The organism is Tannerella sp., assembly GCF_030528505.1.
Lineage (GTDB): Bacteria > Bacteroidota > Bacteroidia > Bacteroidales > Tannerellaceae > Tannerella.
This window is the reverse complement of record NZ_JAUMYS010000012.1, coordinates 1-49330: the sequence shown is the minus strand read 5'-3', so window position 1 is coordinate 49330 and position 49330 is coordinate 1. Positions and strand designations below refer to the sequence as shown.

Sequence of the window (49330 nt, the reverse complement as noted above, 5' to 3'; positions counted from 1 at the left end):
AAATTCGTCTTCCGTTTCACCTCAGAGATGTAATGGCCGGATCGGGAAGAGCCCCGGAATGTTCTACGCGCTATCGAGGGGGATCGAAAACAGAGCCTTACACAGGGTTTGCCGTAGTCTGGGCATTCATCACCAAATACGTCATGTAGGCCAGAAAGCAGAGCACCATGACGATGCCTTCCCAACGCGTGATCTTCTGCTTCTTGAAGAACCTTCCGAAGATGAGCAACAACACGCAGGAACCGAGCATCACGGCGTAGTCGAGAAACGTAATGCCTTGCACGCGCAGTGGGTAAATCGAGGAACTGACACCCAGCACCAGAAAGATATTGAACAGGTTCGAGCCGACCACGTTGCCGATTGCCATTTGTGGATTCTTCTTCCATGCCGCTACGACCGAGGTCGCTAATTCCGGTAAGGAGGTTCCTCCGGCCACCAGCGTCAGCCCGATGACCGATTCGCTTACCCCCAAGCTGCGCGCAATCTGCGAAGAGCCGTCTACAAAGAACTGTCCGCCGTAAATCAACCCGGCCAATCCGGCTACGATAAACAGGGCGGATTTCCAGATCGGCATATCCTTTACCGTTTCCGTCTCGTCTCCTTCCGCATGATTGCGGGCAATCGCAAACGTATAGCCGAAAAATATCAGAAAGAAACCGAGCAGAATCACACCGTCCGAACGGCTGAGAATATTTTCGGTCCCGCCGTCGATTAAAATATCATTGGCCGATACCAGCAACACGACTGATGCTAAAATACATAAGGGAACCTCCTTCGTAATGGTGCTTTTAAGCACTCCCAACGGAACGATCGCCGCCGTGCATCCTACAATCAGAAGTGTGTTAAATATGTTGCTGCCCACCACATTGCCCATGGCCAGATCGGGGCTGCCTTTCAGGGCGGAGACAATGCTTACGGCCAGCTCCGGCGCCGACGTGCCGAAGGCTACAATCGTCAGACCAATTACTAAATTCGAAATACGGAACCGCTTCGCTACGGCTGCAGCGCCATCGGTCAACGCATTGGCGCCGACTAAAATTAAAACCAAACCGGCAACAACCATCCCTGCTGCCCATATATCAGTATTTATCATATTCTTAATTCTTATTCTTCTGTTTTCTTCTCTGCTTTGTTCAACGCGTCGATCATCGAAACTAAAGCCGCACGCACCCCTCGAAGCCTGTCCGATATTTCCAAAATGCGAACCGTCGTTTCTTTATTCTCCTTCAGCTTGCGACGTGCACCGGATAGCGTCATGCCGCGTTCTTTGAGTAAATGATAAATCAGCCGAATCTGTTCGATGTCTTCCTGACGATAGAAGCGTGTTCCTTTCTTCGTTTTTCGGGGCGAAATTTCGTCGAACTCCTTCTCCCAAAATCGCAGGGTCGACTCATTCACCCCAAACTGTTGCGCTACTTCTCCGATCGAGAAATATAACTTTTCGACTTTGTCTTGTTTCAGAGCCATGAAAGAGTTTTAATCCATTACCTGACCGTGATTTTCCGATATCTGAAGCATCTGGTCATACTCTTCGGGAGTTAAATCCTGGAAGTAATATTTGGCGGGGTTATCGGGTTTATTATTTACCAAAACCTCATAGTGCAGGTGAGGCCCGGTCGATTTGCCCGTACTTCCTACCGTCCCGATCGTCTCGCCGCGGGTCACTTTCTGGCCGACGCGCACGAAGTATTTGTCCATGTGAGCGTATAGCGTTTTATAGCCGTAGCCGTGATCGATCATCACACAATTGCCGTAACCCTGTCGCCAGCCCACGAACGAAACCTGACCGTTGCCGGTAGCATAAATATCCGTTCCGACAGGCGCGGAAAAGTCCATGCCCGAATGAAAGCGGAGCGTTCGGTAAATCGGGTCGATACGCATGCCGTATCCCGAAGCCGTTCGTTTGAGATCCTTATTCGATACGGGTTGAATAGCCGGAACGCAGCGACTGCGCTCCTCCAGATTTTTACCCATGGCGATCAACTCTTCCAACGAATTGGATTCAATATAGAGTTGCTTTTTCAGCATATCCAGCTTCTTCGTCGTTTCAATCACGAGTTCGGAGTTCGAAAGACTCGTCAGATATTCATACCGGTTTGTCCCACCGAACCCCGATTTACGAACGGATTCGGGAATGGAATGAGCCTGAAAAATCGCACGGTACAAATTCTCGTCCCGCTGCTGGATGTCGTCCAGCACCTTCAACGCCTCGGCGAGTTGCAGATCGAGTACCTCATATTGTGTTTGCAGCAGTTTGTTCTCTTTCTTCAACAAAGACTCCATAGGCGATGAAAAGGTATTGATGAAGATAAAAAAGACGATGGCTCCGAAGAAAAGGCCGACACTCAGATGCCGGATAACGACAAAGAAACGTTGTTTGGCCGTAGGATATACGCGCTCATAATTCAACGTGTCCGGATTATATAAATAGTATATTTTCTTCGACTTAAACAGTCCCATTCGTAAAGTCTTCCTTTGAATTAGGTTGCAAATATAAGATTTTACTCTAATTTTGCAAAATATTTGAAAGGTTTTAACAAGCATCCCTATTCTATTAATATGCTAACAGCAAAGGAAATTCGCGAATCGTTTCTGTCTTTTTTTGCGTCAAAAGGACACCATATCGTACCCTCAGCTCCCATGGTCATCAAGGACGACCCGACCCTGATGTTTACCAATGCCGGGATGAATCAATTCAAAGACATTATCCTCGGTAATGTGCCGATTAAATATCCACGTGTGGCGGATTCGCAAAAATGTTTGCGCGTCAGCGGAAAACATAACGATTTGGAAGAGGTGGGACACGACACGTACCACCATACCATGTTCGAGATGCTCGGCAACTGGTCGTTCGGCGACTATTTCAAAAAAGAAAGCATCGGTTGGGCGTGGGAGTTTCTGGTAGATTGTCTGCACCTCAATCCGGAACAACTCTATGTGACGATTTTCGAGGGCAGTCCGTCCGAAAATATCGATCGTGACAATGAAGCGGCACAATACTGGGAACAGTTTTTGGCTCACGATCATATCTTGGAAGGCAACAAACATGATAACTTCTGGGAAATGGGCGATACGGGCCCGTGTGGTCCCTGCTCCGAAATTCATGTCGATCTACGTCCCGAGGCCGAACGACAGGCCGTGCCCGGGGCTACGCTCGTCAACCAAGACCATCCGCTCGTCATCGAGATATGGAACCTCGTATTCATGCAATATAACCGCAAAGCCGACGGCTCGCTCGAACCGCTCCCGAACCATGTGATCGACACGGGCATGGGCTTTGAGCGGCTTTGTATGGCCTTGCAGGGAAAGACCTCGAACTACGATACCGACGTCTTCCAGCCCATCATCCGTGCCATTGCCGAGATGACGTCGACACCTTATGGTACCGATAAGCAAAAAGACATTGCGATGCGCGTCATCGCCGACCATATCCGCACCATCGCCTTCTCGATTACCGACGGACAGTTGCCTTCGAATGCCAAGGCCGGCTATGTTATCCGTCGTATCCTGCGTCGCGCCGTGCGTTACGGATATACGTTCCTCGACCGACGTGAAGCGTTTATGTACAAGCTCCTTCCGGCACTGATCGACACGATGGGGACGGCATACCCCGAACTGGTTGCGCAGCAGGAGCTGATCAGTAAAGTGATGTGCGAAGAAGAAAATGCCTTTCTGCGTACGCTTGAAACCGGCATCAGACTGCTCGATAAAAAGATAGAAGAAGCAAAAGCGGCCGGACAGCACATGCTCGACGGCGCCAATGCGTTCGTGCTTTATGATACGTACGGCTTCCCGCTCGACCTTACCGAGCTGATCCTGCGCGAACATCGGATGACCGTCGATATCGAGGCTTTTGATGCGCAGATGCAGAAGCAAAAAGAACGCGCGCGCAATGCCGCGACGATCGAAACGGGCGACTGGGTCGTACTCCGCGATGGTGAAACCGAATTTGTGGGTTATGATCATTTTGAGTGCGATGCGGAGATTTTGCGTTACCGGAAAGTCAAGCAAAAAAATAAAGAACTGTATCAGATCGTACTCGACAAAACCCCCTTCTATGCCGAGATGGGAGGGCAGGTAGGCGACTGCGGCTGGCTGATCGCTCCGGATGGCGAGAAGACGGAGATCATCGACACCAAGCGCGAAAATAACTTACCCGTTCACCTGACCCGGAAGATGCCGAACGAAGTGTCCGGTACGTTCACCGCTCAAATTAACAAGGAGATGCGCCTCCGCTGCGAATGTAATCACTCGGCTACGCACTTGCTGCACGAAGCGTTGCGCGAAGTGCTGGGTACGCACGTCGAACAGAAAGGTTCGTATGTGTCGCCCGAATCGTTGCGTTTCGACTTCTCCCACTTCCAGAAACTCACGGACGAGGAAATCCGCAAGGTAGAAATGGCGGTCAACCGGAAGATACGCGAAGACTTCGCGCTCGAAGAACATCGTAATATCCCGATTGCGGAAGCCAAAGCGATGGGAGCAATGGCGCTCTTCGGCGAGAAATATGGCGACGAAGTGCGCGTAGTCCGCTACGGCTCGTCTGTCGAACTGTGTGGCGGTACGCATATCCCGAAGACCGGGATGATCGGCTCTATGTATATCGTGAACGAGAGTTCGATTGCGGCCGGAATACGCCGTATCGAGGCTGTAACAGCCGAGAGTGCCGAGAAGCAGTTCTATCTTGCGCAGGATGCCATCCGCGAGTTGCGTGCCATGTTCAACAATGTGCCGAACCTTGCCATGACGATTCGCAAATCGATCGAGGAAAACAGCGAACTGAAGAAGCAGCTGGGCGAATATATCAAAGAAAAGGCCTCGTCGATTAAACAAAGGATTTTGTCGCACGCGAAGGAACAAAATGGGGTGAAACTACTTGTTTTTAGTGGTGAAGGGAATTTGAATGTTTTTAAGGATATTGCCTTTCAGATCAAAGGAGAAAGCCAGAAGGACGAACGCATCTGCTTCATTGCCGGTATTGATGATCACGATAAATGCGGACTGATTGTCGCACTCAGCGATGCGCTTGTAGCCGACGGATGGGATGCTTCGCGACTTGTTAAAAGCGGCGCCAAGCATATTCAGGGCGGCGGCGGCGGACAAGCGCATTTCGCCACGGCCGGCGGTAAACGGAAAGACGGCCTGAACGCCGCCATAGAAACCATTCTTGAAGAAACCGGTTTGAAATAAACAATGGTGCTTATCACAAAAGATATTGTCGGGGAGCTGACGTCGTATCTTGCGTCGCACAAACACGACCGCACGTATATCCTGACCGATACGAATACTCGAAATACTTGTCTGCCGCTTTTGGAGCCCGTACAGGCGCTCAGGCAGGCGGAGGTCATTACGATCGAGGCCGGAGATACGCATAAGGATATCGAACAGGTTGCCCGAATCTGGACGATCCTTTCGCAAAGCGGTGCGTCTCGCCATTCTCTGCTGATTAATCTCGGCGGTGGGATGGTGACCGATCTGGGCGGGTTCGCGGGTGCCACGTTCAAACGTGGGCTGCATACGCTCAATATCCCTACGACGCTCATGGCCGCCGTCGATGCGGCTGTGGGCGGGAAAACGGGGATTAACTTCAACGGATTGAAGAACGAAATCGGAGCGTTCTACCCGCCTGATGCGGTACTGATCGATACGGTTTTCCTGCGTTCGCTCGACCGTGACAATATCCTCTCCGGCTTTGCCGAGATGCTTAAACACGGACTGATCAGCAACGAAAATCATCTGAACCAGCTCCTTGCATTCGAGATCGAGGGGAAACAGATCGACATAGAGCCGCTGCACGCGTTGGTCGAGACTTCAGTCGCCGTTAAAGAGCGCATTGTTCGTGAAGACCCGAAAGAGCAAGGGATTCGCAAGGCGCTTAATTTCGGCCATACCATCGGTCATGCACTCGAAAGCCTGTCCTTTGCAAAGCATCACCCGATCCTCCATGGCCATGCGGTGGCCGCCGGGATGATTTGCGAACTGTATCTCTCGCATAAACAGTGCGCCATGCCTGTCGAAGTTTTACGGCAGACCGTGAACCTGATCCGTAGCGGCTACCCCTCGCTCGGCTTCAACTGCCACGATTACGAAGACTTGTACGAGCGGATGACGCACGATAAGAAGAACGAAGGAGGACGTATCCGTTTTGCGTTGCTGGGGGGGGTCAGCGATATCCGTATCGATCAGGAGGTAGATAAGAAGCGCATTTTCGAGTCGCTCGACTTCTATCGCGAGACGATAGGGTAGAAGAGATCGTTACACGAGCATCAGGATCGTAGCTTTTCTCGAAAAAAGCCCGTCCGAAAACGTTATCGTTTCAGGCGGGCCATGTTCTTGTTCGATATCGTTGTTTATTTTACAACGACTTTATATGTGTTGCCGTTATCCAATGTGACTACATAGACCCCTTGAGGTAAGGAGAAACCTGTCTGTCCGACCGAGAATGCGATCGTCCGAATCGCTGCACCGCTAACGTTATACACCTGAGCTTTGCCTGCTGCACTTGCTGAGATATACAACATGCCGTTGCTACTCCAAACAGCTTCTTGTCCGACTACCGTATTGCTGTTGCTATTTATGAAGAAGATATTCAATTCCAAGGCTGTTTGTACCTTATAAATGGTTACGGTAAAAGTTCCGTTTCCGTTGTCTTTTACATTGACATCTCCTCCTTTCGGCATATCCTTGCGACCGGTTTCAACGACAGGTACTTTGCCTGCATTCGCCCCTGTGGGAGTAATACCGAACGAAAAGTCATTGCCTGAATTTACGTAGTGTATTCCCATAGGCATACTCAACGTTGCTCCGGCAACGTCGGGCATGAGAATCGGACGTGTAATGTTAGGAATAACTATATTGCTTCCGACATTTATCTTTTGGCTCCAGCAACTGTTCGGTTCTTTCAACCAAACGACGAAAACCTCTGCTTCCTTTAAATATTCAAGCTGGGATGCTGTGAAAGGGCTAGATGCCAACTGCCAATGATCGCCGTTGTCTATACTTACTCTCAGATACGGTGTCCCTCCTTTTATGTTCAAATCCAACAATCCTTGATATCCAATTGTCTGTCTGATATATCGTATATCATTCGTCGGATGATCATATATTGTAAACGTTGTCGTATCGTATTCTATCACCGGAGTTGTTCCTGTCGCATTGGTAAACCAACTGTAGACGGAAACGGGCACTCCTGACAAAGATTCGGAGATTTCCCGAACACTGAAAGGAATATTAATAGGCGTGTTTCTGTTTTTGGCGACAAATACGGAATCCGGAAAGATCGAATCTCCGACGATGGTGAAATCCCGCATAGCTTCCGGAGAAAATTTGAAATGCATATACCGATCTCTGTTCTTAGGTTTCACATCAAACGATAAGGCTTGGTTACAACCGCTGTAAAAATCACCGCGCAGAAGCGCCTCGTCATCCCATACGGATTTCCATCCTCGACCTCCGTTCGGATCGAAATCTCCCGAGATACTCCCTTTCGGCGTTCCCAAATCCAAGTTGGCCAAAAATACGGCAGAACCAAGAGCCATATCTTGGGTATTAGCAATGGCCAATTTCAGGTGGTATGTTTTTGTCGTATCCAAATTAGGTGCTATAGCAGTCAATTTTATCGTACGGCCGTCGAACTCCATTAAATCACTCCCCATATAAATCGGCTTATGCCATTGAGGATTGACCGAGTTCTGATTGTTTCCGGGAGGGAATCCGCTTTGCGGAGCGGGTAACGCTGTCTGTGTGTTAGCACTATTATATCCCCAATTGGAATTATTAATTGCTACAGGGGTCGTGCCGTCTGGAAATAACGCAATGTTTGTCGTATCCGTGCCTCCGACTTCCCACACGAAGAAGCCAAATACATCATTAAATGCGCTATTCGAGTAGTTCGGATATTCTTCGGATGCGAATATGAAATCAAAAGTCGCCTTATTCGTATACGGTTTGAAATCGAACTCCAAACAGGAACCGTTTGTCACTTGATGGCCGTTTGTCAAAGGTGTCAAATGTCGGTCCCCTGCCATATTTGCAGGGGTGCCGGTGGAAGAGAACGTACCGATGGATTCATTGGGGGCTTCTGGAGTCCCCTGGATGGTCGGACCGCCTAACACATCACCGGTCGCTAAAATCAACCCGTTAGGTATGCCTAATCCGTCTCCATTCGAGAAATAAGCCAGGGAACGGGCTGTAAGCGACCATTCCCCACTGAATGTCACATTCGTAATCGCAGATTTGGCTTTCGGATCAGCCAAAAACACATTCATTACCAATGAATCTACAGAATAATTATGGTATGGGTGAAAGGGACCGGGAGATACGGTTGCCGTATCACGGTCAATCCAAATACTGTTAGGAGACGTTGGAGGATTGGGAGTACGCAAAGGTGTTGTAGTTCTTCTCAGAGAAATTTCATTTTCTTTTTCGACGATCATCTTCGCTCTGCTTTCCGCCTGATCTTCAGGTACGCCTTTCGATACATACTCCTGCTTCAAACTCTCGATTTTTGCCTGCTGTTCGGTAGAGAACAGACTTACCCGCTGCGCGTAAGAAACAGCGCTCCCCAAGAAGAACAAACCGCTGGCAAACAACATAGTTATTTCTTTTTTCATAATTTTATACTTTAACATACTATTGGGATAGGATCTCGTTTTTCGGAAAAAATTATTTGTCATATGCTCTAAATATTAAATCACAAAGATAAAGATTATTTTTAATCCTGTAAAATTTCCGGTAGAGTCAATCAGCAAGGTAGATTCAACTAGCAAATGCATTTCTTGAATTTACAAATTTATAAAGAATCTCGAAAGGTTTTTCATAGTTTAGATTTTTTCGTGGTCTTCTGTTTATCTTGCATTGTATCTAACTGATATTTTCCACGTTATGTTTGGTTGTGGGCTCATTTTTTGATGTACTGTCTTATTAACTTATTCATATTTTCTACCTGTCCTTTTTCCCATGAGCAATATGAATGTGTGAAAAATATTTTTGTTTCTAAACTTTTTGCTACTGTTTCATGATCGACAAATTCAAGTCCATTGTCAAAGGTAATTGAAAGCGTCCATTCTTTGTAAGGCAAAAGCAATCTACGAGCGGATGACGCACGATAAGAAGAACGAAGGAGGACGTATCCGTTTTGCGTTGCTGGGGGGGGCGGCGATATCCGTATCGATCAGGAGGTGGACAAGAAGTGTGTCTTCGAATCACTCGACTTCTACCGTGAGACGGTAGGAAGGTAGAAGAGGGTCAGAAGCTGAGGGTCAGTGCCGAGGTGAAAGTGTTCCGTACCCCTTTCAGATAAGGAGACCTATTGAACAAGTATAGGATATTGTAATCGAACGACAGAGACAGTATGCTTGTCCCGAACTGTTTGCCGATTACGGCATGCACATTCGTATAACCTTTGTCCGTATGATAATAATGAGATAACGGAACGGCCACATCAGTTGTGAAGATGTTTATTTGAGACTCCGGATAGGTCAGTGTGGAACGTGGGATTTCCAGCCCTTGACGAAGATGATACGAGAAGCAATAAGACGATCGTATGACTCGTTGCTGTCCCCACATAATGCTTGCCTCCGTCCTGTTTATGCGGAAAAGATGTTCGGAAGAGCCGTCAGCTCTTCTTTCCGACAAACGACTGAAGGTCATTCCGTAACAATCTGTTCGCCGGGGATTGTGCTTTATATTCATCCATGTCCTGAATCCGAAATCGGTGTGATTGTACACGTAATTCTTTTGCCCTTGCAGGATATTGGTCAATTGGTCGGACCCTTTTGCCTGATCCAGAAAGAGGAGAGTTTCCCAGTTTATCTTATCGGAAGGAGACCATGTGGCTCCCAGTGTCAAAGATGCTGTGTGCACCGTATATGTTGAAAGCAGACTGCGATTGACGTTTGTCGTACGGCTGCGGCGTATACTGTCTTGTTGGCGGTCGTAGGCCCAGCGTCCCCATACAGCCATCGCGTTGCTTAACCGGCTCTCCAGTTGCACGCCGATATGTTGGGCGTAGAGATTGGTTTCCAAATCCCTGTTCTGAAACTTTTGCGTCTTCCGGTTGATTCCGAAGCCCATAAATTCATAAGCCATCTTATCGAGTCGTATCGGGCGATCGTTATCCGTATTTCGATACACGATGTTGTTGTCGCGTGTTCCATATCCCAATCCGCCTTCGACGGTCAGAGAGAGTTTGGGAAATCTTAATCCGGCATACACATCGTAGTGCGAGCGAAAACTTTCGGCCGACGGACGCGGGTCGTTTGAACGGGTGCCTTTGAAATAACGTATCGATGCGGAGGCTCCGACGACAAGCGATTGGGAGAGATCGATATTAAAGTTTCCGTTGATATCGTATGTTTCCGTTTCCCAATTTCCTTTCTGTGGCGATGCAAAATAATACGGCATCCCGTCACGAGGCTTTTCGCTCAGGAGCCATTGTACGCTGTCGGAAAAGGTGCGATGATAAGCAAACTCCCCGTATACCTGCCATCGTTCGGCAGAATATAGCCCGATGGAGGTCAATAAGACGTCTTGCAGTCGTTCCGGCATCTGCACCCTCATCAGCTCGCCTGATGCATGTTGATAGGCCAAGGCCGTATGACCGAAGGACGAACGTGGCAGAAGCCTTACGCTCATCGGCGTCTCCATTGTTTTTCTATACATCTCATTCCGCAACGAATGGGTCATCACGGAATGTGTGATACTGTCGACAGCTTCTGCCTCCACCCTCGAAGGGCAGAGGCAGAGCACTGTGAACAGCATGATATACGCGACGTCTCTAAGCATATTCTTATTTGGCCGGGGCAAATGCACGCGGCTCGGCCTTGATGGTCACAAAATCAACCCCCGAATTATTGATGTCTTGAAGCACCCGGCGATTGCCGTCCATACGGCTGATTTTACGTGTCAGAGCCAAAGACGTATATTCTCCTTCCTTCACATATGCATATCCGGCGTCGTCTTTCTTTTGTATCGCCTTGGGAGAGACATAGCCTTCCGATGTCGGAGAAATCACTTCGACGGCATCGATCAGATTAGCGTTGGGGATTTGGATAAACTGACTTTTCGAGCCTCTCTTCGGGTCTATCGCGGGATAGACGAAGATCGGAAGTTGTGAAGGTGAGGGATGACGGAACAGCACGTAACCCTCCTTGCCATTACTCGATAAACGCATTGAGGTATTGTTGCCCTTGTGAATCAGAATTAAATCCGGCACATTCGGATTGGTCAGCGCTTTGGTACGCTCGTAGGCACCTTCGAAATCGGCTTTACTCAGGTCTACCGTCAGTTCGGGTGAAGCTACTTCCACGACAATGCCTCTTATATTCGTAAATTTCGATTTGAAGTTCGTCGCAAAGCGCGCGATGACCAGACTTTCTCCCGGTTTTACCGGATATGCTTTTCCGTTGCCGGGTATCATAAACAGCATGCTCGCATAGTAATAGTCGCTGTTAGCCTTCTCTCCCACTGTCATTCCTTCTGCTTTGCTCCAGTCGTAACGACCATCTTCGGTATAATAGTAGCGTTTGTCTTGTGTCGGATGTCCATTGCCGTAGCGGCTCATCGTGGTGATGGCAATACATAAGCTGTCGGCATACAGTGTTTTGTTCGAGTTATTGTATATTTCAAAGAACTGATCGTAATCACCGGCGGCTTTTTTGCTGTCGGATCCGCCGTAGTACAGCGTCTTGAATACGAAGTTTTCGGTTGTTGAAGTGCTCAGCACCAGATCGATTTCTTTTATCTTTCCGGGTTCTAACTGCATGCCCGACTGGGATGCGGAGAACAGCACTGTATTTTTATTGGCATCCTGCCCGGTTATGTTTTTATAATCTTCGTTCGACATGGAGTAGGTTGCTGTAATATCATAGATATCAACAGGCAGTTGCTTGAATTCTACCGGCAGGCCTTTTTCCGAGGTGGCGGTAGATTCTTTTCCTGTACTTACGTTACGTAAAACAATCGTTACTTTACCGAGCGGAGCCTTCGCATATTCCGGTGCGAGTGACACATTCACTTTCATCGCTGCAGACTTTACTTCCGGTGTATCTTGCGTTCGGTCGCACGAAGTCATAAACGATGCGGCAAGGAGCATGAAGATGCATACGATGCCACCATTGATTGATTTGATAGTTTTCATTTTGAATTTTATTGATGTTTAAATTTTATAAGAAATATCCATACTTATTGCAGGTGCTTGATTAAAATATCTTCTGACGCCATCCATTTCAATATACGGGCGGTAATTGAATACATTATAAATATAGCAGGACAACCTGAGCTTCGAACCCAACTCTTTCGATACGCGCAGATGGCAATTCGGAATCAGAATAGGCTGGCGAATACTCAACGGATCGGAGTATTGTAATCTCAGATAAGCCCATTTCGGGTCTTTCGCCTCGTTGCCCTCAAAACGAACGATATTAAAATTCCGGTCATAGTAACCAACCGGATAGATGCTGTAGCCAAAGCGGTGGTAGTGACGAAGCCAGAAATTTTGAAGACGGACATTCAGAATAAGCCCTATCACGGGGATATGCTTCGTCAGGCTTACCGTGGAGACCAGTTCATGGGTACTGTTTTTGATCGGGCTATAAATGCCTGCCACGGCTTCTTGCTCCATATCGACCTTCCCACTCGAACGATCGCCTTTCGAATAATAATAACTGTAGTTGTAGACAAGCGAGTAGTTACATGACAGCCCCAATGGTTTGATCTCGTCGATATTACCGACGAGTTCTACTCCTAAGTTTCTACTGTAAAGCCGATTTTCCGGCTTGTAGTACGAGTCGATATAGAGCTTTCGGTCTCCGTCGGGAGCATACAGAGGCCTGCCTGAAGGCTCTTCGCCGGTCTTTTTATAATATTGCACATACATGGTGTCAATAACCGTCAAGGAGCTGATACCGTCCTGGTCGATTTTCAGATATCCCGTCAGCGACGTGTTGAATCCTTTGGCACGGTAGGTTATTCCTGATTCGAAGCTGTGGGTATAAGGTGAACGCAGATTCCGGTTGGTCGGGTCGATCACTTTCGTCTGGTAAAGGTAGAGCCGTTTCTGATATTCGTCATGATAATGCGAAAATACGAGACGGTCGAAATAGACATTTTCCGGATAGAGATAAGCTGTCGGGGGAATTTTATAGCTGATGCCGTAAGCTCCGTTCACTGTTACTTCGTTGCTGATAAAGTAAGTGGCGCTTGCCCGCGGGCTGACTACGAAACGATTTCGTTGGGTCTCGAGCCGTAAACCGCCTGTAACGGAAAGATGATGTTCTCCCAAGGGTAGTGTGATTTTATCTTGTAAATAGGCCCCGTACTGAAGGAGTCGGATACGGTTTTTGTAGTCGTATGAACGATCGCCTCGTCCCCCGACTCCTCCGTCATGGAAAGGATGTTCGGGATCAAAAATTTTTCCTTTTCCCATATTCGCTTCATACTTCGTAAACAGGCCGACGCTTACGAGGTGCGTGCTTTCTTTCCATTTCATCGATTTACGTCCTTCGATATTCGCGTAGCCAAGCAGGGGAACACCTTCTATTTCCAATTTAGACACGTAGCGAGGCGGAGCGATATCCGTTTCATGAACACCCGAAGTATAGTCGTCCGTTATAATCCTGCGTTCGAAGTTTTGGATATATTCTTCGTGCATGTCATATTGACGGCTAAGGGAGAAAGAGGCATTATAATCGATCCGGTCGAGGAACGTCGCCGGAGGTTGCAAGGTTCCGCGCATAGCGAGTTTGGCCGAACTTTGCTCTGTCTTGGTGCGGTTCAATACCTCATCGGGATCGTTTTTCAGTCCGTCGATGCTTTGAGACAAGTCGATCGACAAAGTGTTATCCCATTTCAGTCGGCTATTTAGGGTTTTTGTCCATGTCGTGTTAAGTGCCAGTCGCGAGTTCGTTTTCAGTCGGTCGCGTTTGTCTTTCGTACTGCTTTGGTAATCGACATGGTAATGGAGCATTCCGTATTTGCTGCCGAGCGAAAAGCCTTTACCCGCAGAGGCGTTCAGGATGTCGTACTGCACTTTTACCGATCCGTAGAGCGGAGTGATGCCCGCGCGACGGTTGATGATCACGGCGCCATGGCTCAGGTCACCGTATTTGACGGGAGCTACCCCCGAAATAATCTCGATACTCTCAACCGACGAGGCCGGCAGTAGGCGAAGGTCGTTTCCGTTGGCCACATGCTCGTTATTATCCGTATTGAATCGGCGATCGAACATTTTAATACCACCCCATTTGCCGTAACTGTCGAGCTGCATATTCACATTGTTCGAAATGGGTGTACCGTCCACAATAAAAGCGATGCCGAATGCGGCGTTTCGCGTGAAATCATTGATTTTCGATCGGTTGTAAATGTCGAGCGGATTCTCCGTAGCGCCGGACAAGGCCGAGCGAAGGGTCAGGAAGATCGTCTGATGCGGATCAATGTTCAGGATCGCCTTACCCGGTAACACTTGCATCACGTCGGCCAGACTGTATGCCTGTATATTATCGATACTATTGCGATTGATGACGATGGAAGAGTTTGACTGCCTCGATTCCCTGACCGCATTAACTTGGACGTCCGGAAGGTAGAGGTTCTCTTCGTTCAAGACGAACGTCAGCGTCTTTCCCGAAGCGATTTGTTCGGCTGTCAGACTTTGGTTGAATGTCACTTTTCCTACATACGATATGCTGATATTCGTACCTTGACCTTTCAAGAGGGTGCTGCTGAGCGAGAGTGTACCTTCTTCGTCTGTCAGATAGTACTGGTCGAGACGTTCTACAAATACGGATGCATAAGGTAATGGCTTGCCTTCCTTATCCTTTATCTTGAGAATAATACGTCCGTTCGTTGGCGTTGCGGAAATAAGGCCGAATGAACATAAGAGCAACAAAAGCCCTGTAATCATCCAATGGCGTCTGCTTCCACCCCTGTGAAATATACCCATGGAGCAATTTTTTCTGATCAATAACCTAAATCAAACAAATAAAAATCGCGACAAAAGTAGATGCCAGCTCCACTTTGCGAAATACCTAATATTAGGTATTTTTTTTATTGCATATCCCCAATGTTGGGGGTGTGGTGCTTCCGTGGATTGCATTTCGAAGGACAACAGATGCGAATTGGCATCCCTAATAATAGGTAGGTCTTATCATGTTTCCACTCCGGTAAACGTATCAGTCAGGCGTGTTTCCTGATCGAATTTCTGAAGGAGCATCAAGTCTCGTTCGAAGAAGGGCTGCCATTTGATATGGGGCAAATGCTTAGTCTCCCATTTATCCTTTGCGACATATTTCGTATTAAGATCAGGCTCCTTTACGATAGAGTGAATTTCGTTAGTGTAGTATAAACAGATACGGTACTCCGGTTGCATATCATAATAATTAACCCTTGAGTGCCGTATCTGAAACCACCTTTTTAGTCCTTTTGGGGAGGGAAGAACTTACGTTCGAGAGGATAGGAAACCAACAATCCGATTCCTCCGAAAAGCAGTACGCATGCCGTGAGGGCCATTTCAAACAGTTTACGCTCAGGCCACTGATTCATATCGTATCCTGCGCTGACAAGCATCGTTTGGACCATGATCCCGATCAACAAACCCACTCCGACTCCGATTAACAGACAACCGACACGTAACGCCGTAAACGAACGTTTGAGTACATCCTTATCCGGCAGTTCCAGATCTCCTACTACATTCATTTTCTCGATCATCAACAGCCGTTCTTTCCGCCGGGCGTACAATCCGATCAACTTATACGTATAATAAAATACGATCCATACAATAAAAATAGGCACTAAATCAGACATATTATTAAAATTTTAAATGATAAATAATTCGTTTGCCCTTTTGACGTGTGTTTCGAAAAAAGGTTACACTCTGCCCGATTTTTTTTATTTTTGCAGCCGGTAACTGTAACCTGCCTCTCCGATGTGCGTCAATAGTGATATGGAACGGTTGAGCGACATGGAATATGTTGAAAGGGTTCAGGCAGGCGATGCGGAATGTTTCGCTCCGCTGCTGGAACGTTACAGTCAGCCGGTTTTTTCGTTATTGGTGCGTATCGTAGGCAATCGTGAAGATGCGGAAGAATTGACTCAGGATGTGTTTCTGAAAGTGTTTCGTTCCCTTTCCTCCTTCCGACGTAACAGTACTTTCTCGACGTGGCTCTACCGCATCGCTTACAACACGGCTGTTTCGGCGACACGTCGGACGAAGCGCGAATGGATGTCGTTCGACGATACGGGCATGGAGCGTGTGGCGGAAGAGGCATCGGACGATGAGACGGACGAAACCCTCAATGAGGAACGTTTACAACGGCTTGAGCACGCGTTGGAGCAACTTCGGCCGGATGATCGAGCGCTGATTCTGCTTTTTTACAAGCAGGAAAAAACGATGGAGGAGATTGCGGAGATAACGGGGCTGACACTCTCGAACGTGAAAGTGAAGATACACCGTATCCGAAAGAAGTTAATGGATGGCGTAAAAAGCAGAAAGGATTGAATGATGGAAGAAATGGAAAAAGACAGTTTAAAAGAGTTATTTGCCCGGCTTCCGGACAAGAAACATTCGGCGGGCTTTCAGACTCTCCTCATGGAACGCATCCGGCAGGAAGCACTGCTTCGTGCCGAACGCCGCAAAGAACGCCTGAACCTGTTAGGGATCGGTGCTCTGATCATCTTTCTTCTTGGCGCACTTGCTGTCCTGTTTTTCTTCTTGGGCATTTCGTGGCAATGGCCACAGTGGCGGATGTCGCTCCCCGATATGTCTACGTTCTTGTTTTACGCATACATCGGAGCATTAGCCTTCGCCCTCTGGATGGCTGATGCCGCCTTCCGGAGATATTATTACAAGAAACATCGGCGCGAGAACGCATGAAAAAAATTGAAATTCAAAGTTTTTCCGCAGAAAACAGCGTCTTCTTCGAAAAAAGCATTATCTTTGCCTCACTTTTTCGGATTATTTTTAGTGAGTAATAAATAGATTGTCGAACTTTTAATTAAAAAAACGGAGTATTAACTTTAAAATGGAGAATTTAAAAAACATTGTCCCTAACGAGAACTTTGATTGGGAATCGTACGAAAAAGGGGACTTAAACACGGAGGTAAAAAAAGACGAACTGGTCAAAACCTACGATGAAACCTTGAGTACCATGAGAGACAAAGAAGTCGTAATCGGAACGGTTACTTCGCTGAACAAGCGTGAAGTAGTCGTTAACATCGGCTTCAAGTCGGACGGTGTCGTACCGATGTCCGAGTTCAGATATAACCCGGATTTGCAGATAGGAGACGAAGTAGAAGTTTATATCGAAAATCAGGAAGACAAAAAGGGACAGTTGATTCTGTCGCACAAGAAAGCGCGTGCAGCCCGTTCGTGGGAGCGTGTCAACGAAGCGCTTGAGAAAGACGAAATCATCAAAGGCTACGTTAAATGCCGTACGAAAGGCGGTATGATTGTCGATATCTTCGGTATCGAGGCCTTCTTGCCCGGCTCGCAGATCGACGTGAAACCGATCCGCGACTACGACGTATTTGTCGGCAAGACGATGGAGTTCAAGATCGTAAAGATCAATCAGGACTTCAAGAACGTGGTCGTATCGCATAAGGCGCTGATCGAGGCCGAACTCGAACAGCAGAAGAAAGAAATCATTTCGAAACTCGAAAAAGGCCAGGTACTCGAAGGAACGGTCAAGAATATCACATCTTACGGTGTATTCGTCGACTTGGGTGGCGTAGACGGGCTGATTCATATCACCGACCTCTCGTGGGGACGTGTTTCGCATCCGGAAGAGATTGTTCAACTCGACGAAAAGATCAATGTCGTGATTCTCGACTTCGACGACGAGAAGAAACGCATTGCTCTCGGTCTGAAACAGCTGACTCCGCATCCGTGGGATGCCCTTGATCCGAACCTCAAGGTGGGCGACAAGGTGAGCGGCAAAGTCGTTGTGATGGCCGATTACGGCGCTTTTGTAGAAGTAGCTACGGGCGTAGAAGGATTGATCCACGTTTCGGAAATGAGCTGGACACAGCATTTGCGCAGCGCGCAGGACTTTATGAAGGTGGGCGACGAAGTAGAGGCCGTAATCCTTACGCTCGATCGCGAAGAACGCAAAATGTCGCTTGGTATCAAGCAGCTTCGCGAAGACCCGTGGGAAAATATCGAACTACGCTATCCGACCGGCTCGAAACATACGGCCAAAGTGCGTAACTTTACGAACTTCGGGGTATTCGTTGAGATTGAAGAAGGCGTAGACGGATTGATTCATATCTCCGACTTGTCGTGGACGAAGAAAATCAAACATCCGAGCGAATTTACACAGATCGGTACAGATATTGAAGTGCAGGTGCTCGAAATTGACAAAGAAAACCGTCGTTTGAGCCTTGGTCACAAACAGTTGGAAGAAAATCCGTGGGATGTATTCGAAACACTCTTCAATGTAGGCTCCGTACATGAAGGTACGATCATCGAGATGCTCGAAAAAGGCGCAGTCGTTTCGCTGCCTTACGGGGTAGAAGGATTTGCTACGCCGAAGCACTTGACGAAAGAAGACGGATCGTCGGCCGTACTGGACGAGAAGTTGCCGTTCAAGGTGATTGAGTTCAATAAGGACGCGAAGCGCATCATCGTTTCGCACAGCCGTACGTTCGAAGACGAGCAGAAAGGCTCGAGAGGCGGTGAAAGAAAAGCGTCGAAAAACGTTGAGACGGTCAATAATCCGGTGATGGAAAAGACCACGCTGGGGGATATCGAAGAGTTGGCTGCCCTGAAAGAAAAACTGGGTGAGAAACCTTCTGCTGCTCCGGAAGAACCGAAAGCCGAATAACTTTTTTTAATCATAGGTTTTATATTGAGAAGAGGCTGTCTCCATTTTGGGGCAGTCTTTTCTTTTTGTCCGCTCAGCACGGAGATTCTCGAATCGGTATAGGTTCATGACACGCCCGATAGCAGGAAGTGTATAGCCAGAAGCAAGGGGATGTTTTTCATCGTTTGTTTGTCTTTTTTGTACCAAGGAACATGATTTCGGAGCAAAACCTTGCCGGACGGAAGCGCCCGCACCGGAGATGAGCCAGCATGGGACCGGAGGTTGTAGTTTGTTGTATTGGTGTTCTTTCATTATCTTTGCCTCGGATTTTAATAGGAAAGAAAATGAGTCATAATTTATTAAAAGGAAAAAGAGGAATTATCTTCGGAGCATTAAACGATATGTCTATTGCCTGGAAGGTGGCCGAACGCGCCGTCGAAGAAGGAGCAAGTATTACTTTGACGAATACGCCGGTGGCGATTCGCATGGGCGAAGTCAAAGCCTTGTCGGACAAGTTGCAGGTCGAAGCGATTCCGGCCGATGCCACGAGCGTGGAAGATTTGGAAGAGGTATTTTCACAGTCGGTGAAGATTCTCGGCGGCCCGATCGATTTCGTGCTGCATTCCATCGGCATGAGTCCGAACGTACGCAAGAAACGTACGTATGACGATCTCGATTACGATTTGCTGTCGAAGACGCTCGATGTCTCGGCCATCTCGTTTCATAAAATGTTGCAGGTAGCCAAAAAGCAGGATGCCATCGCCGAGTACGGCTCGATTGTGGCGCTCACTTATGTGGCGGCACAGCGTACTTTCTTCGGATATAATGATATGGCCGATGCAAAGAGTTTGCTCGAGTCGATTGCGCGGAGCTTCGGTTACATCTACGGGCGGGAGAAGAACGTGCGGATCAATACGATTTCGCAATCGCCTACGTTGACGACGGCCGGAAGCGGTATCAAAGGCATGGATCACCTGATGGACTTTGCCAACAAGATGAGTCCGCTCGGTAATGCAACGGCCGACGACTGCGCAAACTACTGTATCACGCTGTTCTCCGATCTGACCCGCAAGGTGACGATGCAAAACCTCTATCACGATGGTGGATTCTCGAGCATGGGCATGAGCCTCCGCGCCATGAACCAGTATAGTAAGGGGCTCGAAGAGTTTACCGACGAGAGCGGAAAAGTCGTTTACGGATAACGCACGCGGTTTATCCGGATTTGTGTCCGGATAAGAATGAAGAAAGCCGTCTCTTCCTTTCGGGCGAGGCGGCTTTCCGGCTATTGTGATTTCTGTTTTCTTTTTAGATGCAGAGCTTCAGGTCTTCTTCAACGGTGGTGATACCGGCAAGCCCGAACGTGTTGACGAGCACTTGCGTTACGCCGGGTGAGAGGAAAGCCGGTAATGTGGGACCGATATGAATATTTTTCACCCCGAGACTGAGTAGAGCCAACAATACAATGACGGCTTTCTGCTCGTACCACGCAATATTGAATACAATCGGCAGGTCGTTGATGTCGTTCAGCTCAAACACTTCTTTCAGCTTCAGCGCCACGACCGCCCACGTATAACTGTCGTTACACTGTCCGGCGTCGAGCACGCGGGGGATGCCGTTAATATCGCCTAAGTTCAATTTATTGTATCGGTACTTTGCGCATCCGGAGGTGAGGATAACCGTATCTTTGGGCAGGCCTTTCGCATAATCGGTATAGTATGTACGGTTGGGGAAACGGCCGTCGCATCCGCTCATCACCACGAATTTACGCAGTGCGCCCGACTTGATGGCATCGACAATCCGGTCGGCGAGTTGCAACACTTGACGGTGTGCGAAGCCTCCGATAATGGTTCCGCTTTCGATCTGAACAGGCGGCTCGCATTGTTTGGCTATTTCGATGATTTCGCTGAAGTCTTTTTCTCCGCCGGGCCCTGTGGGGATGTGTTTACATCCCGGATAGCCGGACGAGTTGGTCGTAAACATACGACTTATGTACGTGTTTTTAGGCAGAGGCGGCACAATGCAGTTGGTCGTGAAAAGAATCGGGCCCTTGAAAGTTTCGAACTCCTCGCGCTGTTTCCACCACGCGTTGCCGTAGTTGCCTACGAAATGTTTGTACTTCTTGAATGCCGGATAATAGTGCGCGGGCAACATTTCGCTGTGCGTATAGACGTCGACGCCTGTGTCTTCGGTCTGTTTGAGCAGCGCCTCCATATCGTGCAGGTCGTGTCCGCTGATCAGAATGCCGGGACGGTTGCCTACGCCGATGTTAACTTCCGTCATTTCCGGATCGCCATATGTCGAAGTATTGGCCTGATCGAGTAAGGCCATCGTTTTGACTCCCACCGATCCCGTCTCGAGCACGAGTGCCGTAAGCTGTTCGCCGTTGAGTTCGCCGATGGTTATGTCGCTCAGCGCGCGTTCCATGAACGCATAAATCTCGTCGTCTTCATAGCCCAGACGCATGGCGTGCTCGGCATAGGCCGCCATTCCTTTGAGGCCATAGATCACGAGTTCTTTGAGCGAACGCACATCAGCATTCGTCTCGCGTAAGATTCCTTCGGAAAACCCTTTCTCCTCATATTCGTCGGCTACAGGTGTCCATACGACCTCTTCGGCATTGTACGAAGGCAATCCCGCATCGGCAGCTTGTTGTTTCAGTTTGTCGCGCACTGCGAAAGCACGGTCTACCCGAGCCTCGATACTCGTTTTATCGAAGTTCGCATTCGTAATCGTCGAAAACAACGCGTCGAGCACCAAGTGATCGACTTCACGATCCACTTCCTTTCCGGACCGTCGCAGGCCGGTAGCCAATACAGCGATGCCGCGAACGGCAAACATCAGCATATCCATCATAGCGGAGAGATCGCTCTTCTTACCGCATACACCCTGAACCGTGCAGCCGGTTCCCTTGGCCGTTTCCTGACATTGGAAACAAAACATTTTAGCATCCATATCCTTCAATTTTGCAATGTAACGTCTATAAATTTCATGGTGCAAATATCCGGATGTACGCGTTCTCCAAATGTCACCTATGTGACAATGGAGTATTTTTTAGTTATTTTTAAGGTGGAAATTTCCGGCGAATCTCGCCAAGTCCTCCGTTGAAGATCAAACATTCTCGCGCATTGCATGAAGTCTTTCGTTGAAGATCGGAGATTCGCGCGAGCTTCGCGGAGACTTCCGTCAAGGAACAGAAGTTTTCGCGAACTTTGCCGAGACTCTCGCCGAGGATCAAAAGTCCTCGCAAATTTCCCGGAGACTTTCGACGGCGATCGAACAGTCTCGGGAACTTCGCGTGCAGTTCTTTTCTGCCGCGACGTGTTTTGACTTATCCAGCCGACGCTTTTTGCTGACGCTTGCGTTCGTTTTCGTCGAGAAGGATTTTGCGCATGCGCATAAAATGAGGCGTCACCTCGACGTATTCGTCGGCCTTGATGTATTCGAGCGCATCTTCGAGGCTGAAGACGGTCGGGGGTGCCAACGCCACCTTCTCGTCCGAGCCGGAGGCGCGCATGTTTGTCAGTTTTTTCGATTTGGTAACGTTCACGACCAGATCGCCTTCTTTCGTATGTTCGCCGACCACCTGACCGGCATATACATCGTCGCCGGGTGCGATAAAAAATCGTCCGCGCGATTGCAGGTTATTGAGCGCGTAGGCAAACGCGTTGCCCGTCTCCATGGCGATGATAGAGCCGTTCTGCCGACGCTCGATAGCCCCTTTCCACGGCTGAAACTCGAGGAAGCGATGTGCCATGATCGCCTCACCGGCTGAGAGAGTAAGCACGAGGTTGTTCAGTCCGATGATACCGCGCGAAGGTATGGTGAAGACAAGAAAAACACGGTCGTTCTTGCTTTCCATCGACATCATTTCGCCTTTGCGCTTCGTCACCACGTCGATGATCTTGCTGGCGCATTCCTCAGGCAGATTCACTGTCAGCTGTTCTACCGGCTCGTGTTTGACGCCGTCGATCTCCTTGATGATCACCTGAGGTTGTCCTACCTGCAGTTCGTAGCCTTCGCGACGCATCGTTTCGATAAGCACCGATAAGTGAAGTACCCCGCGCCCGAACACGTTCCATGAGTCGGCCGATTCCGTCGGTTCGACACGTAACGCGAGGTTTTTGTCCAGCTCCTTCGTGAGGCGTTCGAAAATGTGGCGCGACGTAACAAATTTTCCGTCCTTGCCGAAGAACGGCGAGTTGTTGATCGTGAAGAGCATCGACATCGTCGGCTCGTCGATGGCGATCGTCGGGAGCGCTTCCGGCTCGTTAGCATCGGCAATCGTCTCTCCGATCTCGAAACCTTCCACCCCGATCACGGCACAGATATCGCCCGAAGGCACAGCCTCTACTTTTTTGCGTCCTAATCCTTCAAATACATTGATCTCCTTGATTTTTGAGCGCACGAGCGAGCCGTCGCGCTTGCAAAGCATGATGTCCTGTCCTTCGCGAAGTTCGCCACGATAGACGCGCCCCACGGCAATTCGCCCCACGTATTTGGAGTAATCAAGCGAAGTGATCAGCATCTGCGAGGCTCCTTCGAGTGTTTCCGGCTCGGGGATATGTTGAATGATGGCGTCGAGCAGCGGATAAATATCCTCTGTCGGCTGCTGACAGTCGTCTGACATCCATCCTTGCTTGGCCGAACCGAAGAGCGTCGGGAAGTCGAGCTGTTCTTCCGTGGCGTCAAGACTGAACATCAGATCGAAGACCATCTCCTGTACTTCCGACGGACGACAGTTGGGCTTATCGACCTTGTTGATGACTACGATCGGTTTCAACCCGATCTGGATCGCCTTTTGCAGGACGAAGCGCGTCTGGGGCATCGGTCCTTCGAACGCATCGACAAGCAGCAGACACCCGTCGGCCATATTGAGCACGCGCTCCACCTCGCCGCCGAAGTCGGCATGCCCGGGCGTGTCGATGATGTTGATCTTATAATCCTTATAATTAATGGACACGTTTTTGGCGAGAATCGTAATTCCTCGCTCGCGTTCCAGATCGTTACTGTCCAGAAACTGATCCGGCTCGGCCTGTCCTTCACGGAAAAGCTTACCGGCCAGCAGCATTTTGTCAACCAGTGTCGTCTTGCCATGATCTACATGGGCGATGATGGCAATATTTCTAATTTTTTGCATAGATAACCTGTTCCTTTCGGGGGGCAAAAGTAAGCATAAAAAATCAACGACGCGAAAAAAAGCGGTCGGAAACGTTTGTCTGTCCGAATAAAAGCTCTATCTTTGCAGCCGCTTAAATAAAATGGTATTAATTTATTCAAAGTAGAACATGTATTTAGATTCAGCAAAAAAAGAAGAGATTTTCGGAAAATACGGAAAATCGAAAGCCGACACCGGATCGGCAGAAAGTCAGATCGCGTTGTTCACGTATCGCATCAGTCATCTGACCGAGCACATGAAGAAGAACAAGAAAGACTTCAATACTTCGCGCGCATTGAAGATGCTCGTAGGTAAGCGTCGTCGTCTGCTCGACTACCTGATGAAGGTCGATATCGAACGTTATCGTGCCATCATCAAAGAACTCGGCATCCGTAAATAATCCGGATATCCGAACACAACGGTATAAAAAAGCAACGTCTCGCAAGAGGATCGTTGCTTTTTTACTATGATTCGCTTCGGGCTGTTTATCCATTGTCAATGGTTAATTGTTATGCGTGACACATGTTATGGAGGTTTACACCTTTTCCCGATGGTTAATGATCAGTGTGGAGGGCATATCCTGAAGGGCGTCTTTGCATTCTTCGGAGATAAAGTTCCACGCCGTATAGCTGACAAGCATAAAATCATGATCGCTGAACGATTCGCTCATCAGGTTCTTCTCGGGGAGGATGTGCGCGTTCTCCGTCTCGTTCGCAAAGTCATTCAAGTTCTGGAGGATGTAATCGCTCTGATCGGAAGCGAAATTCGTGCGATTCAAAAGGCTGACTGTGCCGTGAGTCGACCGCAACAGCAAGCGCACGTAGTCGAGCAGAATCAGGTCGTCCGACGAATTGATAAGGAGCAGAATATGGTTAGCCTGTGCGAATCCGCGATTGACAAACACGCCCACCGACGAACGACTCTGCTCGATGAATTCTTTCGTTTTGTCGTGAATCAGCGATCCGGGCGAGAACAAGTCTTGCACCTTGAGTTTCTTGAAGATGCCGAAGAACGACTTTTGGATGCTCCGCGCGTCGATATCGGACGAGAGATTGCTCATCGAGATGCCGGCGCCCACGAGCAGGAAGTCGTACCGCTCGTCGTTGACGATGCGGACAATCGATTCGCTCGCGTTGTCGGCCACCTCGTAGCGCGTATGTATCTGCATGTTCAGCTTGCGCGCCTCGTAGAGAACCGGGCCGAAGCTGACGCGCTCGAAATTGTCGGTATGCAGCGGATTGACGTCCGACCCGACCGTCAGATGCAACGCCGTCAGGTCAAGTTTATCCTTACCCTGCGAGAACATCTGGTGCGCCACATCGAGCATAATCTGTCCGTTGCCCGCCCGCCCGAACGAAAGCAGCACCTTAAACCGTCCTTCTTTAAATTGCTCCATCCGTTGCTGTTTGATCTTCTCGCCTGTGCGGAAGCAAAGATTGATGAATTTGAGGAGCGGAGTCGTCATAAACGTGGTGAAGAGCGTCATCAGAATCAGCATCACGAAGACAGGGGGCGGGAGAATCTTCATTTCATAACCGATGGTCAGCGCGATCAGCTCCATCAGACCGTGCGTATTCATCAACGCGCCGAGCGAAAAGCTGCTCTTCCAGCTTTCGTTTTCGAAACGTGCCGAGATCAACGCCCCGCCGAACTTCCCCACCGTCGAAATCACGATAAAAAGCAGGCAGGTCAGCCACATGTCGGGCGAGTCGATCAGCCCGATTTCGGTACGCAACCCCGTCGAGGCGAAGAACAAGGGCAGGAATAATACGAGCGATACGTCTTCCACCTTCTCCGTCATAATTTTGCGAAAACGCAAGTTCTCCGGCATCACCAACCCGGTCACGAAAGCACCGAACAGCGCGTGCAAGCCCAAAATTTCCGTCAGATAAGAAGACGTCAGCAAGAGCAGAAACATCAGCGTCACGAGCGGTTTGCTCACGACTTCCTTGTTGTGATACAAGTTGCCGACCATCCGCAGCAGCGGACGCACCACAACGAACATCATCAAAATATAGACGGCCGCGAAAACGATGTTGTAGATCGCGCTCAGCATCGTTCCGGCCTGCGCCACCGCGACGACGATGGCCAACAGGCACCATGCCGTGACGTCGCCGTTGGCCGCGCTGGCCAGCGCCACCGTGCCCAGATGCGTACGCGTCAGACGATGTTCCTGAATGATGCGTGCCAGCACCGGGAAGGCCGTGATGCTCATCGTAATCCCGATAAACAGCGCGAAAGGCAGAAACGGCGTATCCTGATAAGCGTACTGGTCGTAAATGAGATAGGCCGCCACCATACCGAGGAAGAACGACATCAGCATGCACGTATAACTGATCATCATCGTCTCGCGCAGCTTCTTCCGCACCACACTCATGTCCAGCTCCATCCCGATGGTATACATGAAAAGCATCAGTCCGAACTGACTGAGTAGATTGATGTTCGACAGCGATTCTTTGGGAAACAGAAACTGCGAAAAATCGGGCGCGAAATGTCCTAAAACAGACGGACCCAAAATGATTCCCGCCAAAATCTCACCAACAACCATCGGCTGACCGATCTTCTTGAAAAGCACCCCGACAATGCGGCACGTAATCAGGATGACAATGATTTGCAACAGCAACAACCCGAACGAAGAATGAATATGCTCGGAAACGAGTTGCAGAAAAACGGTGAACCCTTCCGCCAGATTCTTCGGCGCATCGGCTTGCACAACCGCATCCACCACCCTTTGGTGGCTCTGGCCTTCGCGGATGACGAGATACATCAACGCGCCGAAAACCAAAATCATCAACGCATAAAACGTTAAACTCTTGGCGCCTTTTTTCATCGAAGAATACACATTTGTCAGGCAAAAATACAGGATAATTCTCGAAGTTCCGCACGAGTAAAGAAAAAGTTTTTTTCCGCCACCTCCTTCTCCGTTCCTTATGAAAATGTGAGGAATGACTCAAAAAAACAGAACGAGACCCAACCGAATGAGATATTTTCCGTACTTTTGTATCCCTTTAACTCAGCACATTCATGACAAAAAAAACAATACAACAGCTACTTAGCGAACGTATCCTGATCCTCGATGGAGGGATGGGTACGATGATACAAGGATTCAAACTCAGCGAGGAAGATTATCGTGGACAGCAGTTTGCCGATTTTCCGGGGGCGCTCAAAGGCAATAACGACCTGCTGAATATCACCCGTCCCGACGTGATCCGTTCCATTCATCAGCAATATCTCGATGCGGGAACCGATATTTTTACGACCAATACGTTCAATGCCAACGCCATTTCGATGGAAGACTACGGCATGTCTTCGCTCGTACGCGAGATGAACCTCGCCGCCGGGAAGTTGACACGCCTACTAGCCGACGAATACATGAACGAACATCCCGAACGTTCCATCTTCGTAGCCGGATCGATCGGCCCGACCAACAAAACGGCGTCGATGAGTCCCGACGTGAGCGACCCCGCTTTCCGAGCCGTTTCTTACATGGACCTGTTCAAGGCCTATCACGAGCAGGTCAAAGCGCTGATCGACGGGGGTGTCGATCTGGTCCTCTTTGAAACAACGTTCGATACGCTGAACGTAAAAGCCGGTCTCGAAGCGGCTTTAGACGTGATGCAGGATAAAGCTTACGAACGTCCCATCATGCTCTCCCTGACCTTGTCGGGACAGGGAGGACGCACATTCTCCGGTCAGACCCTCGCCGCTTTTCTGGCCTCCGTGCACCATATTCCGCTGATGAGCATCGGACTGAACTGCTCGTTCGGAGCCTCCGATATGAAACCGTACCTCAAAGAACTGGGCGACATTGCACCGTACTTTATCAGCGCCTATCCGAATGCCGGACTACCCAACCAGTTTGGCCGGTACGACGAGACGCCGGAGAAGATGGCTTCTCAAATCAAAGATTTCATCGACGAAGGATTAGTAAATATCGTCGGAGGATGTTGCGGGACAACCCCCGAACACATCGCAAAATATTCGGAGCTGACGGCTCATGCACGGCCTCACACACCCGTGCCTGCGAAGGATACACTTTGGCTCTCCGGACTCGAACTGCTGGAAGTCAAGCCGGAAAACAACTTCCTGAATATCGGCGAACGTTGCAACGTAGCTGGTTCACGGAAATTCCTCCGCCTCGTCAAGGAGAAGAATTACGAAGAAGCATTGACCATCGCCCACAAACAGGTTGAAGACGGCGCCCAAGTGCTCGACATCAACATGGACGATGGTCTGCTCGATGCGGTGGAGGAGATGAGGATATTCCTGAACCTGATCGCCGCCGAGCCGGACATTTCGCGCGTACCGATCATGATCGACTCTTCGAAATGGGAGGTCATCGTACAAGGACTTATGTGCGTACAGGGCAAGAGCATCGTTAACTCCATCAGTCTCAAGGAAGGCGAAGAAGAATTTCTGCAACATGCCGCAAGGATACGCCGACTGGGAGCGGCCACCGTAGTGATGGCGTTCGACGAGCAGGGACAGGCCGACGTTTTCGAGCGTAAAATCGAAGTCTGCGAACGCGCCTACCGTCTGCTGACCGAAAAGGCCGGCTTTCTCCCGCAGGATATTATCTTCGACCCCAACGTGCTGGCCATCGCGACCGGTATGCCCGAACACAACGGCTACGGCCTCGACTTTATCCGTGCCGTGGGGTGGATCAAAAAGCATCTGCCCGGAGCCAAGGTGAGCGGTGGCGTGAGTAACCTCTCGTTCTCGTTCCGCGGAAACAACTACGTCCGCGAAGCCATGCACGCGGTATTCCTCTACCATGCCATCCGCGAAGGCATGGATATGGGCATCGTGAACCCTTCGGCATCGGTCACATACGAAGATATTGAGCCTTCGTTCCGCAACCTCCTCGAAGATGTGATCTTGGCGCGTCGTCCCGAAGCGGCCGAGGAACTGATCGCCTACGCGCAAAGTCATATCGAGCAAGCCTCCGGCGAGCAGGAAAAGGCGCATGACGCATGGCGCGACCAGTCGCTCGACGAGCGACTCGAATATGCGTTGCTGAAAGGGATCGGCGACTTTCTCGAAGAGGATTTGGAGGAAGCCTTGAAACAGTACGGACAAGCCGTCGCCATCATCGACGGACCGTTGATGAACGGGATGAACCGTGTCGGCGATTTGTTCGGTGCCGGAAAAATGTTCCTCCCCCAAGTCGTGAAAACAGCACGCACGATGAAAAAAGCCGTCGCCATCCTTCAGCCGGCCATCGAAGCGCAGAAGACCACGTCGGGGGCGACCAAAGCCGGCAAGGTCGTCTTTGCCACCGTCAAAGGCGATGTGCACGACATCGGCAAGAATATTGTCTCGATTGTCCTGACATGTAATAATTACGAAGTGATCGACCTCGGCGTGATGGTGCCGGCCGAAAAAATCATCGAAACGGTACGCAACGAACAACCCGATCTGCTCTGCCTGTCGGGACTGATCACTCCGTCGCTCGAAGAGATGGTGCATGTAACCGACGAAATGCAGAAGGCCGGCTTCCGTATCCCGATCATGGTAGGCGGTGCCACCACGTCGAAACTGCACACGGCACTGAAAATCGCTCCGCATTACGACCATCCGGTGATTCATGTACTCGACGCCTCACAAAATCCGCTGATCGCGGCCAAACTGCTCAATCCGGCCACTCACGACGCTTACGTAAACGAGCTGACCAACGAGTACGAACAGCTGCGTCAGGCCAAAGCGAACGAAGAGGTGAAGCCGTTACTGCCGTATGCCGAAGCGCAAAAATTCGGGCAGCCCACCGACTGGGCAAACTATATCCCTGTCGTACCGAAGAAGAAAGGTTTGCAGCAAATCGATATCCCCATATCCGAAGTCGTGCCCTACATTAACTGGGTTTTCCTCTTTACGGCATGGCGGATAACCGGCCGTTACGACGATCTGATGCAGTTACACGACTGTCCGGCGTGTCGTGCCGCGTGGATCGAAAAACGTCCGGAAGCGGAGCGGGCCAAGGCGAAGGAGGCCCTGAAACTGTATGACGATGCGCAGGCTGTGTTGAGAAAGCTGATAGCCACCAAAGCATGCTGCAAGGCGCGTTATGGCATCTTTCCTTCAGTCAGCGAAGGTGATAATATCCGCATCGCCGACATGGTCATTCCCGTCTTACGTCAGCAACACCGGAACGCCAAAGGCTTCTGCCTCTCGCTGGCCGATTATGTGATGCCGGCTTCCGAAGGACGCGACGATTATGTAGGCGCGTTTGCGGTGACAGCCGGCGATTGCATGGAGGAGCTGCGCGTACAGTACGAGAAAGAAGAAGACAGCTACCATCTGATGTTACTCCAGACCCTTTCCGACCGTTTGGCCGAGGCTTCGGCCGAGTATCTGCATACGAAAGTACGCCGCGAATACTGGGGCTATGTACCGGACGAAGAAATTTCTTTCGACGATATGATTCGCGTTCGTTATCGGGGTATCCGCCCGGCCGTAGGCTATCCGTCACTGCCCGATCAGGGATTGATTTTCACCTTAGACCGGTTAATCGGGGTTGGCCAGATCGGCATCACGATTACCGAGAACGGAGCGCTCTCCCCTACCTCATCGGTAGCCGGCTTCTACTTCGCACACCCCGAATCCCACTACTTCATCATCGGGCGTATCGGAGAAGATCAGCTGGCAGATTACACTGCCCGCCGCGGCGAAACGGCCGAACATATCAGGAAGTTCGTGGGGAGGCTGACGGAGTAAGCATCACCCGCATCTCGCATCGTCGACAATCGAACTCGAGCCGAAGAGACGTGTCTTTGTATTTCAGGTAAAACGGCTCTTTGTACGGAGACTTCCGCTGATGGTGTACCGGGCACCAGCCCATGCTGTAACGCAGGCAATGCTTGGTATACATCAACGGAACGCCTTCAAGAGGTTTTTCTTCGTACGCACGTTCAAGCCGCTGCACACCGTGCTGCCGATAAAACGCTTCGGCTTCCGAGTTATAAATATTCGCCGTATAATCGAGCGTTTCGGATGGGAATGCGATTGCATCATCGCACGCCGAACGCTTCAGATAGCGGCGCGGATAGCGGATCCGACGCACGGCGAGCAGCTTTTCTACCGCCTCGCGACGCATCTCGCTCAACAACGACGAAGGCACGAAATAGTTTTCGCGTATCGTCACCGTAATATCTTCAGCTTCAAATGGCGTACCGCCGAGTTTCGACAACTGCACGCGGATATTATCGGCCTGTGGCTTACGTGCCAATTCATGCGCAAACGGCCGAACGACCGTCACGCGGGCATCCGTCTCGTCCGTCATGGTTAAAGCAAACCCTGCAGGACAATCGCTCCATTCCATCGTGACATCAATTTTGCGCTCGGCAGACGGTTTGGCCAGCATCGTCTCGAAATCATGATCGAAATTGCGGTACAATACGGTCTTCGATTTTACCAACGGCATCTGAGCGGGAAAGATGCAATGCGCTTCCGTCCGGTTCACGCGAAATCCCTCCAATTCACCCCGTGCATTGAGGAAGACAAGCCCATCCCCATTATGTAAAGGCTTAGCCCCCGAAACGGTCAGCGAACGTCCCTGCACCTCTTTCACCGTGCCGACCGGTTCGCCGATCGACTTGGGCGTATCGAACGACGTAATCTCCGTCTCCCGACCGTGCAAAAAATACCCCGTAAAACCGCGATTGAAACTCTTCTCCGGACGCGGCTCGAACGTGAATGACGAACGCCCGGCAGAAGCACGGAAAAACGCCGGATGCTTTGCGATAATCGCATCTAAACGGCTGCGGTAAAAGGCCGTGATGTTCTTGACATACGACATATCTTTGAGGCGTCCCTCGACCTTGAACGACGTAATGCCGGCATGCATCATCGCTTCGAGGTCGTCCGAACGATTCATATCGCGCAGTGAAAGCAAATGTTTACCGGATGCGATCGTCTTGCCGTCCGCGTCGACCATCGTATAGGGCAGACGACAACATTGCGCGCAGGCGCCACGGTTGGCACTGCGTCCCGTAAGCGCCTGACTCAGGTAACAACGTCCACTGTAACTGACGCATAAGGCACCGTGTACAAACGCTTCGAGCGTTACATTCGGGGCATGTGTGGCAATCTCGCGTATCTCTTCGAGCGTCAGCTCACGTGCCAGCACCACCTGCTCAAAACCCGCACGACCCAAGAATGCCACTTTTTCGGGTGTACAATTATCCATCTGCGTGCTCGCGTGCAGCGGAATCGGCGGAATATCGAGTCGCGTAATCCCCATATCCTGCACAATCAGCGCATCGGCTCCGGCATCATAAAGCCGATGGATCATCCGTTCCGCATCCGACAGTTCGTCGTCTCTGAGAATCGTATTCAGAGCGACATAAATTTTCACATTATATATATGAGCAAAATCGCACAACGCACGGATATCGTCGAGCGAATTACCGGCCGCCGCACGTGCGCCGAACTTGGGCGCACCGATATATACGGCATCGGCCCCGTGCAGCACAGCCTCCTTGCCACAGTGCAGGTCTTTGGCCGGCGCGAGCAATTCAATCGGTCGAGCCTTCATCATTCAGACATCGGGACTGGACAAATCGCCAAGCCGGCTGATGTCGGCAGCGCAAAAAGGAGTTTCCTGATAGACATAGTAGTTCAGCCAGTTCGTAAATAGCAGGTTCGCATGCCCGCGCCAGCGCACCAAAGGTGGCTTCGACGGATCGTCGTCCGTATAATAACCGACAGGCTTTTCAATGGGTAGCCCTTTCGCTACATCGCGCTTATATTCCCCGTCGAGCGTATCGGGAGCATACTCCGAATGACCGGTAATGAAGAACTCGCGCCCCCCGCGCGACATCATCATGTAAACGCCGGCCTCCTCGCTTTCCGAAAGAATTTTCAAAGCCGGCACCCGACTGATATCTTCGCGTCGCACTTCCGTGTGGCGACTGTGAGGCACGTAAAACTCATCGTCGAAGCCCCGGAAAATGGAGAGGTGCGGGGCATTCACCGTATGGCGGAAGATACCGAATTGCTTCGCGGGCAAGTCATGTTTGGGAATACCGTAGAAATGATACAAGGCCGCCTGCGCCGCCCAGCAAATATACAGGGTGGAGGTGACATGCGTACGCGCCCATTCGAGAATCTGTGTCAACTCTTCCCAGTAAGTAACCGCATCGAAAGGCATCTGCTCGACAGGAGCGCCGGTGATAATCATCCCGTCGTAAAAATGGTCGCGCATCTCATCGAAATCTTGATAAAACTCGCGCATGTGCTCGATCGGCGTATGTTTCGGGGTGTGTCCCTTGATCTTCATAAGCTCCAGTTCGACCTGCAAAGGCGAATTGCTGAGCAGGCGCACAAGATCGGTTTCCGTCGTAATCTTCAACGGCATGAGGTTGAGTATGACGACGCGCAACGGACGGATATCCTGCATCGTTGCACGCAACGAATCCATCACAAAAATATGTTCTTTCTTCAACAGCTCAATAGCCGGCAATTTAGAAGGTAAGTTTAATGGCATAACCTAAGTAAATGAGTTATATAAACAAGTAGATCGATTCCCGTCGGCCGGTTACGGGGTATGATGTTTCATCGTGTTCAACAGCATGATTAACGACATGTTCACCGCACGGCGGATATTTTGCTCGCGAACGGATGAGAAACGAAATTCGTTGGAAACGACATCGTTTCCGTGAGCCACGGCGATCCATACCGTTCCGACAGGCTTCTCTGCCGTACCGCCTCCCGGCCCTGCGATGCCGGAAGTAGCCACCGCATAGTCGCAGCCCAAAACCTGCAAGGCTCCGCGTGCCATCTGCTCGACCACCGGCCGGCTCACCGCGCCGTACCGTACCAAATCCGTTTCGGATACATGCAGCAGCCTATGCTTCAACGCGTTCGAGTACGACACCACACTGCCCACATAGTAGTCCGAACTGCCGGCCACAGACGTTAGCGCCGCAGCAATGGCTCCGCCGGTACAGCTCTCGGCCGTTCCGACCGTCTGTCCTCGCGCACGTAACCGCTCACCGACGAGCACCTCCGGCTCCTTATCGCCTTCCGGCTGGATATGTCCGTGCAACATCTGTCCCAGCTCTTTCCGCAAAGCCGCAAGCGTCGTTTCCGCTTCTTCCGGTGTCCGGCTGTATGCCGACAACCGCAAACGGATCATACCGGCCTGCGGCAAATAAGCAAGTTTCACGAACGAAGGCAGGTTCTGCTCAAAATCGGACAGTTCGATCGCCAAAGCCGACTCGGTATACCCCGTTACCCAACACGTATCATGCTTGATATACAAATCCTGACGGAATCTCTTCTTCAGACGGGGTATGACTTCATGCGTCATCAACCACTTCATCTCGGCCGGAACACCGGGCATCGATACAAAGACTTTGCCGTCACGCTCGAACCAGGTGCAGGGAGCCGTTCCCGCTTCGTTCCGAATCACAGTCGCTTTGTCGGGCACCATGGCCTGATTACGGGTCAGCTCGTTCATCACCAGCTTGCGGCGCGAGAAAAGCTGCTCGATATGCGCATATACCTCTTCCGAGAAACGTAACGACGTGTCGAAACAGGCACATAAAGCATGCAGTGTCACATCGTCTTTGGTAGGCCCTAATCCTCCGGTAATCAAAATCACATCGGCACGACCTCCTGCCGCGTTAACGGCTGATACGATATCCTCTTCCCTATCGCCAGTAACCGTCTTATGTACTACCTCGAAACCGTTATCATTCAAGAGCGAACCCATCCATGCCGAATTCGTGTCTACCACCTGCCCGATAAGCAGCTCGTCTCCGATCGTTATAATCTCTACAGTCATGTTCTTTTACGATTGAGCGTTTTCGCTTCGCTGGCTATAATTCTACCCGAGCGAACGGCGTTGCATCCATCGGACAAAAGATCCGGTCTAAGTATTTAAAATAGCCGGTCATGGCCACCATCGCGGCATTATCGGTCGTAAAAGCGTTCGGAGGCAAAAAAATCTTCCAACCGAACCGACGGGCATGGTCATGAAACGCATCGCGCAGACCGGAGTTCGCTGAAACCCCTCCGGCAACGGCAACCTCATGAATGCCGAAATCTTCAACGGCTTTCCGCAATTTGTTCATCAGAATGTCAATGACCGTAGCCTGAAGCGAAGCGCAGAGGTCGGCTTTCCGTTGTTCGATAAAATCAGGATTCGTTTTCAGCTCATCGCGCAACGTATAGAGAAACGATGTTTTCAATCCGCTGAAACTGTAATCGTAACCGGGAATATGCGGTTTACTGAAAGCAAAGGCTTTCGGGTCGCCCTCATTCGCCAACCGGTTGACAACCGGCCCACCCGGATAACCGAGTCCCATCACCTTGGCACATTTGTCGAACGCTTCTCCGGCTGCATCGTCGATGGTTTGGCCGACCACCTCCATCCGGTCGTAGGCATCTACCTTGATAATCTGTGAATTTCCGCCGGACACCAACAGGCAGATAAAAGGGAATGACGGAAAATCGTGATCTTCGGGAGATTGCTTGATAAAATGCGCCAGTACATGGGCCTGCAAATGATTGACCTCAATCATCGGAATCCCCAGCGACAAGGCCAGCCCCTTGGCAAAAGAAGTGCCTACAAGTAATGAGCCTAACAAGCCCGGCCCGCGGGTAAACGCAATGGCACTCAATTCCGACTTGTCGATGCCCGCCCGCTTGATCGCTTCCGAAACGACCGGCACAATATTCTGCTGATGCGCCCGCGATGCAAGCTCCGGCACCACACCTCCATACGCCTCGTGCACGGCCTGACCTGCGATCACATTCGAAAGCAGTACCCCGTCACGGATCACGGCGCACGACGTATCATCGCACGAAGATTCAATCCCCAATATCGTTACATTATTTTTTGTCATACTAAAGTCTTCGGTTTCGCTTAACGAAAATTAGGGCACAAAATAACAAAATCTATGGCGATAATGATTAGTTTTGTGAGTTAAATTTGATTTTCAGGCCGTTCATATAAACAGATAGCGATATTAAAGCATTAAAATACATCGTTATAACAGCGCTTATCATCGGGTGGATCGGCTATGCGTTTCCCGCATTGCTGCTGCATATCCCGATGGTACAGGAAAAGATCGCATCGGAGGCAGAGAAAGCACTCTCCGCCCGACTCAACGTGCCCGTTAGCGTAGGAAAGGTCGATATCGAATGGTTGAATCGTCTCGTACTGGGAGATGTTTCCATCGACGATCAAAACGGACGGAAGCTCTTTGAGGCCGATCATATCTCGGCCGGATTCAAAATCTGGCCGCTGCTCCACGGAGAATGGGTTTTCACGACCGTCCGCCTGTTCGGCTTCTCGCTTAACATCGAACGGGAAACGCCCGACAGTCCTCTAAACCTGCAATTCGTGATCGATGCTTTCGCATCGAAAGACACGCTCCCTAAAACCAGCATCGACCTACAGATCAAAACCATACTGATTCGGCGGGGCAGCCTCAAATATGATGTGCTCAGTATGCCTCATCCGGTCAATCGATTCAGCACCGGACACATCCGTCTGGACGAGATAAACGGCAAAATTGTCTTGCCGGCCTTGCGCAACCATGAACTTTCCGTCGAGGTTCACAAGCTCAGTTTCGAAGAGCAGTCGGGTCTGCGGCTCAACAAACTGTCTGCTTTCGTAACCGGCAGTCAGGATAGCGTTACCCTCCGAGAGCTAAAGGTACAGCTGCCACAAACCCAATTAGATATTCCAAAAGCTTCCGTCCGGAGCAGCATCGACAGACTGCTGAAAGGACAGACAGACGCCCCGGTAGAACTACAAATCGCGCCTTCCCGTATCCAGCTCAAAGATCTTTCGGCATTTGTACCGGCCTTTCAAAACGCATCGGAACCGTTTCAACTATCGGCCTCCGCATCAGGTACAATCGACAATCTGACCGTTCGTGACTTGACGGTAAGACAAGGCCGTACATTGTCGCTAAAAGCACAGATGAACCTGAAAAGCATCTGGCATCCGGAAAAAAGTTATTTATTCGGACAGGTAAGCTCCTTACAACTGGCATCCGAAAGCTTAGGCAGAATCATCAATAACTTCCAAGAAACGACCGTCTCGCTTCCCGCGCCCATTAATCAACTCGGAATGATCCACTTCACCGGAGAAATATCCGGATTCATCGACCAGCTGGTGGCTTTCGGAAAACTGTCTTCCGACATCGGCTCGCTTGAGATGGATATGCTCATCGGCCGGCGACGGGAGCAACCCTCTGCGACATATCTGAAAGGCAAAATCGCATCGTCCGAATTGGATCTCGCACCGCTGTTCAACGAGAACAATCCGTATGGAAAAGTGCGATTCAATGCGGAGTTGGATGCATCCAAACCGGCCAACGGAGGGTTTTCGGGCACCGTCCAGGCCAAAATCGACCGGTTCGAATACGCAAAATATACCTACGAAAAGATTTTACTTTCCGGCGGTTTCGGCCCGAAAGCATTCAACGGAACCATTCGCATCGACGACCCGAACGGAAAACTTCATGCCGAAGGACTTTTCAACAACAACGGAGAACAGTCGGAATTCAACTTCTCCGCCACGTTGGAACATTTCCGTCCGGACAAGCTGAACCTCACCGAAAAATACGATTCACCGGAACTTTCGTTCCAAGTAAACAGCAACATCACCGGTAACCATATCGATAATTTCCAAGGACAGATTACCATCGATAACCTTTCCTTCCTAACCCGTTCGGACAGTTTCTTTCTGAATACAGCATACATCCATGCCGCGGGAAGATCGTCAGACCGCAGACTGACGGTTGCTTCGGATATATTGAACGGCGAAGTATCCGGCGCTTATTCCTTCTCTCATCTCTTCCCCTCGTTACTCAACCTCGTTCGTCCCTATCTTCCCTCACTGAGCACGGCCTTCCCTCCCGACATCCCGATCGGAGAGAACAGTTACTCGTTCATGATCAACATCGAAAATACCGAACGACTCTCTAAAACACTGAAGCTCCCGGCCGCGTTGCTGGCTCCGTCACGCATCTTCGGGCACTACGACAACCCAAGTGGCCGGTTTCATCTGGATGCTTCATTGCCCCGGTTCACAGTCGCCCGTTCGGTCTTTGAAAATGGTTCCGTCGCATTAAGCAATCCCAACGGCTCTATGCAGGCAGATATCAAAGCGACTCAATTGCAACAGAAAGGTTCTCAAAATCAGATACACATCCAGGCCGATGCGGCCGACGACCGATTGAGGACTTCGCTCACACTGGAAAACAACCGGAAAGACGGAGTTAAAATCGCCCTCTCCTCCTCCACGCAATTCTCCATCACCGAAGAGAACGGAAAGAAAAGGTTGCTTTCAAACATTTCGATCGAACCCAACAGAGTCATCGTCAAAGATTCGACTTGGCATATCCAACCGGCCTCCATCACGATCGATAAAGAAAAGATATTCGTTGACAACATCCACCTGTCTAAAGGCGATCAATACCTCCGCATCAACGGAACAATCTCTTCCGGCAAGCCTCAGGAAACGCTTACACTCGATTTGAACGACATTGAATTGAGCTATATCTTCGACATTGTCAACATCCCCGCCCTGCAATTCGGAGGAAGAGCGACCGGAACCGTCCGCCTCAACGACCTTTACGGAAGTCGTATCATCAATACCAACTTAGAGGTGCAGGATTTCTCGTTTAACCAGGTCGTACAAGGGCGACTGAACCTGTTCAGCGAGTGGGATAACGATCAAAACGGCATCCTGCTGCTGGGCACCATCTACAAAGATCGCTCCACATGGACCGACGTAAACGGATACATTTATCCGGTAGGCGAGAAAGAAGGGCTCTCCCTCTATTTCGACGCGAAAGACTTGGATATCGGCCTGTTGCGGCCATATCTTAGTTCCTTCACCCAAACATTCGAAGGCAGCTGCTATGGCAATCTGCATTTGTACGGGCCTTTCTCCGAGCTATCGTTCGAAGGGAAGGCGCTGATCCGAAACGGCCGTATCGGCGTCGATTTTCTCCATACGGTATATGCTTTCTCCGATTCGGTTTTTCTGACTCCCACCTCCATCGAGGGCCGGAATATTGTGATTCAGGATAAGCATGGCAATAAAGGGGCGGTCGACTTTACCGTGCAGCACCAGCACCTCGAAGATTTCGGTTTTTCAGCCGACATCAAGGCGGAGAAGTTGTTGCTATACGATGCTCCGGAAAGGATAAACCCCACCATCTACGGCACATTGCACGGAACAGGAAATGCCAGTATCAGAGGGACGGAACGACTTATCCATATCAATGCGAACATGCGAAGTGACCGCAATACGACCGTCGGCTTCAACTTTGCCAACGGATCATCGGCCGAAGAGTACGACTTTATCCGCTTTAAAGACCGTACGACCATAAAAGACCGTACGATTCCCCAAGCAACCGCACAGGCGACCGATGAGGACGAAGGAACAGAAATTCGCATCAACATCGTTGCCGACGTAACTCCAGACGCCAAGCTGGAGCTGATTATCGACCCCGTCAGCGGAGACAAAATTAAAGGCGACGGAAACGGTAATCTGCAAATCCAATACGGCACAAGCACGAACGTGGCCATGTACGGAGGATATACCATCCGTGAGGGAAACTACAATTTCAGTCTGCAGCAATTAATCCGCAAAGAATTTAAGATCAGAGAAGGAAGTCGCATCGATTTTCGTGGCGACCCGCTCAATGCCCTACTCAATCTGGATGCAAGCTATAACGTAAAAGCCAACATCGAAGATTTGGATGAACGATTGGCGATAGAAAACGGCATTCAACGTAACATCCCCGTCAACTGCCTGCTAAAACTGAACGGACGGCTGCAAAACCCGACGATCTCGTTCGATATGGAGTTTCCGAATTCAAGTCATGAGCTGGCGCGGCAAGTGCGTTCGTTCATCGGCACGGAAGATATGATGACGCGGCAAATCGTCTACCTACTTGTACTCAACAAATTTTATACGCCGGACTACTCGAAAAATGCGTATCGATCGAATGAGTTCGGCGCCATGGCCTCTTCGGCTTTGTCGTCGCAGCTCTCCGGCATCCTGAACAGCCTGACGGATAAGGTGCAGATTGGAACGAACTTCCGCTCGCGTCAGGACGGTATCAGCGATACCGAGTTCGAGATGCTCCTGTCAAGTCAGCTACTAAATAATCGCCTGCTGTTCAACGGCAACTTCGGCTATCGCGACAATTATATCCAGCGTAACGCGTTCGTCGGAGAGTTCGATCTGGAGTATAAACTGACGCCTTCGGGCGAAATCCGTCTGAAAGCCTATAGCCATGCCAACGACATGTATTACCGGTACAACCTCAAATCGCCTACCCGACAAGGGGTCGGACTGATGTTTCACAAGGACTTTTCTACGCTTTCGGAAATTTTCCGGAGAAGAAAGGAGCGCACGGCAAACTGACACGATAGACCACCAACGTCGTTCGTTTGTTCTTCAGAACAGGATACCGACAGACATGCTCAGGCCACTCAAATATTTACTCATACGCATCGACGAAGCGGGCGAATTCCGATCATACGAAAAAGGTTCAAAATCGGAATGCAGCTGCCTTAATCCGTATTCATAGCCGATATCAAATACCAGTTTACCGATCACGACTTCCACTGCCGTATAGACAGCCCAATGATAAGGCGACGTATCTCCCTTATATGAGAAAGAAGTATGCGACCCGTTCGGCGTAAAACGTACGTCGTAGTTATACTTCAGTTTGCCTCCCCCGATTACACTTAAAATATAAGGATTTTGTTTAATCAGATGGTAGCCGATCACCACCGGTACTTCAAGCGATTGCACCTGCATCGTCATCGATTGCGGAAATTCCATCGCTCCTTCGTTCGTCTGTGCCGAAGCGGGACGGATTACATCGAACGAGATGTCTCCTTTCGAGTAGTTCCACGACGCCGATGGCTGAACAAAAAAACGATCCACATTGACACGCACAAAAAAACCAGCCGTATAACCGACACTGTGCTTCAAATGAATCTCTTCGAGCATGACGCCATCCAGATCGATCGATGAGATATCCGTTTGCATCGCTTTCAGCCCGACTTTCAAACCCAGATTAAATCTTTTATCTTCCTGTTTGACAAGCGGATGTGCTACCATCTCACCGAAGCAGATCGTACCGAGCAACAAGAGAAGCACCCTTTTCATACACCTACTTTTTCTTCTTCACCGACCAGCCGAAGAAACCGAGCAAATCGCCCAATCCGTAGTACTTTCCATGCGCATATGCCAACAAATCGGCCTTCTGCATATCGAAAGCGCCGGTTTCGGGATCAAGGTATTTCTCGTCGGCTTTCACATTGACCACATCCGAGATAAACATATCGTGCGAACCGAGGGCCATCACTTCTTTTACCCGACATTCGATACAAAGCGGCGATTCTTCAATCAACGGGGCACGGACAACAGAAGCCCGTCCGGGAGTAAGCTTCATCTCCTCGAATTTCCGATGATCTTTTCCCGAAACAACGCCACACCAGTCTGTCGCAAACGCCATATCGCGGGTTGTCAGGTTAATCACATATTCCATATTCTTTTTCAGAATAGGATACGAGAAGCGTTCGGGACGCACCGAAATATAACACATTGGCGGATTCGTGCAAATCGTCCCGATCCAACTTATCGTCAAGATATTGTATTCCGACGGTTCGCTGCCGCACGAGATCATCACCGCCGGCAGCGGATAAATCATGGTTCCCGGTTTCCAGTCTTGTTTCATTGTCTGCGGTTTATGATACAGGCTCTTTTTGCGAGCCGTATGAAATTATTTAATCGTAATCTCTTCCTTATTCGCCTTACGTTCGCAATAGCGGCATTTAACAGCGCCCGTCTCTTTATCCGTCACGTAAAAATGCGACTTCATCGGCTCATTGTTCGTGATACACTTGGGGTTGTTGCATCGGATAATGTCGATCAGTTCGTCGGGGAGGCTGACACATTTTTTCTCGACAACTTCATAATCACGGATGATATTCAGTACGACATTCGGTGCAACGAGCGCGATACGGTTGATCTCGTCTTCCGCAAAGAACTTATCGGCAATCTTGATCATGCCTTTGCGCCCCATCTTCTTACTCTCAAAGTTATTCCCGATCGTAATGCGGTTATCCATCTTGTCAAGTCCAAGCAGCTCAGCCACCTTAAACAGCTGTGCCGGAGGAATATGGTCTATAGCCGTGCCGTTTTCGAGCGCAGCCACCTGCAATTCTTTTCGTTTTCCTTTATCTGACATCTTTCTTCTCGGTTAATTGTCGATTTTTGTCTTTATATCAATGCCCAGCACGTCGCAGATGATCGCCTCGCGGGTAAACAGACCGTTGCGTGCCTGCTGAATATAATACGCTTTCGGATTGTCGTCCACATCGTAGGCAATCTCGTACACCCGCGGTAGCGGATGGAGCACGCGCAGATTCGGGCGCGAATGCTCGAGCATCTTGTTATGCAGAATATAAACATTTTTGACACGCTCGTATTCAACGATATCTGTAAAGCGCTCGCGTTGTACGCGCGTCATATAAAGAATATCCGTCTCATTGATAATCTCCTCCGAAAATACCGTGTGTTCATGAAACTCGATGCCGTGCATCCGACAGAAATGTTTCTGTTCTTCCGGCATCTTCAACTCTTCCGGAGCAATAAAATGAAACGTCGGATGGAAGTGCGACATACCGACAATCAGTGAATGAATCGTACGTCCGTATTTCAGGTCGCCCACCATCGTGATGGTCAGGTTATCGAGGGTTCCTTGCGTTTTCTTGATCGAATAGAGGTCGAGCAACGTCTGCGAAGGATGTTGATTGGCACCGTCGCCGGCATTGATGATAGGCACTTTCGTCACTTCGGAAGCATAGCGTGCTGCTCCTTCAAGATGGTGGCGCATAATGATCACATCGGCATAGTTGCTGACCATCAGAATCGTGTCTTTAAGGGTTTCCCCTTTCGACGAGCTGGTAGTCGACGCGTCCTGAAAACCGATAACGCGCCCGCCCAGACGGTTCACCGACGTTTCGAAGCTCAGACGCGTACGCGTCGACGGTTCGAAAAAGAGCGTGGCCGCGATCTTGCCATCCAGCAGTCGACGGTCGGGATTCTCCTCAAACTTTCGGGCGTTCTCAAGAATGCGCAGAATATCTTCTTTCGCACACTGGTCGATCGATACTAAACTTTTATTTAACATGACAGGATGATTGTATGGCCACAAATGTAAGAAAAAAAATTCATCTGCCGCGAAGCCGTAGAAAGAAGTTTTTCGCATGAAAAAAATCGTTCGGCATCCGAAGAGCACTGAACGGGATGGAAGTTGCCGATGACTGCACGGAGCACTCGTCCTACTTCCCCAAACAAAACTCAAACATCCAACAGCAAAACAGAATAGGAGTCACTTCTTTTCATTTTGTTCGACAATCTTCGTCAGTTCTTTCTCGACCTCCTCAACAGTTGGGAGAGACGACTTAAGATTATCAGGAATGGCTTTACTAAGCTGATAGTCGCTCACGCCTATGGGCTGGTCGTAACCTGAAAGCGCATATTGAGCGACCACCTTATCACCACCATTACAGAGCAGGAGACCGATGGTTTTGTTGTCGTGTTCGCCACAGAGCACGTCATCTACCACATTGATATAGAAGTTGAGTTGACCTGCGTATTCAGGTTTGAATGGAGTGGCTTTTAGCTCGATAACCACATAAGCGCGGAGTTTGATGTTATAGAGAATGAGATCGACATAAAAATCGCTATCACCCACTTGGAAGTGTTTCTGTTGTGCTACAAATGCAAAGCCTGCACCCATTTCCAAAAGGTATTTGGTAATGTGTGAGACAAGCTGTCGCTCAATGTCACGCTCGGCTATTCGTTCGGTCTGCCCCATCAAATCAAAGATGTAGGGGTCTTTGAGTAGATAATTCGCCAGATCGCTCTGTGGTGCCGGGAGTCTGGTGGTGAAATTGCTTACTTTCTTTTCTGTGATCTGTCGCTCGAAAAGTTTTGTATCAAGCTGCGTTTGCAGGACATTACTACTCCAACCCAACTCAACCGACTGGGATATATACCAATATCTCTCACCAAGAGGAAGATTACGATTAAGCAGTATGACGTGGCTCGCCCAATTCGTCCGCGACACGGCGGAACGCTTGAAAATTGCTTCGATCTCGTTGATATCTAATTGAAAGAGATTGCTAAGCGTGCAGGCAACAGCTCCAAATTGTGCAACAGGCTCTTGCACAATCACAGACAACGGACTCTCAACATGTTCAATTAATGCAAGAGGTTCTTGCACGAATTGATTGAGCTCATTCGTAAGAATCAAAACCTTTTCGACAGAAGGCGTCTCAAGAGCATGCTCTACTGCGACAAGTTTACGCAAAACCGCAAGAGGATACGCCTTAGCGAATTGGCACATATAGAAAATATTCCTGCGAGAATAACCTTTCTTATCAGGATAATGCAAACGAATCGTTTTGGAGAGATTGTCTATGACCTTACTCCCCCAACCTTCTTTCTTTTGATGATAGAGGATGAAATGGCCGATTTTCCAATAGTGGAAAAGCATATCAGCATTAGCAGAGGTGATGAGTCGTACTTGTGTCTGCTCTATATCCAACCCGATAGCTCGTACTACGGGATCAAGGTCTTTCTGTTCGGGCTTCTGTTTCCTGTTACTCATATCGTGATGCTCATACAATCTTGGACACAATGTTTTCTGCACCCAAAAATACATCTAAAAACCCAAATAGCCAAAGATGTTTTTCAAAGCTCATGTTCGTCAAATAGACTTGCAACCTATTAAAGAACGAACAACTTAAACACATCATCCTCTCTGAGGGAACAAAAGAACGCCTTACACGCTGCCAACAGATGGAGGTGGTTGCTCGTTGTCCGGTATCTGCCAATAGGCTTCGGAATCATCATCCGGTTCTTCGTCTTCGCCTTCAAAAGGATCGGGTGGAGGCGGCGGGCCCCAGCCACGCACATAGATCGCCAGCACGATGCCGGATACCAAACCGGAAAAATGTCCTGCCCACGAGATCGTCGTATGCTTGTAGAGCGAGGGAAAGAACGCCCATACGAACCCGCCGTACAGAAAAGCGACTAACAAGGCGAAAGCCATCTGGCGAGGCACGCGCCGAATCAGTCCAGTGACAAAATGAAACGCCGCCAGCGCATAGATCACTCCGCTCGCTCCGATATGGATCGAACCGGCCGAAGCAACGCTCCACGTAAACAATCCGCTCATCAGATAGAGGTAAACGAAAATCGTCCGGCTTTTTTTGCGATAGAACAGAATAAGTCCGAAGGTGAGCACCCATAGCGAAGGCATGTTGGAAAGCAGATGATCCCATCCGGCATGCAGCAACGGCATTGTAAGAATGCCCGGCAGTCCCCGAAACTCATGCGGTGCCAGTCCGAAACGTTGCAGCCGTAGCGAAAAGCATACATTGACGATATGTACCACACACGGTACAGCGATCAAAAGACTTGCATACAACGCGGCGCGGCGTGTTTCTTTTTTATCGTTGTCTTCCATCACGAAGCAAAGATACGACTTCCAGCTTTATTTTCGGCACAATAAACGTTTTCGGCCGGGCTACCACTCCGGTATCTGCATTGAAAAAGACAACTTGGGACGGTCTATGGTGTTCCGGCGGATACCCTTTTTCGCGTTGTTCCGCAACACCGTGCGGTTATTTCTGTTGAATCGTTTATTTTTGCATTCGGATTAAATTACAATAATATATGAGATTAATACAAGTATGGAGCTTGCTATTCAGTTTCGCGTGGAGCGGATGCTTTGCGGAAACAGCACCGGAGAAGTACAACAGCGAAATGATTGCGGAACGTAGAATATCAGCTTTCTTTTCCGATCGCCTGGCAGGTAAAAGCACGACATTCGAAGAAAAGAAGCCCCTGAATCTTTGGGAGGTCGAACAAAAACGTCAATGGGTCTGGGAGGCGTGGGAAGCAGCCAATCAAGCATTTTCCGAAGAAAAGCTGATCAGTCTGAAGCCCTTGTCGGAAAAATCGTCAGGTCGCTGGACGTTACCCGAAAACCTGGAACGTGATGCCGTCATGCCCTACTATTGGGGAACCAAAGGAGACAATAAGCCCAAGGAAGGTTTTCCGCTCTACCTGTATCTGCACGGTTCGGGCGATAAGCGTCAGGAGTGGGCAACAGGGCTGACCCTTTGCACCCGGTTCGACGATGCTCCTTCGGCCTATTTCATTCCTCAGATACCGAATGAAGGCGAATATTATCGCTGGTGGCAAAAGGCCAAGCAGTTTGCATGGGAGAAACTACTGCGACAGGCGCTTGTATCAGGACTGATCGATCCCGACCGGATGTATATCTTCGGCATCTCCGAAGGAGGATACGGCAGTCAGCGGCTCGCATCGTTCTATGCCGACTATCTGGCCGGCGCCGGACCGATGGCGGGAGGAGAGCCGCTCAAGAACGCTCCGCCCGAGAACTGCCGTAACATCGCCTTCTCGTTACTCACAGGCGCGGACGACAAGGGGTTCTACCGGAATACATTGACATCGTATGTACAGGAGGCTTTCCGGCAACTCCACACGCAAGACCCCAAGCATTTCGTGCATCGCATCGAACTGATTCCCGGCAAAGGACACAGCATCGATTATCAACTGACGACCCCGTGGCTGAAACAGCATGTACGCAATCCGCATCCGAAGCACGTGACGTGGGAAGACTACGAAATGGACGGCCGACGCCGTCAAGGCTTTTACAACCTCTACCTTCCCGAACGAACGGACAACGCCGGACGGAAACGCTACGAGATGAACATCGAGGATAACACGATCGCCCTGCAAATCGACGACGTTGCGTACGAGACGACCGAAACCGATCCGCGCTGGGGCATCGAAATGAAATTCAAGAAACATTACAGCCCTTCGCATAAGGGCAGGCTGATCCTTTATCTGTGCAACGAACTGGTCGACTTGAACCGCGAAATAACCGTAACGGCGAACGGCAAGCAAGTATTCAAAGGCACCGTCACTCCCGACCTGAAACATCTGGTAAACAGTTGTGCCGTATTCTTCGATCCTCACCGGCTCTATCCCGCTGCGGTCGAAGTCGTATGGTGATCCGGAAGCGAACGGAAAGCATAATCTGAAAAAAAGGACTATTTTTGCGGCATGGTTTCCCGACTCAAATCGACATGGACATACTGACGAAAATCATTTCCCCTTTTTTTGCACGGCGACAACGCGTAATCGAATCGTTCGGAAAGCGCGCCGTCGATATCCAGCGGCAGCAGTTGTGTTACCTGCTCGACAAGGCGCGTAACACCACTTGGGGAAAACGTTATGCCTTTGCCGAAATTTCCGGGTACGAGACCTTTCGCGAACGTGTCCCGCTTCAGGATTATGAAGACTTGCACCCGTTCATCGAACGGATGATCAACGGCGAGAAAGACGTGCTGTGGCCTTCGACCGTGCGATGGTACGCCCAAAGCAGCGGCACGACGAACGACCGCAGTAAATACATTCCCGTCACCCCCGACATTTTGCACCGCTGCCATTATGCGGGAGGCTTCGACACCGTCGCGTTATATCTGCATAACCGCCCCGACACCCGTTTTTTCTCGAAAAAAGGACTGATCCTTGGCGGGAGTCACAGCCCCTCGCCCCTGAACGAGCGGGCACATTGCGGCGACCTCTCGGCTGTCCTGCTGCAAAACCTGAATCCGCTCGTCAATCTGGTACGCGTGCCTCACAAAGAGATCATCCTAATGGACGAGTGGGAGAAGAAAATCGAGGCGATTGTGGCAAACACATGGAAGGAGGATGTTGTCAGTCTTTCCGGTATTCCCTCGTGGATGCTCGTGCTGATCAAAGCCGTTTTGCAACATGAGGGCAAAGAAACGCTGCACGAAGTGTGGCCGAACCTCGAAGTCTTTTTCCACGGCGGAGTGGGGTTCGAACCGTATCGCGCACAATACGAGCGGCTGATCCCGTCGGACCGGATGCACTATATGGAGACGTACAACGCCTCGGAAGGGTTCTTCGGATTACAGGATGACCCGTCGGACAAGAGCATGCTGTTGATGCTCGACTACGGAGTGTTCTACGAATTTATTCCGATGGATGAGCCCGGACAACTGGACGATGGGATAGCCATCCCGCTCGAAGCGGTCGAGACCGGCGTAAATTACGCGATGGTCATCACCACGGCCGGCGGGCTTTGGCGCTACCGCATCGGCGACACGGTGCGCTTCACGTCTACTTTCCCGCACAAATTCGTGATCACGGGGCGTACCCGTTTTTTTATCAATGCTTTCGGCGAAGAGTTGATGGCGGACAATACCGAGAAAGGCATCCGCAAAGCTTGCGAAAAGACCGGCGCCGTCGTGAGAGCGTACACGGCTGCTCCCCTGTTCCTGCTCGACAAAGCGAAAGGACGTCATCAATGGATGGTTGAATTTGAGACACCGCCGGCCTCGATCGAAACATTCGCCAACGCCTTGGACGAGGCCTTGCAGACGCTTAATTCCGATTACGCGGCAAAGCGTTACAAAGAAATCTCCCTGCAAGCACTCGAAATCATTCCCGCCCGCGAGCATCTGTTTTACGACTGGCTCAAAAAGCGCGGCAAATTGGGTGGACAACACAAAGTTCCTTGCCTGAGCAACAGCCGGGAAATGATCGACGAATTATTGTCGATGAACAGCTGATCACGGAAAAAAGACCTCGCGTAAAGTCGGAAACTATCTGTATTCTTCGAGCAGGGTGCGGATATAAGCCATTTTGTTTTCCTGATCCCACGAATACGTTTTGCTGTTCTGTTGCAGAAATTCGAGCAGAAGCAATGATTTTTCCAATAGGTCATAGCGCTGCGAGATATCTTTTTTAATCAGCGCGTCACGGTAGAGCAATTCCGAGAGCATGCGCATCTTGGCGAGCGCTTTCTGTTCGCTGTTTTCCGTCCACAGGTCATCGAGTAAATCTTCTTTTTCGATTTCATAGAAATGATGTGCCGGGCAACGGAAAAACTGCTCATAGATGGCGTCATAACGCGCCTGCATTTCGGCCGTAGCCGCCGCGTCATCGCCATCGCTGCGCCGTACCACCTTGGCGATGGCTTCGAAAAACTCCTGTAAAATTTTCAGAATGTAATCTTGTTCTATCATTGTCCCTGTCGTTTACCTTATCTATCGAAACACAAAAGTAGGAAACATGGAAAGATCTGCCAAATCCCGGCGTGGCCAATCGGTTTGCCCATATCGGCATGTCCTTCCGCTCTTTGCGCAACCCAGATTCCGCAATAGAAGAAATAAGCATGAATTTCATTCAGGCCTTCAGCCCTTGTATGCCCTGCGGGCGTTGAGTTGTTGAAATGTTTATTTGTTGAGTTGTTTATTT

34 protein-coding genes and 1 pseudogene are annotated in these 49330 nt (G+C 50.0%); 12 read left to right on the top strand and 23 right to left on the bottom strand.

From position 1 onward, the window contains the following. Window positions 1–97: 97 nt before the first annotated feature. The 3 genes from Q4A89_RS03315 to Q4A89_RS03305 are packed head-to-tail and all read right to left on the bottom strand — an operon-like array spanning window position 98 to window position 2460. Complete coding sequence (locus Q4A89_RS03315; RefSeq protein WP_303183753.1) at window positions 98–1093, bottom strand: calcium/sodium antiporter; 996 nt, start codon at window positions 1091–1093, stop codon at window positions 98–100. A gap of 11 nt (window positions 1094–1104) precedes the next feature. Further along, complete coding sequence (locus tag Q4A89_RS03310) at window positions 1105–1467, bottom strand: MerR family transcriptional regulator (protein ID WP_303183752.1); 363 nt, start codon at window positions 1465–1467, stop codon at window positions 1105–1107. 9 nt (window positions 1468–1476) lie between these two features. Then, window positions 1477–2460 carry a M23 family metallopeptidase gene (locus tag Q4A89_RS03305; protein WP_303183751.1) on the bottom strand — a complete coding sequence of 328 codons (984 nt, stop codon included), beginning with the start codon at window positions 2458–2460 and terminating at the stop codon, window positions 1477–1479. A 99-nt stretch (window positions 2461–2559) separates the two neighbouring features. Here Q4A89_RS03305 and alaS point away from each other — a divergent pair, with 99 nt between their 5' ends. After that, window positions 2560–5190 (top strand): alanine--tRNA ligase, encoded by a 2631-nt coding sequence (alaS, locus tag Q4A89_RS03300; protein ID WP_303183750.1) that lies wholly within the window; start codon window positions 2560–2562, stop codon window positions 5188–5190. A 3-nt stretch (window positions 5191–5193) separates the two neighbouring features. Continuing rightward, window positions 5194–6246: a 3-dehydroquinate synthase gene (aroB, locus tag Q4A89_RS03295; RefSeq protein ID WP_303183749.1), complete on the top strand. Its 1053-nt coding sequence runs from the start codon at window positions 5194–5196 to the stop codon at window positions 6244–6246. A 104-nt stretch (window positions 6247–6350) separates the two neighbouring features. On the opposite strand, the gene Q4A89_RS03290 is transcribed toward aroB, so the two are convergent. Continuing rightward, complete coding sequence (locus tag Q4A89_RS03290) at window positions 6351–8612, bottom strand: choice-of-anchor L domain-containing protein (RefSeq protein ID WP_303183748.1); 2262 nt, start codon at window positions 8610–8612, stop codon at window positions 6351–6353. A gap of 472 nt (window positions 8613–9084) precedes the next feature. On the opposite strand from Q4A89_RS03290, the pseudogene Q4A89_RS03285 reads away from it, so the two are divergent. Beyond that, window positions 9085–9239 (top strand): annotated as a pseudogene (locus Q4A89_RS03285) (3-dehydroquinate synthase); the annotation flags it as partial. A gap of 7 nt (window positions 9240–9246) precedes the next feature. Here the strand turns inward: Q4A89_RS03285 and Q4A89_RS03280 are convergent. The 4 genes from Q4A89_RS03280 to Q4A89_RS03265 all read right to left on the bottom strand — a co-directional run bounded on the left by Q4A89_RS03280 (window position 9247) and on the right by Q4A89_RS03265 (window position 15798). Continuing rightward, window positions 9247–10785, bottom strand: a complete 1539-nt coding sequence (locus Q4A89_RS03280) for a DUF6850 family outer membrane beta-barrel protein (RefSeq protein ID WP_303183747.1) — start codon at window positions 10783–10785, stop codon at window positions 9247–9249. A gap of 4 nt (window positions 10786–10789) precedes the next feature. Then, window positions 10790–12139 (bottom strand): DUF4876 domain-containing protein, encoded by a 1350-nt coding sequence (locus Q4A89_RS03275; protein WP_303183746.1) that lies wholly within the window; start codon window positions 12137–12139, stop codon window positions 10790–10792. Window positions 12140–12157: 18 nt separating this feature from the next. Continuing rightward, the gene (locus Q4A89_RS03270) at window positions 12158–14899 is read right to left on the bottom strand and encodes a TonB-dependent receptor (RefSeq protein WP_303183756.1); all 2742 of its coding nucleotides are present in this window, start codon (window positions 14897–14899) and stop codon (window positions 12158–12160) included. 509 nt (window positions 14900–15408) lie between these two features. After that, window positions 15409–15798: a DUF6249 domain-containing protein gene (locus tag Q4A89_RS03265; RefSeq protein ID WP_303183745.1), complete on the bottom strand. Its 390-nt coding sequence runs from the start codon at window positions 15796–15798 to the stop codon at window positions 15409–15411. A 139-nt stretch (window positions 15799–15937) separates the two neighbouring features. Between Q4A89_RS03265 and Q4A89_RS03260 the strand changes: the two genes are divergently transcribed. From Q4A89_RS03260 to Q4A89_RS03245, 4 genes are all read left to right on the top strand, one after another. Further along, window positions 15938–16492, top strand: a complete 555-nt coding sequence (locus Q4A89_RS03260; protein ID WP_303183755.1) for an RNA polymerase sigma factor — start codon at window positions 15938–15940, stop codon at window positions 16490–16492. Further along, window positions 16493–16867, top strand: a complete 375-nt coding sequence (locus Q4A89_RS03255) for an ABC transporter permease (protein ID WP_303183744.1) — start codon at window positions 16493–16495, stop codon at window positions 16865–16867. Between the two features lie 148 nt (window positions 16868–17015). After that, entirely contained in the window at window positions 17016–18815 is a 1800-nt protein-coding gene (gene rpsA / locus Q4A89_RS03250; RefSeq protein WP_303183743.1) for a 30S ribosomal protein S1, read from the top strand. A gap of 323 nt (window positions 18816–19138) precedes the next feature. After that, entirely contained in the window at window positions 19139–19996 is an 858-nt protein-coding gene (locus Q4A89_RS03245) for an enoyl-ACP reductase (protein ID WP_124789230.1), read from the top strand. Window positions 19997–20099: 103 nt separating this feature from the next. Here Q4A89_RS03245 and hcp read toward each other — a convergent pair whose 3' ends face one another. Both hcp and typA read right to left on the bottom strand, forming a co-directional pair. Next, window positions 20100–21746: a hydroxylamine reductase gene (hcp, locus tag Q4A89_RS03240; RefSeq protein ID WP_124789229.1), complete on the bottom strand. Its 1647-nt coding sequence runs from the start codon at window positions 21744–21746 to the stop codon at window positions 20100–20102. Between the two features lie 376 nt (window positions 21747–22122). After that, window positions 22123–23931, bottom strand: coding sequence for a translational GTPase TypA (gene typA / locus Q4A89_RS03235; protein ID WP_303183740.1), 1809 nt, complete (start codon window positions 23929–23931; stop codon window positions 22123–22125). A gap of 148 nt (window positions 23932–24079) precedes the next feature. Between typA and rpsO the strand changes: the two genes are divergently transcribed. Next, on the top strand, window positions 24080–24349 hold the full coding sequence (gene rpsO / locus Q4A89_RS03230; RefSeq protein WP_124750896.1) for a 30S ribosomal protein S15: 270 nt from the start codon (window positions 24080–24082) through the stop codon (window positions 24347–24349). 135 nt (window positions 24350–24484) lie between these two features. Here rpsO and Q4A89_RS03225 read toward each other — a convergent pair whose 3' ends face one another. Continuing rightward, window positions 24485–26779, bottom strand: a complete 2295-nt coding sequence (locus Q4A89_RS03225; RefSeq protein WP_368389491.1) for a cation:proton antiporter — start codon at window positions 26777–26779, stop codon at window positions 24485–24487. A 194-nt stretch (window positions 26780–26973) separates the two neighbouring features. Between Q4A89_RS03225 and metH the strand changes: the two genes are divergently transcribed. Continuing rightward, window positions 26974–30663 carry a methionine synthase gene (metH, locus tag Q4A89_RS03220; protein WP_303183737.1) on the top strand — a complete coding sequence of 1230 codons (3690 nt, stop codon included), beginning with the start codon at window positions 26974–26976 and terminating at the stop codon, window positions 30661–30663. On the opposite strand, the gene Q4A89_RS03215 is transcribed toward metH, so the two are convergent. From Q4A89_RS03215 to tsaD, 4 genes are read right to left on the bottom strand one after another with little or no spacing between them, the layout of a single operon-like run. Further along, window positions 30632–32485 (bottom strand): U32 family peptidase, encoded by a 1854-nt coding sequence (locus Q4A89_RS03215; RefSeq protein ID WP_303183735.1) that lies wholly within the window; start codon window positions 32483–32485, stop codon window positions 30632–30634. The two genes, metH and Q4A89_RS03215, sit on opposite strands and share 32 nt — an antisense overlap. Continuing rightward, on the bottom strand, window positions 32486–33433 hold the full coding sequence (metA, locus tag Q4A89_RS03210; protein ID WP_303183734.1) for a homoserine O-succinyltransferase: 948 nt from the start codon (window positions 33431–33433) through the stop codon (window positions 32486–32488). A gap of 51 nt (window positions 33434–33484) precedes the next feature. Next, entirely contained in the window at window positions 33485–34735 is a 1251-nt protein-coding gene (locus Q4A89_RS03205; protein WP_303183732.1) for a CinA family nicotinamide mononucleotide deamidase-related protein, read from the bottom strand. Between the two features lie 34 nt (window positions 34736–34769). Continuing rightward, window positions 34770–35798: a tRNA (adenosine(37)-N6)-threonylcarbamoyltransferase complex transferase subunit TsaD gene (tsaD, locus tag Q4A89_RS03200; RefSeq protein ID WP_303183731.1), complete on the bottom strand. Its 1029-nt coding sequence runs from the start codon at window positions 35796–35798 to the stop codon at window positions 34770–34772. 209 nt (window positions 35799–36007) lie between these two features. Between tsaD and Q4A89_RS03195 the strand changes: the two genes are divergently transcribed. Further along, window positions 36008–40348, top strand: coding sequence for a translocation/assembly module TamB (locus Q4A89_RS03195; RefSeq protein WP_303183730.1), 4341 nt, complete (start codon window positions 36008–36010; stop codon window positions 40346–40348). 33 nt (window positions 40349–40381) lie between these two features. Here the strand turns inward: Q4A89_RS03195 and Q4A89_RS03190 are convergent, their stop codons facing one another. The 6 genes from Q4A89_RS03190 to Q4A89_RS03165 all read right to left on the bottom strand — a co-directional run bounded on the left by Q4A89_RS03190 (window position 40382) and on the right by Q4A89_RS03165 (window position 45476). Further along, entirely contained in the window at window positions 40382–41101 is a 720-nt protein-coding gene (locus tag Q4A89_RS03190) for a porin family protein (protein WP_303183729.1), read from the bottom strand. 4 nt (window positions 41102–41105) lie between these two features. After that, window positions 41106–41672, bottom strand: coding sequence for a flavin reductase family protein (locus Q4A89_RS03185; protein WP_303183727.1), 567 nt, complete (start codon window positions 41670–41672; stop codon window positions 41106–41108). Between the two features lie 45 nt (window positions 41673–41717). Then, window positions 41718–42185, bottom strand: coding sequence for an aspartate carbamoyltransferase regulatory subunit (gene pyrI / locus Q4A89_RS03180; protein WP_303183726.1), 468 nt, complete (start codon window positions 42183–42185; stop codon window positions 41718–41720). A 12-nt stretch (window positions 42186–42197) separates the two neighbouring features. Continuing rightward, the gene (gene pyrB / locus Q4A89_RS03175) at window positions 42198–43130 is read right to left on the bottom strand and encodes an aspartate carbamoyltransferase (protein ID WP_303183725.1); all 933 of its coding nucleotides are present in this window, start codon (window positions 43128–43130) and stop codon (window positions 42198–42200) included. A gap of 201 nt (window positions 43131–43331) precedes the next feature. Continuing rightward, window positions 43332–44615: a YhcG family protein gene (locus Q4A89_RS03170; RefSeq protein WP_303183723.1), complete on the bottom strand. Its 1284-nt coding sequence runs from the start codon at window positions 44613–44615 to the stop codon at window positions 43332–43334. A 174-nt stretch (window positions 44616–44789) separates the two neighbouring features. Next, the gene (locus tag Q4A89_RS03165; protein WP_303183721.1) at window positions 44790–45476 is read right to left on the bottom strand and encodes a rhomboid family intramembrane serine protease; all 687 of its coding nucleotides are present in this window, start codon (window positions 45474–45476) and stop codon (window positions 44790–44792) included. A gap of 209 nt (window positions 45477–45685) precedes the next feature. Here Q4A89_RS03165 and Q4A89_RS03160 point away from each other — a divergent pair, with 209 nt between their 5' ends. Continuing rightward, window positions 45686–47053, top strand: coding sequence for a hypothetical protein (locus Q4A89_RS03160; RefSeq protein ID WP_303183719.1), 1368 nt, complete (start codon window positions 45686–45688; stop codon window positions 47051–47053). A 74-nt stretch (window positions 47054–47127) separates the two neighbouring features. After that, window positions 47128–48642 carry a GH3 auxin-responsive promoter family protein gene (locus Q4A89_RS03155; RefSeq protein ID WP_303183718.1) on the top strand — a complete coding sequence of 505 codons (1515 nt, stop codon included), beginning with the start codon at window positions 47128–47130 and terminating at the stop codon, window positions 48640–48642. A 33-nt stretch (window positions 48643–48675) separates the two neighbouring features. Here Q4A89_RS03155 and Q4A89_RS03150 read toward each other — a convergent pair whose 3' ends face one another. Together Q4A89_RS03150 and Q4A89_RS03145 are read right to left on the bottom strand one after the other, a co-directional pair. Further along, window positions 48676–49098, bottom strand: coding sequence for a hypothetical protein (locus Q4A89_RS03150; RefSeq protein ID WP_303183716.1), 423 nt, complete (start codon window positions 49096–49098; stop codon window positions 48676–48678). 17 nt (window positions 49099–49115) lie between these two features. Next, a partial coding sequence (locus tag Q4A89_RS03145; RefSeq protein WP_303183713.1) for a hypothetical protein occupies window positions 49116–49330 on the bottom strand: 215 nt, incomplete at its 5' end.

What these genes read in the sequence shown, in the direction of transcription:
- Q4A89_RS03205 (WP_303183732.1), bottom strand. Translation starts at nt 34,735, where the DNA reads ATGACTGTAGAGATTATAACGATCGGAGACGAGCTGCTTATCGGGCAG.
- Q4A89_RS03255 (WP_303183744.1), top strand. Translation starts at nt 16,493, where the DNA reads ATGATGGAAGAAATGGAAAAAGACAGTTTAAAAGAGTTATTTGCCCGG.
- Q4A89_RS03150 (WP_303183716.1), bottom strand. Translation starts at nt 49,098, where the DNA reads ATGATAGAACAAGATTACATTCTGAAAATTTTACAGGAGTTTTTCGAA.
- metH (WP_303183737.1), top strand. Translation starts at nt 26,974, where the DNA reads ATGACAAAAAAAACAATACAACAGCTACTTAGCGAACGTATCCTGATC.
- Q4A89_RS03275 (WP_303183746.1), bottom strand. Translation starts at nt 12,139, where the DNA reads ATGAAAACTATCAAATCAATCAATGGTGGCATCGTATGCATCTTCATG.
- Q4A89_RS03265 (WP_303183745.1), bottom strand. Translation starts at nt 15,798, where the DNA reads ATGTCTGATTTAGTGCCTATTTTTATTGTATGGATCGTATTTTATTAT.
- Q4A89_RS03315 (WP_303183753.1), bottom strand. Translation starts at nt 1,093, where the DNA reads ATGATAAATACTGATATATGGGCAGCAGGGATGGTTGTTGCCGGTTTG.
- Q4A89_RS03225 (WP_368389491.1), bottom strand. Translation starts at nt 26,779, where the DNA reads ATGAAAAAAGGCGCCAAGAGTTTAACGTTTTATGCGTTGATGATTTTG.
- Q4A89_RS03305 (WP_303183751.1), bottom strand. Translation starts at nt 2,460, where the DNA reads ATGGGACTGTTTAAGTCGAAGAAAATATACTATTTATATAATCCGGAC.
- Q4A89_RS03270 (WP_303183756.1), bottom strand. Translation starts at nt 14,899, where the DNA reads ATGATTACAGGGCTTTTGTTGCTCTTATGTTCATTCGGCCTTATTTCC.
- Q4A89_RS03165 (WP_303183721.1), bottom strand. Translation starts at nt 45,476, where the DNA reads ATGGAAGACAACGATAAAAAAGAAACACGCCGCGCCGCGTTGTATGCA.
- pyrB (WP_303183725.1), bottom strand. Translation starts at nt 43,130, where the DNA reads ATGTTAAATAAAAGTTTAGTATCGATCGACCAGTGTGCGAAAGAAGAT.
- pyrI (WP_303183726.1), bottom strand. Translation starts at nt 42,185, where the DNA reads ATGTCAGATAAAGGAAAACGAAAAGAATTGCAGGTGGCTGCGCTCGAA.
- rpsA (WP_303183743.1), top strand. Translation starts at nt 17,016, where the DNA reads ATGGAGAATTTAAAAAACATTGTCCCTAACGAGAACTTTGATTGGGAA.
- Q4A89_RS03170 (WP_303183723.1), bottom strand. Translation starts at nt 44,615, where the DNA reads ATGAGTAACAGGAAACAGAAGCCCGAACAGAAAGACCTTGATCCCGTA.
- Q4A89_RS03310 (WP_303183752.1), bottom strand. Translation starts at nt 1,467, where the DNA reads ATGGCTCTGAAACAAGACAAAGTCGAAAAGTTATATTTCTCGATCGGA.
- metA (WP_303183734.1), bottom strand. Translation starts at nt 33,433, where the DNA reads ATGCCATTAAACTTACCTTCTAAATTGCCGGCTATTGAGCTGTTGAAG.
- Q4A89_RS03260 (WP_303183755.1), top strand. Translation starts at nt 15,938, where the DNA reads ATGGAACGGTTGAGCGACATGGAATATGTTGAAAGGGTTCAGGCAGGC.
- Q4A89_RS03195 (WP_303183730.1), top strand. Translation starts at nt 36,008, where the DNA reads ATGGTACAGGAAAAGATCGCATCGGAGGCAGAGAAAGCACTCTCCGCC.
- aroB (WP_303183749.1), top strand. Translation starts at nt 5,194, where the DNA reads ATGGTGCTTATCACAAAAGATATTGTCGGGGAGCTGACGTCGTATCTT.
- Q4A89_RS03215 (WP_303183735.1), bottom strand. Translation starts at nt 32,485, where the DNA reads ATGATGAAGGCTCGACCGATTGAATTGCTCGCGCCGGCCAAAGACCTG.
- tsaD (WP_303183731.1), bottom strand. Translation starts at nt 35,798, where the DNA reads ATGACAAAAAATAATGTAACGATATTGGGGATTGAATCTTCGTGCGAT.
- Q4A89_RS03185 (WP_303183727.1), bottom strand. Translation starts at nt 41,672, where the DNA reads ATGAAACAAGACTGGAAACCGGGAACCATGATTTATCCGCTGCCGGCG.
- Q4A89_RS03160 (WP_303183719.1), top strand. Translation starts at nt 45,686, where the DNA reads ATGAGATTAATACAAGTATGGAGCTTGCTATTCAGTTTCGCGTGGAGC.
- typA (WP_303183740.1), bottom strand. Translation starts at nt 23,931, where the DNA reads ATGCAAAAAATTAGAAATATTGCCATCATCGCCCATGTAGATCATGGC.
- alaS (WP_303183750.1), top strand. Translation starts at nt 2,560, where the DNA reads ATGCTAACAGCAAAGGAAATTCGCGAATCGTTTCTGTCTTTTTTTGCG.
- rpsO (WP_124750896.1), top strand. Translation starts at nt 24,080, where the DNA reads ATGTATTTAGATTCAGCAAAAAAAGAAGAGATTTTCGGAAAATACGGA.
- Q4A89_RS03155 (WP_303183718.1), top strand. Translation starts at nt 47,128, where the DNA reads ATGGACATACTGACGAAAATCATTTCCCCTTTTTTTGCACGGCGACAA.
- Q4A89_RS03245 (WP_124789230.1), top strand. Translation starts at nt 19,139, where the DNA reads ATGAGTCATAATTTATTAAAAGGAAAAAGAGGAATTATCTTCGGAGCA.
- Q4A89_RS03190 (WP_303183729.1), bottom strand. Translation starts at nt 41,101, where the DNA reads ATGAAAAGGGTGCTTCTCTTGTTGCTCGGTACGATCTGCTTCGGTGAG.
- Q4A89_RS03280 (WP_303183747.1), bottom strand. Translation starts at nt 10,785, where the DNA reads ATGCTTAGAGACGTCGCGTATATCATGCTGTTCACAGTGCTCTGCCTC.
- hcp (WP_124789229.1), bottom strand. Translation starts at nt 21,746, where the DNA reads ATGGATGCTAAAATGTTTTGTTTCCAATGTCAGGAAACGGCCAAGGGA.
- Q4A89_RS03290 (WP_303183748.1), bottom strand. Translation starts at nt 8,612, where the DNA reads ATGAAAAAAGAAATAACTATGTTGTTTGCCAGCGGTTTGTTCTTCTTG.